Source organism: Pseudomonas sp. E315 (genome assembly GCF_055406205.1).
The window spans coordinates 170951-228621 of record NZ_JBUZPJ010000002.1; the positions used below are offsets into that span (position 1 = coordinate 170951).

Annotated in this window: 55 protein-coding genes (2 of these 55 running past the window's edge); 21 read left to right on the forward strand and 34 right to left on the reverse strand. The window is 54.5% G+C overall.

What is annotated here, in order from left to right:
* Window positions 1-12: the start of a peptidoglycan editing factor PgeF gene (gene pgeF / locus ACZRJQ_RS04105; RefSeq protein ID WP_463977140.1), read on the reverse strand. The gene continues 720 nt to the left of window position 1, outside the view; 12 of the gene's 732 nt are visible here — the first part of the coding sequence; the start codon lies at window positions 10-12; its stop codon lies beyond the left edge, outside the window.
* Complete coding sequence (gene rluD, locus ACZRJQ_RS04110) at window positions 9-971, reverse strand: 23S rRNA pseudouridine(1911/1915/1917) synthase RluD (protein WP_463977349.1); 963 nt, start codon at window positions 969-971, stop codon at window positions 9-11. Before rluD ends, pgeF begins: the two co-directional genes overlap by 4 nt.
* Window positions 972-1119: 148 nt before the next feature.
* On the opposite strand from rluD, the gene ACZRJQ_RS04115 reads away from it, so the two are divergent.
* Together ACZRJQ_RS04115 and ACZRJQ_RS04120 are read left to right on the forward strand one after the other, a co-directional pair.
* Window positions 1120-2133 carry an outer membrane protein assembly factor BamD gene (locus tag ACZRJQ_RS04115; RefSeq protein WP_463977141.1) on the forward strand — a complete coding sequence of 338 codons (1014 nt, stop codon included), beginning with the start codon at window positions 1120-1122 and terminating at the stop codon, window positions 2131-2133.
* Window positions 2134-2263: 130 nt separating this feature from the next.
* Window positions 2264-2488, forward strand: a complete 225-nt coding sequence (locus ACZRJQ_RS04120; protein ID WP_463977142.1) for a PP0621 family protein — start codon at window positions 2264-2266, stop codon at window positions 2486-2488.
* Between the two features lie 229 nt (window positions 2489-2717).
* Here ACZRJQ_RS04120 and thiO read toward each other — a convergent pair whose 3' ends face one another.
* From thiO to pilV, 5 genes are read right to left on the reverse strand one after another with little or no spacing between them, the layout of a single operon-like run.
* Window positions 2718-3818 (reverse strand): glycine oxidase ThiO, encoded by a 1101-nt coding sequence (gene thiO, locus ACZRJQ_RS04125; RefSeq protein ID WP_463977143.1) that lies wholly within the window; start codon window positions 3816-3818, stop codon window positions 2718-2720.
* Between the two features lie 32 nt (window positions 3819-3850).
* Complete coding sequence (locus ACZRJQ_RS04130; protein ID WP_463977144.1) at window positions 3851-4252, reverse strand: type IV pilin protein; 402 nt, start codon at window positions 4250-4252, stop codon at window positions 3851-3853.
* A gap of 10 nt (window positions 4253-4262) precedes the next feature.
* A complete protein-coding gene (locus ACZRJQ_RS04135; protein WP_463977145.1) occupies window positions 4263-4775 on the reverse strand; it encodes a pilus assembly PilX family protein in 513 nt (170 codons plus the stop codon).
* A 32-nt stretch (window positions 4776-4807) separates the two neighbouring features.
* Window positions 4808-5503: a PilW family protein gene (locus tag ACZRJQ_RS04140; RefSeq protein ID WP_463977146.1), complete on the reverse strand. Its 696-nt coding sequence runs from the start codon at window positions 5501-5503 to the stop codon at window positions 4808-4810.
* The gene (gene pilV, locus ACZRJQ_RS04145; protein ID WP_463977147.1) at window positions 5500-5964 is read right to left on the reverse strand and encodes a type IV pilus modification protein PilV; all 465 of its coding nucleotides are present in this window, start codon (window positions 5962-5964) and stop codon (window positions 5500-5502) included. The genes ACZRJQ_RS04140 and pilV overlap by 4 nt, the downstream gene beginning before the upstream one ends.
* 291 nt (window positions 5965-6255) lie before the next feature.
* Here pilV and ACZRJQ_RS04150 point away from each other — a divergent pair, with 291 nt between their 5' ends.
* Window positions 6256-6762, forward strand: a complete 507-nt coding sequence (locus ACZRJQ_RS04150) for a GspH/FimT family pseudopilin (RefSeq protein WP_463977148.1) — start codon at window positions 6256-6258, stop codon at window positions 6760-6762.
* Here ACZRJQ_RS04150 and ispH read toward each other — a convergent pair.
* The 6 genes from ispH to murJ all read right to left on the reverse strand — a co-directional run bounded on the left by ispH (window position 6759) and on the right by murJ (window position 14148).
* Window positions 6759-7706, reverse strand: a complete 948-nt coding sequence (gene ispH, locus ACZRJQ_RS04155; protein ID WP_463977149.1) for a 4-hydroxy-3-methylbut-2-enyl diphosphate reductase — start codon at window positions 7704-7706, stop codon at window positions 6759-6761. The two genes, ACZRJQ_RS04150 and ispH, sit on opposite strands and share 4 nt — an antisense overlap.
* A 65-nt stretch (window positions 7707-7771) precedes the next feature.
* A complete protein-coding gene (gene fkpB, locus ACZRJQ_RS04160) occupies window positions 7772-8209 on the reverse strand; it encodes an FKBP-type peptidyl-prolyl cis-trans isomerase (RefSeq protein WP_463977150.1) in 438 nt (145 codons plus the stop codon).
* Window positions 8202-8720, reverse strand: a complete 519-nt coding sequence (lspA, locus tag ACZRJQ_RS04165; RefSeq protein ID WP_463977151.1) for a signal peptidase II — start codon at window positions 8718-8720, stop codon at window positions 8202-8204. Before lspA ends, fkpB begins: the two co-directional genes overlap by 8 nt.
* Window positions 8713-11544, reverse strand: a complete 2832-nt coding sequence (gene ileS, locus ACZRJQ_RS04170) for an isoleucine--tRNA ligase (RefSeq protein WP_463977152.1) — start codon at window positions 11542-11544, stop codon at window positions 8713-8715. The genes lspA and ileS overlap by 8 nt, the downstream gene beginning before the upstream one ends.
* Window positions 11541-12491 (reverse strand): bifunctional riboflavin kinase/FAD synthetase, encoded by a 951-nt coding sequence (gene ribF / locus ACZRJQ_RS04175; protein WP_463977153.1) that lies wholly within the window; start codon window positions 12489-12491, stop codon window positions 11541-11543. Before ribF ends, ileS begins: the two co-directional genes overlap by 4 nt.
* A gap of 118 nt (window positions 12492-12609) precedes the next feature.
* The gene (gene murJ / locus ACZRJQ_RS04180) at window positions 12610-14148 is read right to left on the reverse strand and encodes a murein biosynthesis integral membrane protein MurJ (RefSeq protein WP_463977154.1); all 1539 of its coding nucleotides are present in this window, start codon (window positions 14146-14148) and stop codon (window positions 12610-12612) included.
* 250 nt (window positions 14149-14398) lie between these two features.
* Here murJ and rpsT point away from each other — a divergent pair, with 250 nt between their 5' ends.
* Window positions 14399-14677: a 30S ribosomal protein S20 gene (gene rpsT / locus ACZRJQ_RS04185; protein ID WP_003443902.1), complete on the forward strand. Its 279-nt coding sequence runs from the start codon at window positions 14399-14401 to the stop codon at window positions 14675-14677.
* A 160-nt stretch (window positions 14678-14837) separates the two neighbouring features.
* On the opposite strand, the gene ACZRJQ_RS04190 is transcribed toward rpsT, so the two are convergent.
* The 5 genes from ACZRJQ_RS04190 to rplU all read right to left on the reverse strand — a co-directional run bounded on the left by ACZRJQ_RS04190 (window position 14838) and on the right by rplU (window position 18602).
* Entirely contained in the window at window positions 14838-15299 is a 462-nt protein-coding gene (locus tag ACZRJQ_RS04190; protein WP_463977155.1) for a CreA family protein, read from the reverse strand.
* A gap of 14 nt (window positions 15300-15313) precedes the next feature.
* Window positions 15314-16432 (reverse strand): glutamate 5-kinase, encoded by a 1119-nt coding sequence (gene proB, locus ACZRJQ_RS04195; RefSeq protein ID WP_463977350.1) that lies wholly within the window; start codon window positions 16430-16432, stop codon window positions 15314-15316.
* Between the two features lie 124 nt (window positions 16433-16556).
* A complete protein-coding gene (gene cgtA / locus ACZRJQ_RS04200; protein WP_463977156.1) occupies window positions 16557-17783 on the reverse strand; it encodes an Obg family GTPase CgtA in 1227 nt (408 codons plus the stop codon).
* A gap of 197 nt (window positions 17784-17980) precedes the next feature.
* Entirely contained in the window at window positions 17981-18256 is a 276-nt protein-coding gene (gene rpmA, locus ACZRJQ_RS04205; protein WP_003443913.1) for a 50S ribosomal protein L27, read from the reverse strand.
* 34 nt (window positions 18257-18290) lie between these two features.
* The gene (gene rplU / locus ACZRJQ_RS04210) at window positions 18291-18602 is read right to left on the reverse strand and encodes a 50S ribosomal protein L21 (protein WP_048378246.1); all 312 of its coding nucleotides are present in this window, start codon (window positions 18600-18602) and stop codon (window positions 18291-18293) included.
* 241 nt (window positions 18603-18843) lie between these two features.
* Between rplU and ACZRJQ_RS04215 the strand changes: the two genes are divergently transcribed.
* From ACZRJQ_RS04215 to ACZRJQ_RS04225, 3 genes are all read left to right on the forward strand, one after another.
* A complete protein-coding gene (locus ACZRJQ_RS04215; RefSeq protein ID WP_463977157.1) occupies window positions 18844-19812 on the forward strand; it encodes a polyprenyl synthetase family protein in 969 nt (322 codons plus the stop codon).
* 148 nt (window positions 19813-19960) lie between these two features.
* On the forward strand, window positions 19961-20302 hold the full coding sequence (locus tag ACZRJQ_RS04220; protein ID WP_463977158.1) for a zinc ribbon domain-containing protein YjdM: 342 nt from the start codon (window positions 19961-19963) through the stop codon (window positions 20300-20302).
* A gap of 196 nt (window positions 20303-20498) precedes the next feature.
* Window positions 20499-20771, forward strand: a complete 273-nt coding sequence (locus ACZRJQ_RS04225; protein ID WP_463977159.1) for a PA4570 family protein — start codon at window positions 20499-20501, stop codon at window positions 20769-20771.
* An 81-nt stretch (window positions 20772-20852) separates the two neighbouring features.
* On the opposite strand, the gene ACZRJQ_RS04230 is transcribed toward ACZRJQ_RS04225, so the two are convergent.
* Both ACZRJQ_RS04230 and ACZRJQ_RS04235 read right to left on the reverse strand, forming a co-directional pair.
* Window positions 20853-21470: an FKBP-type peptidyl-prolyl cis-trans isomerase gene (locus ACZRJQ_RS04230; protein WP_463977160.1), complete on the reverse strand. Its 618-nt coding sequence runs from the start codon at window positions 21468-21470 to the stop codon at window positions 20853-20855.
* 148 nt (window positions 21471-21618) lie between these two features.
* Window positions 21619-22107, reverse strand: a complete 489-nt coding sequence (locus ACZRJQ_RS04235) for a TIGR00645 family protein (protein ID WP_048362450.1) — start codon at window positions 22105-22107, stop codon at window positions 21619-21621.
* Between the two features lie 140 nt (window positions 22108-22247).
* Here ACZRJQ_RS04235 and ACZRJQ_RS04240 point away from each other — a divergent pair, with 140 nt between their 5' ends.
* On the forward strand, window positions 22248-24080 hold the full coding sequence (locus tag ACZRJQ_RS04240; RefSeq protein WP_463977161.1) for a hypothetical protein: 1833 nt from the start codon (window positions 22248-22250) through the stop codon (window positions 24078-24080).
* Window positions 24081-24089: 9 nt separating this feature from the next.
* Here ACZRJQ_RS04240 and ACZRJQ_RS04245 read toward each other — a convergent pair whose 3' ends face one another.
* Entirely contained in the window at window positions 24090-24407 is a 318-nt protein-coding gene (locus tag ACZRJQ_RS04245; protein WP_463977162.1) for a PA4575 family protein, read from the reverse strand.
* Window positions 24408-24675: 268 nt separating this feature from the next.
* Window positions 24676-27114 (reverse strand): Lon protease family protein, encoded by a 2439-nt coding sequence (locus ACZRJQ_RS04250; RefSeq protein ID WP_463977163.1) that lies wholly within the window; start codon window positions 27112-27114, stop codon window positions 24676-24678.
* Between the two features lie 272 nt (window positions 27115-27386).
* Here ACZRJQ_RS04250 and ACZRJQ_RS04255 point away from each other — a divergent pair, with 272 nt between their 5' ends.
* The 5 genes from ACZRJQ_RS04255 (at window position 27387) to ACZRJQ_RS04275 (ending at window position 31177) form a co-directional block, all read left to right on the forward strand.
* Window positions 27387-27875, forward strand: coding sequence for a DUF3015 domain-containing protein (locus ACZRJQ_RS04255; RefSeq protein ID WP_463977164.1), 489 nt, complete (start codon window positions 27387-27389; stop codon window positions 27873-27875).
* Between the two features lie 75 nt (window positions 27876-27950).
* A complete protein-coding gene (locus tag ACZRJQ_RS04260) occupies window positions 27951-29804 on the forward strand; it encodes an Lnb N-terminal periplasmic domain-containing protein (protein ID WP_463977165.1) in 1854 nt (617 codons plus the stop codon).
* 15 nt (window positions 29805-29819) lie between these two features.
* Entirely contained in the window at window positions 29820-30110 is a 291-nt protein-coding gene (locus tag ACZRJQ_RS04265) for a chorismate mutase (protein WP_463977166.1), read from the forward strand.
* A 154-nt stretch (window positions 30111-30264) separates the two neighbouring features.
* Entirely contained in the window at window positions 30265-30621 is a 357-nt protein-coding gene (locus tag ACZRJQ_RS04270) for a hypothetical protein (protein WP_463977167.1), read from the forward strand.
* A gap of 61 nt (window positions 30622-30682) precedes the next feature.
* Window positions 30683-31177 (forward strand): GreA/GreB family elongation factor, encoded by a 495-nt coding sequence (locus ACZRJQ_RS04275; protein WP_463977168.1) that lies wholly within the window; start codon window positions 30683-30685, stop codon window positions 31175-31177.
* Here the strand turns inward: ACZRJQ_RS04275 and gdhA are convergent.
* Together gdhA and ettA are read right to left on the reverse strand one after the other, a co-directional pair.
* Complete coding sequence (gdhA, locus tag ACZRJQ_RS04280) at window positions 31174-32511, reverse strand: NADP-specific glutamate dehydrogenase (RefSeq protein WP_463977169.1); 1338 nt, start codon at window positions 32509-32511, stop codon at window positions 31174-31176. The two genes, ACZRJQ_RS04275 and gdhA, sit on opposite strands and share 4 nt — an antisense overlap.
* Window positions 32512-32842: 331 nt before the next feature.
* Window positions 32843-34510 (reverse strand): energy-dependent translational throttle protein EttA, encoded by a 1668-nt coding sequence (gene ettA / locus ACZRJQ_RS04285; protein WP_463977170.1) that lies wholly within the window; start codon window positions 34508-34510, stop codon window positions 32843-32845.
* Window positions 34511-34803: 293 nt separating this feature from the next.
* On the opposite strand from ettA, the gene ACZRJQ_RS04290 reads away from it, so the two are divergent.
* From ACZRJQ_RS04290 to ACZRJQ_RS04305, 4 genes are all read left to right on the forward strand, one after another.
* Entirely contained in the window at window positions 34804-38664 is a 3861-nt protein-coding gene (locus ACZRJQ_RS04290; RefSeq protein WP_463977171.1) for a sensor domain-containing protein, read from the forward strand.
* A gap of 131 nt (window positions 38665-38795) precedes the next feature.
* Window positions 38796-40049: a serine hydroxymethyltransferase gene (glyA, locus tag ACZRJQ_RS04295; protein ID WP_463977172.1), complete on the forward strand. Its 1254-nt coding sequence runs from the start codon at window positions 38796-38798 to the stop codon at window positions 40047-40049.
* A 228-nt stretch (window positions 40050-40277) separates the two neighbouring features.
* Complete coding sequence (locus ACZRJQ_RS04300) at window positions 40278-41498, forward strand: aminotransferase class I/II-fold pyridoxal phosphate-dependent enzyme (protein ID WP_463977173.1); 1221 nt, start codon at window positions 40278-40280, stop codon at window positions 41496-41498.
* A gap of 84 nt (window positions 41499-41582) precedes the next feature.
* Entirely contained in the window at window positions 41583-42737 is a 1155-nt protein-coding gene (locus ACZRJQ_RS04305; RefSeq protein WP_463977174.1) for an MFS transporter, read from the forward strand.
* Here the strand turns inward: ACZRJQ_RS04305 and lanM are convergent.
* The 5 genes from lanM to ACZRJQ_RS04330 all read right to left on the reverse strand — a co-directional run bounded on the left by lanM (window position 42723) and on the right by ACZRJQ_RS04330 (window position 49667).
* A complete protein-coding gene (gene lanM, locus ACZRJQ_RS04310; protein ID WP_463977175.1) occupies window positions 42723-45794 on the reverse strand; it encodes a type 2 lanthipeptide synthetase LanM in 3072 nt (1023 codons plus the stop codon). The two genes, ACZRJQ_RS04305 and lanM, sit on opposite strands and share 15 nt — an antisense overlap.
* 127 nt (window positions 45795-45921) lie before the next feature.
* Window positions 45922-46065 carry a hypothetical protein gene (locus ACZRJQ_RS04315; RefSeq protein ID WP_463977176.1) on the reverse strand — a complete coding sequence of 48 codons (144 nt, stop codon included), beginning with the start codon at window positions 46063-46065 and terminating at the stop codon, window positions 45922-45924.
* A gap of 213 nt (window positions 46066-46278) precedes the next feature.
* Window positions 46279-47241 (reverse strand): GTPase, encoded by a 963-nt coding sequence (gene yjiA / locus ACZRJQ_RS04320; protein WP_463977177.1) that lies wholly within the window; start codon window positions 47239-47241, stop codon window positions 46279-46281.
* Window positions 47242-47387: 146 nt separating this feature from the next.
* Window positions 47388-47585 (reverse strand): YbdD/YjiX family protein, encoded by a 198-nt coding sequence (locus ACZRJQ_RS04325; RefSeq protein ID WP_007937254.1) that lies wholly within the window; start codon window positions 47583-47585, stop codon window positions 47388-47390.
* A gap of 15 nt (window positions 47586-47600) precedes the next feature.
* Complete coding sequence (locus ACZRJQ_RS04330) at window positions 47601-49667, reverse strand: carbon starvation CstA family protein (RefSeq protein ID WP_463977178.1); 2067 nt, start codon at window positions 49665-49667, stop codon at window positions 47601-47603.
* Between the two features lie 169 nt (window positions 49668-49836).
* Between ACZRJQ_RS04330 and ACZRJQ_RS04335 the strand changes: the two genes are divergently transcribed.
* Entirely contained in the window at window positions 49837-50205 is a 369-nt protein-coding gene (locus tag ACZRJQ_RS04335) for a PilZ domain-containing protein (protein WP_463977179.1), read from the forward strand.
* Between the two features lie 31 nt (window positions 50206-50236).
* Here ACZRJQ_RS04335 and ACZRJQ_RS04340 read toward each other — a convergent pair whose 3' ends face one another.
* The 4 genes from ACZRJQ_RS04340 to katB form a co-directional block, all read right to left on the reverse strand.
* Window positions 50237-50818 carry a hypothetical protein gene (locus ACZRJQ_RS04340; protein ID WP_463977180.1) on the reverse strand — a complete coding sequence of 194 codons (582 nt, stop codon included), beginning with the start codon at window positions 50816-50818 and terminating at the stop codon, window positions 50237-50239.
* A gap of 50 nt (window positions 50819-50868) precedes the next feature.
* A complete protein-coding gene (gene radA, locus ACZRJQ_RS04345; protein WP_463977181.1) occupies window positions 50869-52236 on the reverse strand; it encodes a DNA repair protein RadA in 1368 nt (455 codons plus the stop codon).
* 45 nt (window positions 52237-52281) lie between these two features.
* Window positions 52282-52812: an ankyrin repeat domain-containing protein gene (locus tag ACZRJQ_RS04350; RefSeq protein ID WP_463977182.1), complete on the reverse strand. Its 531-nt coding sequence runs from the start codon at window positions 52810-52812 to the stop codon at window positions 52282-52284.
* Between the two features lie 80 nt (window positions 52813-52892).
* Window positions 52893-54434, reverse strand: a complete 1542-nt coding sequence (gene katB / locus ACZRJQ_RS04355; RefSeq protein ID WP_463977183.1) for a catalase KatB — start codon at window positions 54432-54434, stop codon at window positions 52893-52895.
* Between the two features lie 209 nt (window positions 54435-54643).
* Here katB and mscL point away from each other — a divergent pair, with 209 nt between their 5' ends.
* Window positions 54644-55057 carry a large-conductance mechanosensitive channel protein MscL gene (mscL, locus tag ACZRJQ_RS04360; RefSeq protein WP_016779363.1) on the forward strand — a complete coding sequence of 138 codons (414 nt, stop codon included), beginning with the start codon at window positions 54644-54646 and terminating at the stop codon, window positions 55055-55057.
* Between the two features lie 69 nt (window positions 55058-55126).
* Here the strand turns inward: mscL and ACZRJQ_RS04365 are convergent, their stop codons facing one another.
* A complete protein-coding gene (locus ACZRJQ_RS04365; RefSeq protein WP_463977184.1) occupies window positions 55127-55903 on the reverse strand; it encodes a ferredoxin--NADP reductase in 777 nt (258 codons plus the stop codon).
* A 341-nt stretch (window positions 55904-56244) separates the two neighbouring features.
* On the opposite strand from ACZRJQ_RS04365, the gene ACZRJQ_RS04370 reads away from it, so the two are divergent.
* Both ACZRJQ_RS04370 and ACZRJQ_RS04375 read left to right on the forward strand, forming a co-directional pair.
* The gene (locus ACZRJQ_RS04370; RefSeq protein ID WP_463977185.1) at window positions 56245-56958 is read left to right on the forward strand and encodes a LuxR family transcriptional regulator; all 714 of its coding nucleotides are present in this window, start codon (window positions 56245-56247) and stop codon (window positions 56956-56958) included.
* A 138-nt stretch (window positions 56959-57096) separates the two neighbouring features.
* On the forward strand, window positions 57097-57671 hold the 5' portion of the coding sequence (locus ACZRJQ_RS04375) for a methyltransferase (protein WP_463977186.1). 550 nt of this gene lie beyond the right edge of the window; 575 of the gene's 1125 nt are visible here — the first part of the coding sequence; the start codon lies at window positions 57097-57099; the stop codon falls past the right edge of the window.

The window sequence follows — 57671 nt, forward strand, 5'->3', positions numbered from 1 at the left end:
GAACGTATTCACCCGATGAATGCCTCACGGTCTTGCTTGAGTAACGTCAACAACCAGACAAAATCGTCTGGCAGTGGCGATTCCCAGCTCATGCGCACACCGGTCGTCGGATGATCCAACTCAAGGAAGCGCGCGTGCAGAGCCTGACGCGGGAAGTTTTTAAGTGATTCGATCATTGTCACGTTAGCTGCCGGCGGGATACGGAAGCGACCGCCGTAGGCAGGGTCTCCGACCAACGGGAAGTTAATGTGCGACATATGCACACGAATCTGGTGCGTACGACCGGTTTCGAGCTTGACCCGCACATGGGTATGGGAACGGAAACGCTCAAGCACACGGTAATGACTCACCGCCTGCTTACCGCCTTCCATTACCGCCATGCGCTGGCGCTGCTGGCCGTGACGGCCGATGGGCGCGTCGATCTTGCCCCCGGCGGTAACGACACCGATAACAATGCACTCATAAATTCGGCTGACACTGCGGCTCTGCAGTTGAGTAACCAACTGCGTCTGCGCCTGAATGGTCTTGGCGACCACCATCAGACCTGTGGTGTCTTTGTCCAGACGATGCACAATCCCCGCACGCGGCACATTAATAATGTCCGGTACGTGATGCAGCAACGCATTGAGCAAAGTGCCATCAGCATGCCCCGCAGCCGGGTGAACCACCAAACCCGCGGGTTTGTTGATTACCAGGATCTCATCGTCTTCGTAAACGATGTCCAGGGGGATGTCTTGGGCGACCCACTCACCCTGGGCTTCCTGCTCGGCAGTCAACTCCAGGATGGCGCCACCATGCACGATGTCGCGGGGACGTATAACGTCTCCGTCCACAGTGAGGCGGCCGTCTTTGATCCAGGCGGAAAGGCGCGAGCGCGAGTGCTCAGCGAATAATTGTGCGGCGACTTGGTCGAGGCGTTGGCCGCCCAATTCGGACGGCACCTCTGCGCGGAGTAGTATTTTCTCGGACATGCTCATCAGGACGGCGCCAAGCCTTTGGTTTCGGCTGCGCGCTTGTGGTTAAATACGGCGTCTTTTGCCCCGAGGCTTTTCACGGGGCGCTCATCATAACAGGACGGACCCGCCCAAGACAGCGGCCGTCATAGGGACGCAAGCCGCCATGCAAGTGAGACACCTGCTGCTGATCGCCATCCTCGCACTGACCGCCGCTTGCTCGTCGACAAAGGAAGTCGTTGACGAAAACCTTAGCGAAGTCGAGCTGTACCAGCAGGCGCAGGCCGATCTGGACAACCACAGCTTTACCAGTGCAACCGCCAAACTGAAGGCTCTTGAGTCTCGCTACCCGTTTGGGCGCTACGCCGATCAGGCTCAGCTTGAGCTGATCTATGCCTACTATAAAAACTCTGAGCCAGAAGCCGCCAAGTCTGCCGCAGAGCGTTTTATTCGTTTGCACCCCCAGCATCCAAACGTTGACTACGCCTATTACTTGAAAGGCCTGACCTCATTTGATCAGGACGTTGGCCTGCTGGCGCGCTTCCTGCCGCTGGACATGACCAAGCGTGACCCAGGTGCTGCGCGCGATTCTTATAACGAATTCGCCCAACTCACCAGCCGCTTCCCTAATAGCCGTTACGCACCAGATGCCAAGCAGCGCATGATTTACCTGCGCAACCTGCTGGCCGCGTACGAAATCCACGTTGCCGACTACTACCTGACTCGTCAGGCCTATGTCGCAGCAGCCAACCGTGGTCGCTATGTGGTCGAAAACTTCCAGGAAACGCCTTCGGTCGGCGACGGCCTCGCAGTGATGGTTGAGGCTTATCAGCGCATGCACCTCGACCAACTGGCCAACACCAGCCTCGAAGTCCTGAAAGACAACTACCCGGACCACCCGAGCCTGGTGGATGGTCAGTTCGTGCCGCAAGTGTCTGACACCGACAACCGTTCATGGTTGAGCAAGGCCACACTTGGCTTGATCGAGTCCAGCACACCGCTGCCGCCGGGTGAAACCCGTGCCAACCAAGACATCCAGAAGCAATATCAGGATGCCAAGGATGCGATCCCTGCCGAACTGAAACCAAAAGACGCTGATGGCAATGTGATTGAAGAGCCAGAAGCAGAAGGCGAAAGCCGTTCGTGGTTCAGCTACATGACCCTGGGCCTGTTCGACTGATCGTTCAGCCCATCAAAAAGAGCTCTTCGGAGCTCTTTTTTTGTGCCCGATTTAACAGGCGCTGATTCCGCTGTGCGCCTGCCAAGTCCTTGGCTAAACTGGCGCATCTTTTCTCGAATGGCGAGTCACCATGCTTCGTTTACTGATCTGGGCTGCTTTGATTGCTGCAGGCGTGTGGTTTTGGCGCAAATACAAAGCCAGCATTGCCACACCGAAACAGCCTGCTGATCCCAGTGTTCAGCCTATGGTGCGTTGCGCCCACTGCGGCGTTCATTTGCCTAGAGATCGGGCCTTGAGCCAACAGCAAGAATGGTATTGCACCCAAAACCATTTGGAGCAAGGACCAAAGGGCTAAGCGAATCTCAAGCCGTAGGCGCTGGCGCAGAACGTGATCTTCACGTATTTAAAGATCGCAGCCTGCGGCAGCTCCTACGAAAAGCTCGGCTTGTATAGCCGTTGACGAGTGGAGCGAGGCTACGTCCGGGGCGCAGCCATCGTGAAATCAAGCAGCAAGATGCTTCATTGACTCTGCGCTAGCTCAATCAGGGTCAAGACGATATCTACGCCCTTTATGCCTGAACAGTTTAAATACGGCCCGCAGGCGCATATGGCGTCGGGTCGATAATGGGTTCACGCCCCAGCAACAAGTCTGCAAACAGTTGGCAAGACGCCGGAGCCAGTACCAGACCGTTGCGGTAATGCCCACAGTTCAGCCAAAGCCCATCAAAGCCTGCAACACGGCCAATGTACGGGATCCCTTCGGGCGAGCCTGGCCGTAAACCGGCCCAATGCGCCACAACTTCAGCATCAGCCAGCGCCGGTATCAGCTCAACAGCTGATGCTTTGAGGCTTTCAAGGGCTGTCGATGTCGGGGTTTTATCAAACCCTTCATGCTCCAACGTGCTGCCCACCAAGATATGCCCATCTCGGCGTGGTATGGCGTATCGCCCTTTGGCCAGCACCATGCACGACAAAAAGTCGGATGCACACTTGTACAAGATCATCTGACCTTTAACAGGCTCAACCGGCAACTCAAGCCCAAGACCTCCTAGCAATTCGCCACTCCAAGCGCCCGCCGAGAGCACCACTTCGTCGCCTCGAATGTCCCCTTGAGCTGTGGACACACCCGAAATTGTGTCGCCCTCACGAATAAACCCAAACACTTCGCACTGCTCATGGATCGTGACATTGGGCAACGCCTGCAAAGCGGCTTTGAGCGACTTAACCAAACGCGGATTACGCACGTTGGCCACGTCAGCCATGTAAATAGCGTGCGAATAACCACTGCCCAATACCGGTACTGTCGCTTCAACCTCTGCGATATGAACCGAACTCAATGGCCGACCTTCGCGCTCGGCCCATGCTAACGCTCGAGCCTCATCTTCGAGGTCAAGCCAGTACAAACCCGTGGTGTGCACTTGCGGATCTACACCCGTGTCCGCCAATAAACGCTCAGCCAACTGTGGATAAAAGTCCTGCGACCAATGAGCCAACGCTGTGACCGCCGAGCTGTAGCGCCACGGATAAAGAGGAGAAACAATGCCGCCTCCCGCCCAAGATGATTCTTGCCCCAAGCCTGCGCGATCCAGAAGAATCACTTGCTCAACATCTGCAGCCAGATTAAATGCCGTCAGCAGCCCGATAACGCCGCCTCCTACAATCACTACGCGTTGTTGCTTAGCCATCTATCAACCCAGCTCAAAATGAAAGTAAATCGTTAGCGCCCCCAACACTGCTGCCATGTCAGGTCCGGGGCCGCTCCAGTAATGCCCACCACACCGGTGTGGGCCAACGTAAAGTCCCCACATGGGTCATTGACCATCGTCGAGTCTTGTTTGCGAGCCGCTGTCAGCAAAAAAGCGTGATCCTCAAGATCGAGCACAATTTGGTAATGCTCATTACCCGTGCTGATGCCCTCGACGCCACTGTATAACCCTTTTTTCGTATAAAAACGCTCAAGACTTTGGGATTGCTCTGTCAATAACACGGCAACTTGCGAGCGATAGGCACGCTTAACAGCGTCGCTGTAAACCGGATAAGCGAATGCGCCAAGAATACCGATGATCGCCACGGCAATCATGAGCTCCATCAAGGTAAAGCCTGCTCCATTTTTGTTCACTGCCCGTTCCTTACTGTAGTTGCCGCCACAAAACTCTTCGAAAGTGCTGGCGAGCAGGTTCATTGGGATCAACCTCTGATCGTTGATAGCGTGCATACACGCTTTCCAAAATCGTGCGCGACGCCCCCCGTAGTCCGATAGCGGTTATTCGATACAAATTGGCCGAAGCAACACCCGGTAAATGCGCAGGCGTAACACCTGAGCCCATGTGCTGAATGCCGAACAATCCGTCAGGCACCTGAACCCAAAGCACACCTGATGACGGGTCAAAGCCAGGCGACACTCGTGTGCGCGCCTCCGAGGGCGGTAAACATTTGACCACCGCGTTACATTCCGATAACGCAGGCCAATCGCCCTGCACCCGTGACTCGCCCCTGCGCAGCGCTGTTTCTGCCGCTTGCAGCGATTGGTTAGCCTGTCGAACGCTGCCAGCCATTTTTTCCTGCTGAGTTGCACTTTGCATGGCGCCAAGGCCGATCACACTCAGCAACAGCAAGAAAATCAGGCTCACCAGTAAAGCCATACCTGCTTGCCTTCCTCGATTAAGCGCCATCGCTAACCCAGCCGATTTCGCAAGGCGACAACCATGTAGTACGGCTGATCCTTCACTCGGCCTTTAGGGTCTCTAAGGGTCAGACTGATGCGCACGCTACGAATATTGGCCAAATCAACCGGGGATTCCTCATAGCGTTGCACTGACAAACTGCTTGCCGTACTGGCCATACCAAAACTCACGTCAAATGCCGCCACATTGTCCAAAAGCACGGCCTTGTTGGTGCCCACTTTTAATTGCCCGTTTTCAAACCAGTAAATGACTCGGCGTACTGCAAACGCTATTTCATCGGGCGCCAGATAAAAGCGCTGCCCCGGGTAAGCCCGCGCAGCACTTTTGCAATCCGATACCACAGTCCAGTCCGGCTTTACACCTTGCACACCGACGCTTGCGCTGATGAATGTCCACCCTCGGGCCTCGGTATCTCGCTGCCAAGAGATGGGCGCTTGAAACGCTGAGGGCGCATCGATAATGCGGTTGCTAGCAAGGCAACCGAACATGCCAACCATGCGGATTTCCTGAGCAATTTTGCTCATGACGAAACGCGCATCTTCTTGTGCCAGCGCCGAAGCCCGCTGGCTCAGGTAAGTGTCACGCGCACCTAAAAAGACCTGAGTGACACCCAAGACCAGCAGTAGCCCTAGCGTTAGCGCCACCATTAATTCAATCAAACCAAACCCGGCTACAGAGCGCTTCATGGCCCGGTGCTCAGGACGTTCGGGGCGACCTCACTGCTCAGGGTGAACGTTTGGAACGAGTCGCCTTGATTGACTGCACGCGAGTCATCCCACGAAACGCTGATAGTTACCTGACGACCACTGACAGCAATGGCGCCTTTCGCGCTGACACCGCCGAACTGACGAATATTGTGTTTGAAGTCACTCAAGTCCTGAGCCAGCACCCTGTTCACACCGAGCGAGCCTTGCAGGTCGTCCAGCCCAGAGGTGCTGTAGTCAGCCTCTGCATTAGCGCGAATTCGATCCAGCATGTCGTAGGCGATAAAACTGGCTTGAGTGCTCATTAATGCGCTGTGGGTGTGTTTAAGAGCGCTGACTTGAACAGCCGCCGCCCCCAGAAGGCCTGTGGATAAAATCAGCATGGCGACCAATACCTCAATCAGTGTCATGCCGGACTGTAAGCGTATTTCACCTCTAAGCATGCGTGCCTTCCATGAGCATTCACTCAAGCAGCGCGCACTGCGCCGCCCCATGAAAAGCCTAGCGTTCGCGAATCGCTTTACCCGTAGGAAAACACTGGCAACGCCAATGGATTGTTCGTCTATTTGAGTGCGCTGCAGATCAAAAAAAAACGCTAAAACATAAGGAAACCCTTATTGGGCAACCAGAGCATTTGGCGGCTAACTTGATGGGCTATAACTGAGGTCACTGAATGAAAAACGCCCTATACACACTTGAGCATGTCCAGGGAGGAAAGCGTGTATCAACGCGGCATGAGCCTAATCCAATTATTGTTTGTGGTGCTGATCGTTGCGCTAACGGCTCGGTTTGCGAGCCCGGCCTACAGCGCACTCATTGAGCAACAACGCCGTCAGGTCATCGCTGAACAGTTAATCAGCAGCCTGCGCAACGCCAGAACTGAAGCGCTTGTGCGCCATCAACCCGTGGTTGTTTATGCTTTAGAAGAAGACTGGAGCTTGGGCTGGCGAGTGATTGTCGACCTGAGCGGGCGCGGCCATCTCGACCGAAACAACCCGGTTTTGCTTGAAGTACAAAGCAGCGAGCGAATACCGATTGCCGGTAACACACCGGTTAAACACTATGTACGGTTTAGCCCGCTGGGCGAGCCGTTGATGAGCGGCGGAGCCTTCCAAGCCGGAACACTGCATGTGTGCCAAGCGAAAACTGCAATGAGCCACTATCAAGTCGTGCTGGCCAAGAGTGGGCGTATCAGCCTGCGCAACGTTCAAGCTGCACAGGCTCTATGCGCCCCGGCTTAAATCAGGGAACGAACACGCAGCTCTTTAGGCATTGAGAACGTAATGTTCTCTTCACGACCAGCCAGTTCATCGGCACCGGTTGCGCCCCAGGCATGAAGCTGTTGAATCACTCCACGCACCAGCACTTCGGGCGCTGAAGCACCTGCGGTGATACCAATGCGCTCTACGCCATCAAACCAGCTTTTTTGCAGGTCTTCGGCGCCATCAATCAGGTAAGCCGGCGTCTCCATGCGTTCTGCCAATTCACGCAGACGATTGGAGTTGGAGCTGTTTGGGCTACCCACCACCAATACCACATCACATTCGTCAGCCAGTTGCTTGACTGCATCCTGACGATTTTGTGTGGCGTAGCAAATGTCGTCTTTGCGCGGCCCGCCAATGGCCGGGAAACGTGTGCGCAGCGCGTCGATAACGCGACTGGTGTCGTCCATCGACAGCGTGGTCTGAGTCACGAATGCCAGTTTTTCAGGGTTACTGACTTGCAAGTTAGCAACGTCATTCTCATCTTCGACCAGATAGATAGCACCGCCATTGCTGGCATCGTACTGGCCCATCGTGCCTTCAACTTCTGGGTGGCCTGCGTGGCCGATCAAGATGCACTCACGACCGTCACGGCTGTAGCGCGCCACTTCGATGTGTACCTTGGTCACCAACGGGCAGGTCGCGTCGAATACTTTAAGGCCCCGGCCTGCTGCCTCAGTACGTACCGCCTGAGAAACGCCATGCGCACTGAAAATCACGATGACGTCGTCTGGCACTTGATCCAGCTCTTCGACAAAGATCGCGCCACGGGAGCGCAGGTCTTCAACGACAAATTTGTTGTGCACCACTTCGTGGCGAACGTAGATAGGCGGGCCGAAAACTTCCAGAGCGCGATTGACGATTTCAATCGCTCGGTCCACCCCAGCGCAGAAGCCACGGGGGTTGGCGAGTTTGATGTGCATGCTAGGCCTCGTGGGACGCGCAGAAAAATAATGCCAATCAGGCCCGGCCAAAGCCGGGCACTGAGTTACAGCGCTTTGACGTCTTTGATTTCCACGTCGAAGGTCAGGGTTTTACCTGCCAGCGGGTGGTTAAAGTCGATCGTTACCTGGTCGTCATCAAACGCTTTGACCACACCTGGCAACTCGGTGTTCGCGGCGTCATTGAAGATCACCAGCAAACCTTCCGACAGCTCCATGTCCTTGAACTGAGAGCGCGGAATAACCTGCACGTTTTGCGGGTTAGGCTGACCAAATGCGTTCTCCGGCAAGATCTCCAGAGTGCGCTTGTCACCGGTTTTAAAGCCAAACAACGCAGCTTCAAAACCCGGCAACAGGTTGCCATCGCCTACTTTGAAAGTGGCAGGGTCTTTGTCGAACGTGCTGTCGACGGTGTCGCCATTCTCCAGGCGCAATGCGAAATGCAGGGTGACTTCCGTGTTCTGGCCGATACGAGGCTCAGTCATGAACAGTTTCTCCGGACTTTTTACTTTTAAACATATCCAACGCCAGCATCACGGCACCCACACAAATCGCACTGTCGGCGAAGTTGAACGCAGGGAAATACCAGCGATTTTGCCAGTGCACCAGAATGAAATCGACTACATGGCCGTAGGCAATGCGGTCATACAAATTGCCCAGCGCGCCGCCCAGAATCAGTGCAAGTGCAATGGCCAGCCACGTGTCATTGCGCCCCAGACGCTTGAGCCAAATCACCAACACGGCACTGACCACCACTGCAATCAGTGCAAACAGCCAACGCTGCCAGCCAGCACTGTCGGCCAGAAAGCTAAACGCAGCACCGGTGTTGTAAGCCAAGGTCCAGCTGAAGTAATCGGGGATCACCACAATCTGCTGGTACATCTGGAGTGCACCATCGAAGTAGACCTTGCTGGCCAGGTCAATGACCAGCACCAGCAGGGTCAACCAGAGCCAGCCCAGGCGCCCGAAGCGCCCGGTATTGCTGGTATTAGGCATAGTGACGTACCTCACCGGCGCCGCTGATGTTATCGACGCAACGACCGCAGATTTCCGGATGCTCCGGGTTTACACCTACGTCTTCGCGGCAATGCCAGCAACGCGCACACTTGGCGTGGGCCGACTTGACGACTTTGAGCTTGAGGCCCGGCACTTCGGTGACCACAGCATCGGCAGGCGCTTGCACAAAGGGTGCGACGCTGGCGGTAGAGGTGATCAGCACGAAACGCAGTTCGTTGCTCAGCTTGGACAGGTCTGCTGCCAGGTCATCTTCGGCGAACAAGGTGACTTCTGCCTGCAAGTTGCCGCCAATTGCTTTAGCAGCGCGCAGGTTTTCCATCTCTTTGTTGACCGCAACCTTGACTGCCATGATCCGCTCCCAGTAGGCGCGGTCGAGCTCGGTGCCTTCCGGCAGCTCGCTCAGACCTTCATACCAAGTGTTGAGCATGACCGACTCGTTACGCTCGCCCGGCAGGTACTGCCACAGCTCGTCGGCAGTAAACGCCAGGATCGGAGCGATCCAGCGTACCAACGCTTCAGAGATGTGGAACAGCGCGGTTTGGCACGAACGACGGGCCTTGCTGTTGGCGCCAGTGGTGTACTGACGATCCTTGATGATGTCGAGGTAAAAACCACCCAGCTCCTGCACGCAGAAGTTGTGCACTTTGGAGTACACGTTCCAGAAGCGGTATTCACCGTAATGCAGTTCAAGCTCACGTTGCAGCAGCAACGCACGGTCAACTGCCCAACGATCCAGCGCCAGCATTTCTTCGGCAGGCAGAATGTCGGTGGCCGGGTTGAAACCGGTCAGGTTCGACAGCAGGAAGCGTGCGGTATTGCGAATACGACGGTAAGCGTCAGCGCTGCGTTGCAGGATCTGATCAGAAACCGCGATTTCACCCGAGTAGTCAGTCGAAGCCACCCACAGACGCATGATGTCGGCGCCCAAGGTGTCGTTGACTTTTTGCGGCGCAATCACGTTGCCCAATGACTTGGACATTTTGCGACCGGCTTCATCCACGGTGAAACCGTGAGTCAGCAGTTCGCGGTACGGCGCGTGATTATCGATGGCGCAACCGGTCAGCAGCGACGAGTGGAACCAACCACGGTGTTGGTCAGAACCTTCAAGGTACAGATCAGCACGCGGGCCAGTCTCGTGGCCCATTGGGTGCGAGCCGCGCAGCACATGCCAGTGCGTGGTGCCCGAATCGAACCAAACGTCCAGCGTGTCAGTAATTTTGTCGTACAGCGGGGCTTCGTCGCCCAGCAGCTCGGCGGCGTCCATCTTGAACCAGGCTTCGATGCCTTCAAGCTCAACGCGCTTGGCCACTTCTTCCATCATTTCGACGGTACGCGGGTGCAGCTCGCCGCTTTCCTTGTGCAGGAAGAACGGAATCGGCACGCCCCAATTACGCTGACGCGAGATACACCAGTCTGGACGATTGGCGATCATCGAATGCAGACGGGCCTGACCCCAGGCTGGAACAAACTGAGTGTCTTCGATGGCCTTGATCGCACGAGTGCGCAGGGTATCGCCGGCAGTCGGCTCTTTGTCCATACCGATGAACCACTGCGCCGTGGCGCGGTAGATCAGCGGGGTTTTGTGACGCCAGCAGTGCATGTAGCTGTGGCTGATGGTTTCAGTGAACATCAGCGAGCCCACTTCGATCAGCTTGTCGATGATGTTCTGGTTGGCTTTCCAGATGAACTGGCCGCCAAAGAACTCAAGCGATGGCACATAAACGCCGTTGCTTTGAACCGGGTTGATGATGTCGTCGTTGACCATGCCATAGGCTTTACAGGTCACAAAGTCGTCTACGCCGTAAGCTGGAGCCGAGTGAACTACGCCAGTGCCTGCGCCCAGCTCAACGTACTCAGCCAAATAGACTGGCGACAGACGGTCATAAAACGGGTGACGGAAGTTGATCAGTTCAAGCGCCGAACCCGTTGTGGTTGCGATCACCGCACCTTGCAGGTTGTAACGTGCCAGGCACGACTCAACCAGCTCTTCAGCCAATACCAGCAACTTGTCGCCGACGTCGACCAGCGCGTAGGTGAACTCCGGGTGAACGTTGAGCGCTTGGTTAGCCGGGATGGTCCACGGGGTGGTGGTCCAGATCACAATCGACGCAGGCTTGCTCAAAGCGGCCAAGCCAAAGGCCTCAGCCAGCTTGGCTTCATCTGCAATCGGGAATGCAACGTCGATGGTTGCGGACTTCTTGTCCTGATATTCGACTTCTGCTTCAGCCAGAGCCGAGCCGCAGTCAAAGCACCAGTTAACAGGCTTGAGGCCTTTAAACACGAAACCGCCTTTGACGATTTCGGCCAAAGCACGGATTTCACCGGCTTCGTTTTTGAAGTCCATGGTTTTGTACGGGTTGGCGAAATCACCCAGCACACCCAAACGAATGAACTCGGATTTTTGGCCTTCGATCTGCTCGGTGGCATACGCACGGCACAGCTCACGGGTTTTGTCCGCAGGCAGGTTTTTGCCGTGAGTCACTTCAACCTTGTGCTCAATTGGCAGCCCGTGGCAGTCCCAGCCCGGCACGTACGGCGCATCGAAACCCGCCAGGGTTTTCGAGCGAATGATCATGTCTTTGAGAATCTTGTTCAGCGCATGACCGATGTGAATCGTGCCGTTGGCGTACGGAGGACCGTCGTGAAGAACAAACTTCGGACGATCCTTGCCAATCTCGCGCAACTTCCCGTACAGGCCAATGCTGTCCCAACGCTGCAAAATTTGCGGTTCGCGTTGTGGCAGGCCGGCCTTCATTGGGAAGGCTGTGTCCGGAAGGTTTAGCGTGGCTTTGTAGTCGGTCATTTCAGGCTCTTTTTAAGCGGTTGACCCAGCCAATAGGCTCGGGCGGCGGCGACGTCCGCATTGATCGCCGTCTTGAGCGCCTCCAGGGAGGCGAAACGCTGCTCATCACGCAGCTTGTGGTGGAATGCCACGGTCAAACGCTGGCCATATAAGTCGCCAGCGAAATCCAATAGATGTACTTCGAGATGGGCGCTGCCATCCCCTGCTACGGTAGGTCTGACGCCAATGTTGGCAACGCCAGGCCAGATTTTGCCGTCGATTTCAACGCTGGCCAGGTAAACCCCGGTCAACGGAACACGACGACGTTTTAACTGAATATTTGCAGTGGGCGTGCCCAGTTGGCGCGCAAGCTTTTGCCCGTGCAGCACTCGACCGGCGATCTTGAAGGGGCGACCGAGCAAGCGCTCGGCCAGCGCAAAGTCAGCATTGGCCAAGGCATCACGCACCTTGGTGCTGCTGACCCTCACACCATCAAGCTCAACGGTTTGCGCCGCCTCGACGGTAAAGCCTTGCACCGTGCCTGCTTGTTGCAGGAAGTCAAAGTCACCAACCCGGTCGCAACCAAAGCGGAAGTCGTCGCCGACCTCCAAGTGCTGTACACCCAAGCCGTCGACCAAAATCGTGTCAACGAATTCGGCGGCACTGAGCTTGCTCAAACGTTGATTGAACGCCAGGCACAGTACCCGATCAACCCCTTCGTCAGCCAATAGCTGCAACTTGTCACGCAGGCGAGCCAAGCGCGCCGGAGCGGTTTCAGGGGCAAAGAATTCGCGCGGCTGCGGTTCAAAAATCACCACGCAGCTGGGCACGCCCAACTCCAGTGCACGCTCACGCAGCCGCCCCAGGATTGCCTGGTGACCACGGTGCACACCGTCAAAGTTGCCAATAGTGGCGACGCAGCCCCGATGTTGGGGCCGCAGATTGTGTAGGCCTCGAACCAGCTGCATAGCGCGCTTCTTGCTCATAAAGTGGCCGATTATAACCACACCCAGCCCAGTACGACAGGCAACAGAGCAAGGCAAATCGGGTCAATTCGACAAAATAGACGTCTGACCGGCGATTACCTTACACAAGAGACTTGCGGGCGAAATCTTTCAAACGCAAACCCAGCAGCAACAACATACCGAAATAAGCCAGTACGCCCGCTACAACCAACCCGCCCAAACGCAAGAAGCGCTCAAGCATATGGCCCTGATCCCAAGCGGGCATTAACTGCATTAGCCCCAGCAAAACGGCCGACATCACGGCCACCGCCAAAACCAATTTGAACAGGTACTTGCTCCAGCCCGGCTGCGCGACAAACAGCTTTTGTTTACGCAATTGCCAGAACAACAGGCCCGCATTAATGCAAGCCCCCACACTGATCGCCAACGCCAGACCGGCGTGCTGCAACGGCACGATAAAGACCAAGTTGAGCAACTGAGTCACGATCAGCGTGAATATCGCGATTTTCACCGGCGTGCGTATGTTTTGCTGAGCGTAAAAACCCGGCGCCAACACTTTGATCAAAATAATGCCGAGCAACCCAACCGAATACGCAATCAAGGCGCGCTGGGTCATGCTCGCATCCAGCGCCGTAAATTCGCCGTACTGAAACAACGAAACGGTCAGCGGCTCAGACAATATGGCCAGCGCCAAGGAGCACGGCAGCACCAGCACAAAACATAGGCGCAAGCCCCAGTCGAGTATTCGCGAGTACTCCTGACGGTCTTTGTTGGCATAGGTTTTGGACAACGTCGGCAACAATATTGTGCCCAGCGCCACACCCAACACACCGGATGGCAACTCCATCAAACGGTCGGCGTAGTACATCCAGGACACGGAGCCCGCCACCAGGAAGGAGGCAAATATGGTGTTGATGATCAGCGAAATTTGGCTGACCGAAACCCCCAAAATAGCCGGCAGCATTTGCTTCATCACGCGCCACACGCCAGTGTCACGCAGGTTAAGTCGAGGCAGCACCAGCATCCCGATCTTTTTCAGGTGTGGCAGTTGGAACAAGAGCTGAGCCAAACCACCCACCAAAACCGCCCACCCCAATGCCATGACTGGGGGGTCAAAGTACGGGGTCAGGAACAACGCAAAAATAATCATGCTGACATTGAGTAGCGTCGGCACAAATGCGGGGACCGAAAAACGGTTCCAAGTATTGAGAATCGCCCCAGCCAACGACGACAGGGAAATCAGCAATATATAAGGGAAAGTGACCCGCAGCATGTCGCTGGTCAGCTGGAATTTTTCTGGTGTCGTGGCAAAACCCGGCGCAGTCGCCCAAATGACCCAAGGTGCAGCGACCATCCCCAGGGCCGTCACGATTGCCAGCACCAAGGTCAGCAAACCCGCTACGTAAGCCACAAAGGTGCGCGTCGCCTCCTCACCTTGCTGGCTTTTGTATTCCGCCAAAATAGGCACGAACGCTTGAGAAAAAGCACCCTCAGCGAAGATCCTGCGCAGCAGGTTGGGCAATTTAAAGGCGATAAAGAACGCATCCGTGGCCATTCCGGCGCCAAAAGTACGTGCAATGATCGTGTCCCGAACAAAGCCCAAAACCCTTGAAATCATGGTGATTGAGCTGACGGCAGCCAACGATTTGAGCAAATTCATTGAAAGAGTTTTTGCCTATAAAGAAAGAGCAGGCGAACAAAGCGTCCACTTATGCGATACTGCGCGCCGCAACAGCACAGAGCCAAGCTCGCGAGTTTACAGGTCAAGCGCCGGAAATAAATCTCCCGTCTACCTCGATCCACCACTCAGCGGATCGTATCAATCGCCCTTGACAAGCCTTCACGTCATCGGCATGATTCGCGGCCTATTTTGTTTGTTATTTCCCAAAAGTCTTTCGAGGAGCTCGACGGTGGCCAACACACCTTCCGCCAAAAAACGTGCAAAACAGGCTGAGAAGCGTCGCAGCCACAACGCCAGCCTGCGTTCCATGGTTCGTACCTACATCAAGAATGTAGTTAAAGCCATCGACGCAAAAGACGCTGCTAAAGCGCAAGCTGCTTATGTTCTGGCTGTTCCTGTTATCGACCGTATGGCCGATAAAGGCATCATCCACAAGAACAAAGCTGCTCGCCATAAGAGCCGCCTGAATGGCCACGTCAAGGCGTTGAACCTTGCGACTGCCGCTTAAGCGATAAGCTTTTTAAAAAACCGACCTCAGGGTCGGTTTTTTATTGCCTGCGATTTAGCTTTAACCTTGAGCGAAATCTATAAGAGCTTCACAGGCTGCGAGTTTTTATACTCAAGATCAAAAAATCGCAGCCTGCAGAGCGCCCACAGAGAGCTAATCGTTAGCCGTGCGGCCACGGCAAGATTGGAATCGCAGTCACCGCATTCTGCGGGCTGCCTTCGATCAGGCGGTCGCTGTACACCAGATACACCAGCGTATTGCGCTTTTTATCGAGGAACCGCACAACCTGCATGGTCTTGAAGACCAGAGAAGTGCGCTCTTTGAACACCTCTTCACCATCTTTCAAATCACCCTTGAAGCTGATCGGACCAGTCTGACGGCACGCCAACGAAGCCTCAGCACGGTCTTCAGCCAGACCCAAGCCGCCTTTCATACCCCCCGTCTTTGCGCGCGACAAGTAGCACGTCACGCCTTCAACCTTGGGATCATCGAACGCCTCGACCACAATCCGATCATTAGGCCCAACCAACTTGAACACGGTCGAAACAGTGCCAATCTCTTCAGCCGATGCCAGTAACGGCATCGCCAACATTAACCCCAACAAACCGCTCATCAAGCGCATGCAACACCTCAGAATCAGACCAGAATCAGGTTATCGCGATGAACCAATTCAGGCTCAGCCATGTAACCCAACAAACTGACAATCGCATCTGACGACTGCCCAATAATTTTTTGCGCTTCCGCCGCACTGTAATTTGCCAGCCCTCGCGCAATTTCTCGCCCATCCGGCGCCACGCAAACCACCATCTCGCCACGTCGAAAGCCACCCTGCACTGCTTTGACACCAACTGGCAGCAAACTTTTATGACCCTGCGACAGCGCCGCAACAGCCCCATCATCCAACACCAAAGTGCCACGCGTTTGCAGATGCCCGGCCAACCACTGCTTACGCGCCGCCAACATGCCGCGCTCAGGCGACAACAATGTACCAAGGCGCTCGCCTGCCTTTAGGCGATCCAAAACACGCTCCAGGCGCCCGCCAACGATAATCGTGTGTGCCCCCGAACGAGCCGCCAAACGGGCCGCACGCAATTTGGTCTGCATACCCCCACGCCCCAGCGCACCACCCGTACCGCCTGCCACCGCATCCAGCGCCGGATCATCGGCACGCGCTTCGTAAATCATCTGCGCATCAGGGTTGTTGCGCGGATCCGCATCGAACATGCCATCACGGTCCGTCAGGATCACTAGCAGGTCTGCCTCGACCAAGTTCGCCACCAATGCCGCCAACGTGTCGTTATCACCAAAGCGAATCTCATCAGTGACCACGGTGTCGTTTTCATTGATCACCGGGATGACACCCAGCTCAACCAATGTACGCAGAGTGCTACGAGCATTCAGGTAACGCTTGCGATCAGACAAGTCATCATGGGTCAGCAAAATTTGCGCCGTATGACGAGAGTGCTCAGCAAAGCTCGACTCCCAAGCCTGCACTAGGCCCATCTGACCAATAGCCGCAGCCGCCTGCAATTCGTGCATGGCACTCGGTCGCGATGTCCAGCCCAAGCGACTCATTCCGGCCGCTACCGCACCAGAAGACACCAGCACCAGCTCAACGCCCGCCTCGTGCAAAGCAACCATCTGCTCGACCCAAACACCCATTGCCGCGCGATCCAGCCCTTTGCCATCCGCTGTCAGCAATGCGCTGCCGATCTTCACGACCCAACGCTGCGCACCCGTCACCTTGCTCCGCATCATCATCCAACCTATGCCTGAGAGCAGCGCGACCGAGCGCCACCCGTGGAGTTATTCTTGATTACCGTTTCGTAGATGCTAAAACGCCGCTCTATTGAGCGGCGCTGTAGTTTACTGCAACGAATCAGTCGCGGACGTAAATGATTTCTGGACCATCTTCGTCTTCAACATCTTCTTCGTCCCAATCATCTTCACCGATGTCATGAACGCTCTTCACGCCACTGCGACGCAGGGCACGCTTGTCATCAAGCGCCTGCAACTGCGCACGCGCCTCATCTTCGATGCGCTGATCAAGATCTGCCAACTCAGCCTTGTAGGCAGGGTCATTAGCCAGACGATCAGCACGGTCTTCCAGATAACGCATGATGTCGTGGCACAGCTTGTCAGTGCCGATCTTGGCGATAGCCGAGATCACATACACAGGGCCCGTCCATTCAAGGCGATCAACGACTTCCTTGACGCGTGCATCGTGCTCGTCTTCTGGCAACGAATCGCACTTGTTCAGCACCAGCCAGCGATCACGCTCAGCCAGCGACGGGCTGAACTTGGTCAGCTCGTTGACGATGACTTCAGCTGTATCCGCTGCACTTTCAGAGCCTTCAACCGGCGCCATGTCCACGAGATGCAACAACAGACGCGTACGCGCCAAGTGCTTGAGGAAGCGAATCCCCAGACCTGCGCCATCCGAAGCACCTTCAATCAGGCCGGGAATATCGGCGATGACGAAGCTCTTCCAGCGATCAACACTGACCACACCCAAGTTCGGCACCAGCGTGGTAAACGGATAGTCCGCCACTTTTGGCTTGGCCGCAGACACCGAGCGAATAAAGGTACTTTTACCGGCATTCGGCAAGCCCAACAGGCCCACATCAGCCAGCACTTTCAATTCCAGCTTCAGGTCGCGCTGCTCACCCGGCTTACCCGGAGTGGTCTGGCGCGGAGCCCGGTTGGTACTGGATTTGAAACGCGTGTTACCCAGACCGTGCCAGCCACCATGCACAACCAGCAAACGCTGACCAGCTTTGGTGAGGTCACCGATGATTTCCTGAGTACCTGCATCGATTACCGTGGTGCCGACCGGAACACGCAGCTCCAGATCTTCACCCTTACGGCCCGTGCAATCTGTGCTGCCACCGTTGGAGCCGCGCTGCGCGTCAAAGTGACGGGTGTAGCGATAGTCAACCAGCGTGTTGAGGTTCTCGTCGGCGATCATGTAGATCGAGCCGCCATCACCACCATCACCACCGTTCGGACCACCGTTTTCGATGAACTTCTCGCGACGGAAGCTCATGCAACCGTTACCACCATCACCTGCTTTTACTTTGATCGATACTTCATCAACAAACTTCATAACAAAACACGCCTCTCGTCATCAGGACGAGCCGATAAAAACCAAGACATAAGACTCTTGCAAAAATGAGCGCAGCGACCTCAATCAACGACCGTTAAATCCAGCGCCAGCAGCCCATACAAACAGTTTTGCAAGAGACTCACCCCACAAACGAAAAAGCCCCGTCGCAAGACAGGGCTCTTCCAGCTACCAAGCAATTACGCTGCGACGACTGCTGTCTTCGGAACGATGCTTACATAGCGGCGACCGAAGGCGCCCTTAACCTGGAACTTGATCACGCCTTCCACTTTCGCGAACAGGGTGTGATCTTTACCCATACCAACGCCGTAGCCAGCGTGGAACTGAGTACCGCGCTGACGCACGATGATGTTGCCTGGGATGATAGCCTGGCCGCCATACATCTTCACGCCAAGGCGTTTGGCTTCTGAGTCGCGACCGTTACGGGTACTACCACCAGCTTTTTTGTGTGCCATGAGTCAATTCTCCTAGTGAGGAATTAGGCTGAAATTAAGCCTGAATACCGGTGATTTTGATCTCGGTGTACCACTGGCGGTGGCCCATACGCTTCATGTGGTGCTTACGACGACGGAACTTGATGATGCGGATCTTGTCGTGACGACCTTGGGAAATCACTTCAGCCACTACGGTAGCGCCAGGAACAACTGGTGCGCCGATGTTTACGTCATCGCCATTGCCAACCAACAAAACGCGATCAAAGGTAACGGATTCGCCAGTAGCGATTTCCAGTTTTTCGATCTTCAGGTATTCACCTGGTGCTACTTTGTACTGCTTACCACCGGTAACGATTACTGCGTACATGGTATTTCTCCGATAATCCTGCTCACCCAGCGCTTTATAGGTAAAGGTATTGGCTGGCATGGCTGCATGGGGCTGGAACGGCCCAAGTGCAATTGCGTAAGGCAGGTGCTGCCCAGGAAGTTCAGGGTGCGCGATTGTACGCAAGGCCCGTCAGGGTTGCAAGTAGCCGCCTATCGCGCCTTGACAGGCCCAGCCCCCCGACCTAGCATGCCGCGCAACCCTTCTGGAGCACCTGTCGCTGATGCAACCCCAAGCTTTCTACCGCGCGGTGGCGGACGATTTTAGCGCCGTCGATGGCATCATCAAGAAGCAGCTGACTTCACGCGTACCGCTGGTCTCAAAAATCGGCGACTACATTACGTCAGCCGGCGGCAAACGCCTGCGTCCTTTATTAGTGTTGCTGTGTGGCAAGGCCTTGGGCCGCGAAGGCGACGATCTACGTCTGCTGGCCGCGACCATCGAGTTTCTGCACACCGCCACCTTGCTTCACGACGACGTCGTGGACATGTCGGGCATGCGCCGTGGCCGTAAAACAGCCAACGCAACGTGGGGCAACGCGCCCAGCGTGCTGGTCGGCGACTTCCTGTACTCACGCTCCTTCGAAATGATGGTTGAGTTGGGCTCGATGCCAGTGATGAAAATCCTGTCGCAAGCCACACGCATCATCGCCGAAGGCGAAGTGTTGCAGTTGTCCAAAATACGCGACGCCAGCACCACTGAAGAAACCTACATGGAAGTCATCCGCGGCAAAACCGCGATGCTTTTCGAGGCGTCGACTCACAGTGCTGCGGCTCTGGCCGGTGCCACACCTGAGCAAAGCGAAGCTCTGCGGACCTTTGGTGACCATCTTGGCGTGGCATTCCAACTGGTAGACGATTTGCTCGACTACCGTGGCGATGCCGAAACGCTGGGCAAAAACGTCGGTGATGATCTGGCTGAAGGCAAACCAACCTTACCGCTGATCTACACCATGCGTGAAGGCACACCCGAGCAAGCCGCACTGGTTCGTCAAGCCATTCAAAAAGGTGGCATTGAAGACCTCGAAAGCATTCGTAATGCGGTTGAGGCGTCAGGTTCGCTGGAGTACACCGCGCAGCTTGCGCGTGACTACGTTGCTCGTGCAATCGCCTGCCTTGAAGTGCTGCCGCCAAGCGAATATCGCGATGCGCTGGTTGAGTTGAGTGAGTTTGCGGTCGCACGCACACACTGATTGAGTAGTCGCTGCCGCAGCACCTTCGCCTGCAGCTCAGCCTTTGGCAGCGACTCCAAGTGCGCCTTGACCGCGCACTTGCCCGCCCGCCAACAAAACCCTATACAATGCGTGCCTTTTAGCCATCCTGACTTTTAAGGAGCTGTAAGTGAGCACGTTGCCACCCTGCCCAAAATGCAATTCCGAATACACCTACGAAGACGGCGCTCAGCTGATCTGCCCGGAATGCGCCCATGAGTGGTCTGCCAGCGGCGACGCAGAAGTAGAGTCCGATGACAAAGTCTATAAAGACTCTGCCGGTAACGTTCTGGTAGATGGCGACACCATCACCGTGATCAAGGACCTGAAAATCAAAGGCACTTCGCTGGTGGTCAAAGTAGGCACCAAGGTCAAAAACATTCGCCTGTGCGATGGTGACCACGATATCGATTGCAAAATCGACGGTATCGGCCCAATGAAGCTCAAGTCTGAATTCGTTCGCAAAGTCTGATTTAGCGGCACTCCTTCCTGCGTTTCGCGCAGGAAGGCGCTGCACTCCCCCCGCAACATCCCCCGCAATATCAAAAAGCCAGCGACCTTGACCGACAGCAATTTCTGCGCAGAAAAACCAGAAATCTGCCAATAGGCACTTGCTATTAATTGAATAAGAATTATTCTCAATGGCATTCATCAAGGAGATGACGACCATGACTTATTTAATTGATGCTTGGCTGGACCGACCACATCCCTATCTGAGAATCCTGCATCGGGAAACCGGGGAAGTCTGTGCGGTACTGGAAGAAGAAGCACTAAACGAACTGCAAGATCAGGGCGATCTGGACTTCAACGGGCTCAACTCAAGCGAGCCAGTAGTGCTCAAAGAGCTGGTGCGCAATTTGTTTCTGTTTTGCTACGCCCGGGCATTGCGTCCGGTCGGTGCGGCTGACCTTCACGAGCATCACGCCAAAATACAACTATGACACCCCTTAAACAGGAGCGAGTTTGCTGGTGATAAAGGCATCACTTGCCTGCATCACGCACAAACTCGCCCCCACTAGCGCTTACAGAACGTCCAGCAGCTCGACGTCAAACACCAATACGCTGTGCGGAGCAATGCTGCCAACGCCTTGGGCGCCGTAAGCCAGTTCGCTCGGCACGTAGATGCGCCATTTGCTACCGGCATTCATCAGTTGCAGGGCTTCGGTCCAACCAGCGATCACGCCGCCAACCGGGAACTCAGCTGGCTGACCACGCTCGTAAGAGCTGTCAAACACAGTGCCGTCGATCAGCGTGCCGTGGTAGTGAACACGCACGGTGTCTTCACGGGATGGCTTAGCGCCTTCACCCGCAGTCACAACTTCGAATTGCAGACCCGAAGCCAGCGTGGTGATGCCGTCTTTGTTGGCGTTTTCAGCCAAGAAAGCTTTGCCTTCACCAGCAGCAGCTTCTGCTTTGGCAGCGGCTTCAGCCTGCATGATTTCGCGGATAACTTTGAAGCTGGCAGACATTTCTTCTTGGCCAACACGGCTTTCTTTACCTGCGAAAGCGTCGGTCAGACCGGCCAGGATCGCGTCCAGGTTAACGCCTGGTGGCGGGTTGTCGCGCAGTTGGTCACCCAGTTGACGGCCAATGCCGTAGCTAACGCGAGTTTCGTCGGTCGACAGATTTACTTCGGACATAACACTGCTCCGCTGTAGGGCGATTCAAAAAAAGCTGCTCTTGAGCAGCCATTCTCCAAACGCCTAGAACCAAAAAAGGGCGAGCAGACTACCACAGCCCCCAAAGCCTTCGCAGCCCGGGTTGGTGCCGTACTCGCCATGCCAGGCATCAGTGCTTGGTCAGTTTGTCCAGATAGCCCATCGCAAACGCTGAGATCACAAACGTCATATGAATAATCACGTACCACATCAGGTACTGGGGCTCGATGTTGCGCGCGTCCATGAACACCCGCAGCAGATGGATTGAAGAGATCGCCACGATTGAAGCCGCCACTTTCATCTTCAGTGACGTGGAATCCATTGTGCCCAGCCAACTGAGCTTTTCTTTGTGCTCATCAATGTCCAGTTGTGAGACGAAGTTCTCGTAGCCCGAGATCATCACCATCACCAGCAGGCCGCCTACCAGCGCCATGTCGATCAGCGACAGAATGACCAGGATCAAGTCCGACTCACTTAAGGCGAACACGTTAGGAATTACGTGAAACACTTCCTGAAAGAATTTCAACGCCAGAGCCAACAAGCCCAGTGACAGGCCAAAGTAAATCGGCGCCAAAATCCAGCGCGAGGCGTACATTGCATTTTCGATAAAGCGTTCCATTGCATCTCACAGGAAGTAAAAAAATGGGCGCGAGTATATCAGTGAGAAAACGGCAGAGATAAAGTGCCTGAAACAGCCTGTAAAAATAATCTGCTAGCGCCCACCACTCCAGCATCGTTTACGGACAGGAAGATTGAACAATGGATCTGCGATTTCCCTTGGGTTTTCTCGGGCTTTCAATGGCTTTGCTTATGACCGGCGGCTGCTCGCCCGACGACAAAAATCAGCAGGCCAGCCTGGAAGAAAGGACCGCACAATTCGAGCAAAACCTGGACACAATCAAAGATCAGCAGCTCAAAGATGCGGTTGCAGACCTCGGCGGCTCGCTGCTGTTACTGGAGCGCGCCCGCCTCAAGTTGCAGCAAAAGCCGATTGAAACCGAATACGGCGACGATGCCTTGGCGCTACTCAAGCACTACCCAAGCACCCAAGCGCTCACAGACACCTACATCAACGGGCTGTTTGTACTGCGCAAAAACGCCAGTTCTGACTATCTGACAGACCTGGAGCCCGTGTTCCCCTTCCCGTTCAACAGCCCATCGCAGTTTCCGTTTCCTCACGCGCTGCAATGGCAGTCCGTCACCCTGAGCAACAAGCAGGTCGTGCCTTTTCAACCTGAATGGTCTGAAACCGACCCCGGCATCCAGCTCAGCCCGTCAAGCGCCAACCTGAGCAACCCCGACGACCTGACAGTGACTTACCCATACATCGATGGCATTGAAGTCTCGAATGTTCAGCAACCTCAACCGTTAACCCTGCAAGGCAAGGTTGAAGTCATTGCGCCAGGCAAACTGGTCAACTTCACGCTGACCAACAAGGACGTCGGCCAGACGCGTGCCGACGGCAACATCAGCGTGACCCTGCTAACACTGGGCAAAAACTTTGCAGAAGTGGAGATAAACAACAGCGCCCCCCCGGCCAAAGAAGTGCGCAACACCCCAGTCAACCCGTTAATTATTCAGGCGCGTGATTCGTCCGGGCAGTTTTTGTCACGCTCAGGCTCCATCAACGAAAACGCTGAGCAACTGGCCTTTTATCAACAACAACTGGCCAAAATGCTCAAGCAGACTGCCTGGAGTGAAGCCTTTGAGCAGCAATTGGAGGCCGAGCAACAGGCCTTTGAACAGCAACATCCGCACCGTTACAGCAAGGTCTATTTCAACGGTTCGGTGGACAATGTGGATATCACGGTGCTGGATTTTTCAACGGCGATCGTGACCCAAAAAGCACTTGATCTACCGGTGCGCAGGCTCGACAAAACGATGGTGGGCAAAGACATTCAAGCGTTACCACTGGGCGTGGTCGTGTACGACGATCAGGCCAGCAACTACCTGAAAGAGGCCAGCCTTGACCCCGAACGGTTAAAGAAGAGCGTCGTCATCAGTCAATCGGTAGAGGACGCCAGCGCCGCTACCCTGGAGTTCAGCCACCCCGCCACCTTCAATGACGAAATGCTGGGGGCTTTGCCCGAGCGCGCCGACGCTCCCGTCACCTTTTTCGCAGAAGACGATAACGGCAAACGTGGCGAACCACTGGAGCTGCCCATAGAGGCTTTTGACGTTGACCCCAAAACGGGCGTCATCACCTATGACCTGAACCTTTTCCCGGAAACACCGGCCTACGCAGTAGGCTCGATGCCGTTGTATGTGGCGTCCATTGATAAACAAACCCTGGACATCGCCCGCCTGCCCAAAGGGTTAGAGCTCAAAGGCAATGCACTGATCGTCGATCAAGCTCTGTTCCCGGCCGACTCATGGCGCTTTTACGCCAAGGACGGCACCGGCAACTACCTCAAGCAAGTGCTCGCTGTCAGCCACAGCGCCCAAGTCGATGGCCCAGCACTGTTTGAAGTGCATTACTTTTATGGGCAACCCACACAGTTAGAAAGCTATGCCCGCACCGACATCAGCCCGGTCGAATATGGATTTGAGGTCAAGCTCGATAAAGCGAGCGATGTGGTTACGCCCAACTAACTGCTTGGCTCAACGAGACGCGTGGCAGCGACTGCCATTGATTTGCCGCAACTGGGCCTGCACATGCAGGCACCAGATCTGCGGATCATCCGCAAGCTGATAGCCATGCAGCGTCAAGCTTTCAACAATCGACTCAAGAATAGTTTCGGCCGCAGAAGGGCCGGGGAATGGCCCTTGCGACTTGATTGTGGTCGGCTGCTCACCGGCTAAACCTGCCGCGAAAAGCAACGTCCACATACCGGTATTGCCTGCCAGCGGTCGAACGCTGCATTCAATACGAGTCACAAGGCCTAAACATTGGCGGGTAAGGCAAAGGTTGCGCGACATGGCGGCGCCCCTCGGTAGATCCTGTATTCAGCCGCACACAACGGGCTGCATCGTTCCAGTGACGACAGTGGATGTCCTTGTGCTGAGAATAGAAGAAAAACGGCACCCGCCAAGGTGCCGTGACCAACGGAGCCGTTTGGCAGGCTTTACCGTTAACCGATCTCTGTCGAAGCGGTCGAGGAACGAAGGCTGCGATCGGGCGCGTAGCGCCCGTCAATCTGACACACCGCAGCGCCTGACGCTGTCGCAGCCTTAGGTTCGTGTGGGGTTACGCCGGTTTTTTGGCCGCCAGTGCTTCGGCGATCAGTTCCTTTTCAGCTTCTTTAAGGTCTTCATCGTTAATCATCTCGGCAATCACCCGTAACCGCTCGACCACCCGAGCATTCACGCTGCCTTCCGGGAACTGACCTTCAGCATCCGGCTCACCGGCAGGTTCGCCGACCAACAGGCTCAGCGCCTCATCGGCCTGACGCACAGCGTAAACGTGGAACTTGCCATCACGAACAGCCTGCAAGACCTTTTCGTCCAACATCAAGGTGGCGACGTTGGCCTGCGGAATGATCGCACCCTGCTCGCCCGTCAGCCCACGCGCTTCGCAAAGACGGAAGAAACCTTCGATTTTTTCGTTGACCCCGCCCACCGCCTGCACTTCGCCAAACTGGTTGATCGAACCGGTAATGGCAAAACACTGTTTAAGCGGCGTTTTAGACAACGCAGAAATCAACGTGCAAGCCTCACCCAATGAAGCGCTGTCGCCGTCGACATAGCCGTAGGACTGCTCCAGAGCGATGCTGGCCGAAATCGCCAGCGGAAATTCCTGTGCATAACGGCTGCCCAAGTAACCCGTCAAAATCATCACCCCTTTGGAGTGAATCGGCTGCCCCAGGTTAACTTCACGCTCGATATCCACAATCCCGCTACCGCCGGGATACACCGTGGCAGAAATCCGCGCCGGCACACCAAAAGCCGAATCCCCCACTTCCAGCACAGTCAGGCCGTTGCACTTGCCGACAGCCGCACCATCGGTGTCGATCAAAATGATTCCCGCCAGCATGTCGTCAAGAATGCGCGCCGACACGCGACCGGTGCGGGTGGCCTTGGCTTTGAGCGCACGCTCGATGTGCCCGGCGTCGGTCATTTCATCATTGGCCAGATGGCGAATGAAGTCCGCCTCGCTGACCAACTGAAACAGATCACCGATACGCGCCGACAACCGCCCTTGATGCTCGGCCAAACGGGCGCTGTAAGTGGCCAGACGCGCCACCGCATCAGCGGTCAGTGGCGCCATGCCTTCTTCTGATGTGCGCGTGGTCAGCAACTGAGCGAACTGCTCAAGGCTTTCATCGACCATAGGAATGTCTTCATCGAAATCCACCAGCACCCGGAACATTTCCTGGAAGTCCGGATCGAGGTCTTGCAACGTGTAATACAACTGTCGCGCGCCAATAATGACGACCTTAACCTGCAACGGAATCACTTGCGGGCTCAGCGTGACCGTCGCCAGGCGCCCAAGCTCACCGAGCGGCGACTCCATTTTCAATTTGCGCGATTGCAGGGCTCGCTTGAGGGCATCCCACACAAAGGGCTCACTGAGCATCTTCTCGGCTTCGAGAATCAAAAAGCCGCCATTGGCACGATGCAACGCACCCGGGCGCAACTGGCGATAGGTGGTGTAAAGCGCGCCCTGATCGGTGCTGTACTCAATGCGACCAAACAGGTTGTCGTAAGTCGGGTGCGGCTCAAATACCACTGGCGCACCACCACTCATGGGCTGCCCCACTACAAGACTCGGCAAGTACTGCTCTTCCAGCAGTTTGCGGGCTTGGGCATCGGTTTTGCTGTCGTCGACCAATTGCTCGACCACCGTTTTGAGCAAGTAAACCTGTACTGCCTGCAAATACCCGCACACAGCGCCATTTTCGGCGTACTTCTGCGACAACGGTGCCAGCAGCGGTTGCAGCGCCAGCGTGATGGTTTCTTCGTTCAAATGACGCAGTTGATTATTGGACTCGCGCTTCCACTGCGGCAGGCTCGCCAGCTCTTCGTTGAGGCGTTCTTCAAGCTCGGAAATATCTTCATGGAAGCGCTCGCGCTCTTGCTCGGGCAATTGCGAGAACTCGGCTTCGTCCAGCGCCTTGCCCTCACTCATCGGAGTGAAAGCCACGTTACTGCTGTCGCGATACAGCGCCACGCCTTTTTCCAGCGCCAGACGCTCGATCACATCCAGTGCCCGGTCATAACGCTGATTAAAACCACGATCAATGGCGCTTTTACGCTGTTGATACGTTGGATGCTCAAACACGGCGGGGAAGGTCGCCAGCAAGTTGTCGATCAAACCATTGATATCCGCGATAAACGCCCCGGCAGCGCTGGCGGGCAGCTCCAGTGCGCGTGGCTCGCGAGGCTCGTCAAAGTTATTGACGTACACCCAGTCGCTCGGCGACTTCAGGCGCTTGCCTTCGGCTTTGAGATAACGCTTTACGAACGAGAAGCGGCCGGTTCCCGGCTCGCCCATCACAAATACGTTGTAACCCGGACGCGGCATGGCCACGCCAAACTGCAAGGCTTCGACCGCGCGCTCCTGGCCGAGAATGCCGCGAAAGGGTTCTAAATCATTAGTGGTCGAGAAGCTGAACTGTTCAGCGGAGAACGGACGGGTTAGCGCGTCGGGCGCTAGACGCAAGCTGGCAGCAACAGAATCAGGCATCGGGCTTCCTTACATCGGGCGGGGCAGATGGCAGCATTCTGGCGCTGGCCACACACCACTGGCAAGGCACAAGAAGCGGGAAAACGCATCGTCCCGTGTTTACGGGCTAAAACTGCTCTCGATCAATGAATGTTTTACAAAAAGTCACGGAACCCGCTGATCGTGCCTAGACTCCAAGCTGTTACGCGGTCGGAAGAAATAACTGACCCGTACTGGCGCTTCAGGCCAGACACCCTTGTCCATTGGTTGCATACACATAGAGAACAAAGCTTATGAAACGGATTCTTCTTGGTACTCTCTTCACCGTTGTTTCCCTCAATGCGATGGCACAAGCACCAGGCGGCCCAAACTGCGGCTGGGGCAACATGCTGTTTGAAGGCCAACGCGGCACGCCTGCTCACTTCCTGGCATCTACCACCAACGGCACTTCCGGTAACGCCACCTTCGGTATGACGTCCGGCACCAACGGTTGCACCACCAAAGACGCCCTGACCTACGGCGGCAAGTCGTGGATTGCCATGAACGGCATGATGAACGAGCTGTCCGAAGACATGGCCAAAGGCAATGGCGAAGCGCTGACCACCTACGCGGTGGTACTGGGTGTCGCCCCTGAAGACCGCGAGCATTTCGCAGCTGTCACTCACGAACACTTCCAGCAAATTTTCAGCAAAGCTGACGTAACGGCTGACGATGTGCACTCCAACACCCTGGCCGTCCTCAAAAGCGATGCCCGCTTGGCCAAGTACGCTACTGCGGCGTAAATGAGACCTGCCCGCTCCTTTCGGAGCGGGTATTCTTTTGCTTCACTTCTATTCGTCTGACAACAGTTGCCCACCATGCTCAAACGCCTTGCCTATCTGGCGCTCTGTGCCTGCGCCCCGCTGTATGCCGCGCCTCATATCGACAATCAACGTTTGCAGCAGTTGGCCAATGACCCGTTCTGGATTTCGCTGGGCCACTACGAAGCTGGCAAGCTCAATGGCTGGCGCAGTTACGTCAGCGACGACAAATTCTTTATCGCCCCCGACGGCGCTCATCACCCGGACGCCGAATTGCGCGCCACTGTCGAGGCGTTGTATTCCCCGCTAAGCCTTGGGGACAAACACCCGCAATGCGTCTATCCAGCCCGCACCCGCTGGCTCAAGGCACAGCTGAACCTGACCGACCTGCCCAAGGCTGAGTGCGCAGAGTTCACCCAATGGTTCAAAGACGTTGCCCCTCACAGCACGGTGATGATTTTCCCGGCGGCTTACCTCAACAGCCCGTCATCAATGTTTGGTCACACCTTGCTGCGCATCGACCAAGCTGATGTGCAAAGCAACAAAACCGCCCTGCTCAGTTACGCGATCAACTTTGGCGCTTACATCGAAGGCTCCGACAACAGCATCCTGTACGCCTGGAAGGGCTTGGCCGGTGGCTATCCGGGCTTGTTCGCGCTGGTGCCCTATCAAGAAAAGCTCTCGGAATACCGCAGCCTCGAAAACCGCGACCTGTGGGAATACCGACTCAATCTGACCCCCGAAGAAACCCAGCGCATGGTCGAGCATGTGTGGGAGTTGAAGCAGATTCAATTCGACTACTTTTTCTTCGATGAAAATTGCTCGTACCGCCTGCTGGAATTGCTGCAAGTGGCACGCCCCGGCTTGCAGTTGACGACGCAGTTTCCGCTCACCGCTATCCCGACCGACACGGTGAAGGCCGTCAAGGAGGCGGGCCTGGTCGAAAGTATCGAGTACCGCCCGTCCCGCGAGCGTGAGCTGTTGGATCGCGCCAAAACCCTCGACCCCGAAGAGCAGCAGTGGGTGTTGCAGGTCAGTGCCGATCAAGCGCAGTTGCAGACCCCCGAATTCAAAGCGCTGCCCAAGGCACGCCAAGCACTGATTATTGATGCTGCCTATCGTTTGGAGCGCTACCGCGCCAACGGTCTGGAGCGAGACACCGAGCGTTCGCAACGCAGTTTTGAACTGCTGCGGGCAATCAACCAAAACCCGGCACCAGAACTGCAAGTCGAAAAACCCGAGCTTCCCGAGAACGGCCATGAGTCGCGCACTTGGCAACTGGGCGTGGGCAGCCGTGACGATAAAGCCTTTGCCGAATACGGCCTGCGCATGGCCTACCACGACCTCAACGACAACGCACCGGGCTTCCCGTTGGGTGCGCAGATCGAAATCTTGCAACTCAAACTGCGCCAATACGAAGGTAATCACTGGCAAATCCAGCAATTGGATTTAGCCAATATCCGCTCACTGACCCCACGCAATGACCTGCTCAAACCTTGGTCGTGGCAAGTGGGCGGAGGGCTTGAGCGTGTGTTGGGCAAGCATGGCGACGAAACCCTGGTCACCCACGTCAACGGCGGCGCAGGTGGCACGTGGCAACTGGGCGAGCACTTGCTGGGTTTTGCGCTTGGCACTGTACGCGTGGAACACAACAACGACTTCGCTGCTTTCGTATCACCTGCTGCCGGCTTTAACACCGGCCTGCTGTGGCGTAACCCGGTGGGCAACCTGAGCCTTGAGGCCAAAGGTGATTACTTCACCAACGGCGAAATCCGCCGCAGCCTCAGCCTGAATCAGCAATGGGAAATATCGCGCAACGTGGGTCTGCGCCTGAGCGCACAGCGCGACTTCAGCCACCTGAGTTCCCCCGTGAACGAGGTGATGCTGGAACTCAAGTGGTATCACTACTAAATGGAGTGTTAAAACATGGCCACTGATTGCCAGTCCCTCGAGGAAGTACGCGAACACATTGACCTGCTGGATCGTCAAATTGTCAGTTTGATTGCCCAACGCGGGGCCTACGTATCGCAAGCGGCGCGCTTCAAAAAGGACAGCAATGCCGTCAAAGCCCCGCAGCGGGTGGAGCAGGTGTTTGCCAAAGTGCGTGAGCTGGCCAGCGAACTGGGGGCCAACCCGCAAGTCACCGAAGCCGTTTACCGAGCCATGATCGCCGCGTTTATTCAGCAAGAACTGGCCGAGCATTCGGCGCTTTCATGAGCGAGAAATGCAGGCTGTGACCCGCATCGCAGCCTCCTGTTTCGTCGGTGACGACAACACGTATCACGTTTAGCTGACAGCCTTTTGACAGACGTTTCACAGCCCCACACCTACACTCGCCTCATCTGCCATAACTCGGCGCACGAGGTGATTTATGTGGCGTACTGGTTTACTTATCGCACTGTGGATGGCGCTGACTGGGTGCCAAACAACCCATGAGCAATTGCTGGCACAAGGTTACCCCCCCGCCTTTGCCGACGGTTTTAGCGATGGTTGCAGCAGTGGGCGTCAAGCTGCCGGGGTCATGACAGGCGCTTTCAAGAAAGATGTGCCGCGCTATCTAAAAGATGCGAACTACGCTGAAGGGTGGAGTGATGGCTTTCGTCAATGCGAAGCCATGCGCGAAAGCCAAGAGCGTGACGAGTATCAAGCGCGGCATTGGGATCAGCGGGAACGCGATTGGCAGCATGAAAAAGATCAGGATGCGGCCCGCGCTTATCGCTCGAACTAATCTGAACCCTCTTACCGCTATTGGCTCTTAACTCTGTCATCCAACCACGGAGGGAGGCGCCATGAGCCGTGCGTTTGTAAACGAAGACACTGCTGGCGATCAGGCCGATGCTTCCATTGAGCGCCCTGTCAGCGATCAACCCAACTATGTCACCGTCGAGGGGCTTGCGCAGTTAGAGGCCAAAGTTCATGAGTTACAACGCCAGCACAGTGAAGAGTCAGCTCTGGGCGAGGACGCCGATAAGCATCGACTGGCCGATATTGAGCGTGACTTGCGCTACTTCAATCAGCGCCTTACAAGTGCTCATGTGGTGGTACGCGCCACTTCAACCCAGAAGGTACAAATCGGCAGTTGGGTGACATTTGTCGACGAAAACGGCAATGAAAGGCGGGTACAACTGGTGGGTGAAGATCAAGCCGATACGGCTCACGGGCTGATCAACTGGGGCTCGCCACTCGGTCGTGCGCTGTGGGGCGCGCAACTGGGCGACGAAGTGCTTTGGATACGACCTGCGGGGGATCTACAGGTCGAAATCATCAAGATTGAGCCCGCTTAAACCACGCCCTGAGCCAGCATCGCATCGGCAACTTTTACGAAGCCTGCAATGTTGGCGCCTTTGACGTAGTTGATGCGGCCGTTTTCTTCACCGTAGTGAACGCAGGCGTGGTGGATCGATTGCATGATGTTGTGCAATTTGCTATCGACCTCGCCGGCCGTCCACAGCAGGCGCATCGCATTTTGCGACATTTCCAGACCGCTTACGGCTACGCCACCCGCGTTGGAGGCCTTGCCCGGCGCAAACAAAATGCCCGCGTCAATAAACAGGTCAACAGCGTCAAGGGTGGTCGGCATGTTCGCGCCTTCAGCCACGCAGACGCAGCCATTGCTCAGCAAGGTACGGGCAGCATCGGCGTCCAGTTCGTTTTGGGTGGCACAAGGCAGCGCGATATCACACGCCAAATTCCACGGGTGCTCACCGGCCAGGAACTCCAGACCAAACTGCGCAGCCAATTCGCTGATACGCCCACGCTGGACGTTTTTCAGCTCCATCAGCGCCAGCCATTGCTCTTCATTCAAGCCAGACTCGCAATACAGCGTGCCTTCGGAGTCCGACAGCGAAATGACTTTGCCGCCCAGATCCATCACTTTGCGCGCCGCATATTGCGCCACGTTACCCGAACCAGAAATTGCCACGCGCTTGCCATCAATGCGTTGGCCGCTGCGCTTGAGCATTTCTTGAGCGAAGTACACGCAACCAAAACCGGTGGCTTCAGGGCGAATCAGACTGCCGCCGTAGCTCATACCTTTACCGGTCAGGACGGAGGTGAACTGGTTGCTCAGGCGCTTGTATTGGCCAAACATAAAGCCGATTTCACGCGCACCCACGCCGATATCACCGGCTGGCACGTCAACATCCGAACCAATATGGCGATACAGCTCGCTCATGAACGCCTGGCAGAAGCGCATGACTTCGGCGTCGCTCTTACCTTTAGGGTTGAAGTCCGAGCCACCTTTACCGCCGCCCATTGGCAACGAGGTCAGGGAGTTTTTGAAGGTTTGTTCAAACGCCAGGAACTTCAGAACACCCATGTTCACTGACGGGTGGAAACGCAGACCGCCTTTGTACGGGCCAATGGCGCTGTTCATCTGGATACGGAAACCGCGGTTGACCCGCACTTTACCTTCGTCATCGACCCACGACACGCGGAACACAATCGTACGCTCGGGTTCGCAAATACGCTCAAGAATGCCAGACGTCAGGTAACGGGGGTTGGCTTCAAGAAACGGCCACAAACTACGCAGGACTTCTTCCACTGCCTGGTGGAATTCTGGCTGGTCTGGGTCACGTTTTTTCAGGCGGGCAAGGAACAGGTCGACAGATTCGATCATGGAAAATTCTCGGCAAATTTATTGTCGTTAAACGGAGATTGGCCGGAACTTTATCAATTCATGTCGCACCGCGACAGCGCAAAATGTCGCAGTTCTGAATTTAAATGGTGCTTTTATATAAAACACACCGATTTTTAAAGGTTTTTGCGCACCAGAAAAGTGATTCTTGTACCCAGTTTTGCACCAGAAAAGAAGACGCACGCTTTTCGTAGCCGCTGCGGCTGATTGCGCAGCGATGGTAAACCCAAGAGGACTTTTAACGGGTTTAACCTCGTCAGCGCCTACAAAAAACGGAGCCCCGAGGGGCTCCGTCTTGTGCTGCAAACTGACCTTATTGAGCCAGTTTTTTGTGACGCACACGGTGCGGCTGGGTAGCCGCTTCGCCGAGGCGCTTTTTACGATCAGCTTCGTACTCGGTGTAGTTACCTTCAAAGAAGACTGCTTGCGAGTCATCTTCGTACGCCAAAATGTGAGTCGCAACGCGGTCAAGGAACCACCGATCGTGAGAGATCACAATGGCAGCGCCAGGGAAGTCCAACAGCGCTTCTTCAAGCGAACGCAAGGTCTCAACGTCAAGGTCGTTGGACGGTTCGTCGAGCAGCAGCACGTTGGCGCCCTCTTTCAAGGTCAGGGCCAGGTGTAAGCGACCACGCTCACCACCGGACAAGTCCTTGACGAACTTTTGCTGGTCGCCACCTTTAAAGTTGAAACGGCCCACATAAGTACGCGACGGGATTTCGTAGTTGCCAATGCGGATCACATCGGAACCATCAGAAATGGCCTGGAACACAGTCTTGCTGCCATCCAGATCGTCACGGCTCTGGTCAACACACGCCAGTTGCACGGTATCGCCAATTTCGATGCTGCCCGAGTCCGGTTGCTCTTTGCCCATCAGCATGCGGAACAGAGTCGATTTACCGGCACCGTTACCACCGATCACGCCAACAATGGCGCCTTTTGGCATCGCGAACGACAGGTTGTCGATCAGCACGCGATCGCCATAACCTTTGGACACGTTCTTGAACTCGATAACCTTGTCACCCAGACGCGGGCCAGCCGGGATATAGATTTCGTTTGTTTCGCTGCGCTTCTGGAACTCTTGCGATTGCAGTTCTTCGAAGCGTTGCAGACGGGCCTTGGACTTGGACTGACGCGCCTTGGCGCCTTTACGTACCCACTCCAGCTCGTCTTTCATGGCCTTTTCATGGGCCGACTGCTGCTTGGATTCCTGGGCCAGACGATCGGACTTGGCTTCAAGCCATCCCGAATAGTTGCCCTCGTAAGGAATACCAGCACCGCGGTCGAGTTCCAGAATCCAGCCAGCTACGTTGTCCAAGAAGTAACGGTCGTGCGTAATCGCAACCACGGTTCCCGGGAAGTCGTGCAGGAAGTGCTCCAGCCAAGCCACCGAATCAGCGTCCAAGTGGTTGGTAGGTTCGTCGAGCAGCAGCATGTCCGGGGCCGACAGCAGCAGGCGGCACAAGGCCACACGGCGCTTCTCACCACCCGACAGGTGTTCAACCTTGGCATCCCAAGCTGGTAGACGCAGTGCATCAGCTGCTACTTCAAGCTGACGCTCAAGGTTGTGGCCATCGCTAGCCTGCAAGATAGCTTCGAGCTTGGCTTGTTCGGCGGCCAGCTTGTCAAAGTCGGCATCCGGGTCGGCGTACTCGGCGTAAACCTGATCCAGACGCGCTTGCGCATCCTTGATCACGCTCACGGCCTCTTCGACCACTTCACGAACGGTTTTGGTCGGGTCCAACTGCGGCTCTTGCGGCAGGTAGCCGATGTTCAAGTCCGGCATTGGGCGGGCTTCGCCGTCGAACTCGGTGTCGACGCCAGCCATGATTTTCAACAGAGTTGATTTACCCGAACCGTTCAAGCCGAGTACGCCGATCTTGGCGCCAGGGAAGAACGACAGGGAGATGTTTTTCAGGATTTCCCGCTTCGGCGGAACAACTTTGCTCAGCCGATGCATGGTGAAAACGTATTGAGCCATGGAGAACCTAGCGTCAGTGACTGATGAATAAGGCGCGAGCGAAGCCCGGATCAGGCCATAGCAAAGAGCCAGATACTGATCGAAATCAATGTCTGTTCGCAGAAAAAGCCTGAATGTAGGAGCTTGAGTGCCCCCGCGTAACCGGCAAAGCTACCTGAATGCGCCTAACAGGGCAAACTAGCGCAGACCGGAGGGCTGGCACTTTGCCACAAGCCAAGGCATGCTAGCCGCCCTTTGGGCGTCCGGCTTATAGTGCGCGTCGCGCCATTACCGCCTAAACGCAGGAACACAGTTTGCCCCACGTTACTCCGCCTCCCCTTGTGCGTGCGCCAGGCCATATGCTTGGAACACCCGTGCGCGGCACATTAAAGGGCGCTCTGGCGACGCTGGTTTTGCTGCTGCTGGCCCTGTTGTTTTGGCAATTGATTGCGCAAACCCAAGAGACCCTCGAACAGAAGCGCCAGTACAGCATCAATTACAGTTCGGACTTGGCCGACCGTGTCAGCCTTAATATGGCGTTGCAAGCCGAAGTAGCGCTCAATCTGCTGCCAACTGACCAAACCCCGCGTACGCAGCGCCAACAACAAGCCTTAGCCGACAAACTGCGCCAATCCTTGCCCTCGGTGCAAAGTCTGGCCTTGTTGAGCCCGCGGGGCGAAGTACTGCTCGACAGCAACGGCATCAGCCCAGATGCAGCGTTCATCGCTGACTGGATCCAGCACAACCGGGCACGTCACCGCACCGAAGGCTATTTCTACAGTAATAACCACGACGGCTCTGCGGCCTATTTACTGTTGCGCCAATTCAGCAGCGAGCCAAACGGTTATTGGCTGTTGCGCATGAGCCCAGCGCTGCTGCAAAACCTCACACGCAAACCCGCTGTCAGTGGCCGCCCGCAATGGCTGATTGAAAACAGTCGCACGCATAAAATTCTCAGTCACTCCAGTGACGCGGTGACGCCTGCGACAACCCTCAACTCAACCGACGAAGCCAACAGCGTTCTGCTGACCCCGCTCATCAACAGTGACTGGCAATTGCGCGGGCTGTTTGATGAACGCAAAGCGCTCGAAAAACTATTGCCCGGGTTGATCAGCAAATGCCTGCTCGGGGTTTTGTTTTCGTTGCTACCGATCATAGCGCTGTTCAACATGCGCCGTCGCCAGCGCCAACTGCATGAAGGCCGCCGACGCTATCACGACATTTTTGAAGGCACCGGTGTGGCGCTGTGCGTGCTTGACCTGTCCAGCTTGCCGGCGTTTCTTGAGCGCGAAAACATACAAGACAGCAACGGGCTCAAGCAGTGGCTGGCCAATAATCCTGTACACCGGTGCCAGTTACTCGAACAACTGCGCATGACCGAAGTCAATCAGGTGGCCTTGTTACTGCTGGGCGTTGAAGCAGGCGAAAACGCCTGGGTGAAGCTGATCAGTGGCTGCCCGGTCAATACTTCAGCCATTGGTTATCAGCTTGTCGACGCGGTGCTCAATCAACAGCAGCAACTTGAGCTGGAAATACAGCTGACGGGGCCTGACGGCCAGGATCAACATCTATGGCTGGTGTTGCGCCTGCCTGATGATCAGAACGATTACCACGCGGTCATTCTGAGCATCACCGACATCACCAGTCGCAAGCTGATTGAACTGTCGTTGCAAGAACGCGAAAGTTTTTGGTCGGACGTGGTACGCACTGTGCCTGACCACCTTTATGTGCAGGATGTCATCAGCCAACGGATGATTTTCAGCAACCATCACCTCGGCCAAACCTTGGGCTATAACGCCACCGAGCTGCGCCAAATGGGCGCCTATTTCTGGGAAATGCTGCTGCACCCCGAAGATGCTGAACACTACCATGTGCAGCGCCAGCAGCAACGCCACAGTGGGTATGCACAACTGCTGCAATGCCAACTGCGATTTCGCCATAGCAATGGCCTGTGGCGGCGCTTTGATATTCGCGAGCAAGCGCTAGCCCGTGACAGCTATGACCAAGTCACACGGATTGTCGGGGTGGCCAAAGACATCACCGATCAAATCGAAGCCAGCGAATCTTTGCGCGACAGTGAGCAGCGCTACCGCATGCTGGCTGAAAGCATCAGTGACGTGATTATTTCCACCAACAGCGCGCTGCGCCTCAATTACGTCAGCCCTTCTGTCAAAGCCGTACTGGGTTATGACGCCGAGTGGGTGTTCCAGAACGGCTGGCAATCGACCATTGCCAACCCGCAACAGCTGGCCGGGGTTTACAGCTTGATGGAGCGGGTCAACGCCGCCCTCGACAAGCCCGAGCAACTGTCTGCATTGCGTACACAAATACAAACCCAACTGTTCGTGTTTGACTGCTTGCGCGCTGATGGCCGAAAAATCCCTATCGAGCTGCGTCTGGTTTTGGTGTGGGATGAAAACGATGCCTTCGAGGGCATCCTCGGTGTTGGCCGTGATATCAGTCAGCAGCGCCGCGCCGAAAAAGATCTGCGCATGGCGGCAACTGTATTTGAGCATTCAACGTCGGCGATTTTGATTACTGACCCGGCCGGCTATATCGTGCAAGCCAACGAAGCATTCAGTCGCGTCAGCGGCTACGCGGTGTCCCAAGTCCTCGACCAACTGCCCAGCTTGCTGACGGTCGATGAACAACAGCAGTCGCACCTGCACTACATCCTCAAACAACTGCATCAACACAACAGTTGGGAAGGTGAAGTCTGGCTTAAGCGACGCAGTGGCGAGCATTACCCGGCTTGGGTCGGGATCACTGCTGTGTTCGACGATGAAGGTGATCTGGCCAGTTACGTGTGTTTCTTCAGCGACATCAGCGAGCGCAAGGCCAGTGAACAGCGTATTCATCGGTTGGCTTATTACGACGCCCTGACCCATCTGCCCAACCGCACCTTGTTCCAGGACCGCCTGCATACCGCGTTGCAACAGGCTGAACGCAACAGGTCGTGGGTGGTGCTGATGTTCCTTGACCTTGATCGCTTCAAACCAATCAACGACTCGCTGGGCCATGCCGCAGGCGATCGCATGCTTAAAGACATGGCCACGCGCCTGCTGGCCTGCGTCGCCGAAGACGATACCGTCGCCCGCATGGGGGGCGATGAGTTCACCCTGCTCTTGCAGCCTCGCGCAACCCGAGAAATGGCACTCAACCGGGCCATCAGTGTGGCCGAGCAAATCCTTGCCAGCCTGGTACAGCCGTTTGTTCTCGAAAGCCGTGAGTTCTTCGTGACCGCCAGTATCGGCATTGCTTTAAGCCCGCAAGATGGCAACGAGCTGAGCCAATTGATGAAGAACGCCGACACAGCGATGTATCACGCCAAAGAGCGCGGCAAAAACAACTTCCAGTTCTATCAAGCAGACATGAACGCCAGCGCGCTGGAGCGACTGGAGCTGGAAAGCGACCTGCGCCACGCGCTGGAGCAAGAAGAGTTCATCCTCTATTACCAGCCTCAGTTTAGCGGCGACGGCAAGCGTCTGACCGGGGTTGAAGCACTGCTGCGCTGGAATCACCCGCGCCGCGGGCTGGTTCCGCCGGGGGACTTCATCCCGGTGCTCGAAGAGTTGGGCTTGGTGGTCGATGTGGGCGATTGGGTACTGGCCGAGTCCTGTCGCCAGCTCAAGCACTGGCATCAGGCAAAAGTGCGCGTCCCTAAAGTCTCGGTCAACATCTCGGCTCGCCAGTTTTCTGATGGCCAATTGGGCACTCGGATCGCCAATATCCTCAAGGAAACCGGGTTGCCGCCCGCCTGCCTTGAGCTGGAGCTGACTGAAAGTATCCTGATGCGTGAAGTCAGCGAAGCACTGCAAATTCTGGCCAGCCTTAAAAACCTGGGGCTGAGCATTGCCGTTGACGACTTTGGCACTGGGTACTCATCGCTTAACTACCTCAAGCAGTTCCCGATCGACGTGTTGAAAATCGACCGAACCTTTGTTGACGGGCTGCCCTCAGGTGAGCAGGACGCGCAAATTGCCCGGGCGATTATTGCGATGGCCCATAGTCTCAATCTCGCAGTTATAGCTGAAGGTGTTGAGACTCACGAGCAGTTGGACTTTTTACGCGAGCATGGCTGCGATGAAGTACAAGGCTACTTGTTTGGACGCCCCATGCCTGCGCGGCAATTTGAAGCACAGTTCCGTCAAGAATCCTTACCCGTGTTTGAGTAAGCTGCCGTGTTCTGTCTCAAAAGCGACACCTGAAAGCCACTTGTCTGCCACATGATTGCCTTTCATATGCCAGATAAAACCCATTGAGTTAGAATGCCCCTCTTTTCTGCCCCCGATCCTTGAGGACCGCCATGTTCAGCCGTGATTTGACACTTGCCAAGTTCGACGCCGACCTTTTTGCCGCTATGGAGCAAGAAGCTCAGCGCCAGGAAGAACACATTGAGCTGATCGCTTCGGAAAACTACACCAGCCCTGCGGTGATGGAAGCTCAAGGCTCGGTTCTGACCAACAAATACGCTGAAGGCTACCCAGGCAAGCGTTACTACGGCGGCTGCGAATACGTCGACGTGGTTGAGCAACTGGCAATCGACCGTGCAAAAGAGCTGTTCGGCGCAGATTACGCCAACGTTCAACCGCACGCTGGCTCTCAGGCCAACAGCGCTGTTTATCTGGCCCTGCTGTCGGCTGGCGACACCATTCTGGGCATGAGCCTGGCTCACGGCGGCCACTTGACCCACGGCGCCACTGTTTCGTCCTCGGGCAAACTGTACAACGCAGTTCAGTACGGCATCGACGCCAATGGCCTGATCGACTACGACGAAGTTGAACGTCTGGCTGTTGAACACAAGCCAAAAATGATCGTGGCGGGTTTCTCTGCTTACTCGCAGATTCTGGACTTCCCGCGCTTCCGCGAAATCGCTGACAAAGTTGGCGCTTACCTGTTCGTGGACATGGCTCACGTAGCCGGTCTGGTCGCTGCTGGCGTTTACCCGAACCCGGTTCCATTTGCTGACGTGGTCACCACCACCACCCACAAAACCCTGCGCGGCCCACGTGGCGGCCTGATTCTGGCCAAAGCTAACGCTGACATCGAGAAGAAGCTGAACTCAGCTGTATTCCCGGGTTCGCAAGGTGGCCCACTGGAGCACGTGATCGCAGGTAAAGCAGTGTGCTTCAAAGAAGCGCTGCAACCTGAGTTCAAGGTTTACCAGCAACAAGTGGTCAAAAACGCCCAAGCGATGGCATCGGTGTTCATCGAGCGTGGCTTTGACGTGGTATCGGGCGGCACTGAAAACCACCTGTTCTTGCTGTCGCTGATCAAGCAAGACATCTCCGGTAAAGATGCTGACGCCGCTCTGGGCAAAGCCTTCATCACCGTGAACAAGAACTCCGTACCTAACGACCCACGCTCCCCGTTCGTGACCTCGGGTCTGCGTTTCGGTACTCCTGCTGTTACCACTCGCGGCTTCAAAGTAGAAGATTGCCGTGAACTGGCTGGCTGGATCTGCGACATCCTGGACGACATCAACAACGAAGCTGTGATTGATGCTGTTCGTGAGAAGGTCAAAGCTATCTGCGCCAAACTGCCGGTCTACGGTAACTAAGCGTCAATAGCTGAATAAAAAGCCCGGTTTTAAACCGGGCTTTTTTTCGGACTTTATTTACAACCTGATCAACCTTACTTCCAATTTTCCACGCACACATTCCTACAAATATGAATTTTCATTCGCCAGCGTAGGATTATCTTGCCTAAGCTACGGAACCCGCCCACATACACATTTAGTAATAAACGTTGAAAATAACTTCTTCCACACTAGAAGGAGCTATCGAAAATGCTGGGCACAACTGCGCAAAAAAACACATTCGGCAATTACAAGAAAGTTATCGAATTAGCAGATGCTCACTGGAAAGCAGCAGAGCGTGAAAAAACATCTAACCTTGATACGACCATAGAAAACATTAACCAGTTAAAAGACCAATACGGTCGAACATTCCACCATTTTTGCACTACCTCCTACCTCGGGCTTGATTATCACCCCGCCCTATTAGAAGGCGCCATTAACGCCCTCAGAGACACCGGCTCGCTACGAATTTCAAATTCTAAAAATCGTTGCAAACTTCACATCCTGGAACTGTATGAAAACGAGTTATCAACACTGTTTTCAGCCCACTGCCTCAGTACATTATCATGCAGTGCCGCAAGTTCAGGCGTACTTCCATTACTGGCTTGTGGCACATTCACCGGCAATGTCGCACCCGTCATGTGTTTTGACAAACACGCTCACTACTCGATGAACCATATAAAAGCCGCCTGTGCAGATGAAACCGATGTTGTGACGTGCCCGCACAATGACATGGACTATCTTGAAGACCTGTGCAAAACAAATCGACGCGTGGCCTACATTGCTGACGGTGTGTACAGCATGGGCGGCGTGACAAACGTTGAAGCCATTAAATATTTAAAAAATCGTTATGGCTTATTTACTTACCTCGATGATTCGCACTCATTGTCCGCCACGGGTGACCACGGCAGAGGATATATCCGATCAAGCTTTCCAGCATTTGACGACAGCTCAATTATTGTGGCATCACTGGCAAAGTCCTTCGGCGCCAGCGGCGGCGTTGTTATGTTCGCAGACCTTGAACACAAACAAAAAACCTTGCGCTATGGCGGCCCCAGCAACTGGTCTCAAAGCTTGAACAGCGCAGCAATCGGCGCCGGAAGAGCCTCCGTTGCGCTTCACCACACCCATGAACTGAGCCTGTTACAACGCAGGTTACAGGCCAACATAGAACTGTTCGACAGCCTCATAAACACAGCGCAGTCCGGCAGTTTTACGGCTATCAGGCTTATTCGGTGTGGCCAAGCAGAGATCGCCACACGAATAGCAGCCTACCTCGCCGACAATGGTTTTTTCACAGCTGCTGTATTTTTTCCGGTTGTTGCTCGGGGCGAGTCTGCTATTCGGATTACCCTTCGCGCAGATATGACACCCGCTCTGATAATAAAATTTTGTAATCTAGTAAAAGAATATTGGTGGAACGTCGATTAATGTCGCCCCTATAGAATAATCATGTTCTACGCGCCAACCTCACCAAACAGCTGAAACAGCCATTAAACATCAGGGGCAATAGGAATGGAGCAGACATATCATTTTCACGTGATCACTATTGCCTGCGCATCTGTGTTTCTGGCACAGCTAGGCATGATGATGTATTTGCCTGCACTTCCTGCACTCGCCTTGTCCTTGCAAACAACAGACGCGCTCACCTCGCTGGCTTTGCCCATTTATTTAGTGGGAATGGCACTGCCCATGTTGTTTCTAGGCAAATGGGGCGCTTGGATTGGGCTTAAACCTGTATTGATGTTGTCTTTGGTTGTATTTGCCATTAGCAGCACGCTCGCCGCATTGTCCACGGATGTAGAAGTGTTTTTGTGCGCTCGCTTTACTCAAGGCTTAGGCGCCAGTGGCATATCGGTAATGGCCCGCTCATTGATTGCTCATCACTTCAAAGGCAATGAACTGGCCAAGGCCCTCTCACTCTTATCCATTGCTTTTGTTGTTTCACTAGGGATTGGCCAATATGCAGGCGCCTTATTGATGAGTGCCTTCGGGTGGCCCGTCATTTTTTACGTATTGGCATTGGGCTCGGTGGTTTTAATAGTGATTATCTACCGTTACTTATTAAACTCCCCCAGGGCCAATGAGACGCCCGTTTGTTGGGGCCACTATTTAAGTATTGCCCGTCACCTGCCTTTTTTGCGGGCCGCGTTTATTGGCGGCTTAGGCTACGGCATCATTATTGCCTTCAATACCGCAGCACCCGCGATCTTTCAAAGGACCTATCAGTGGTCGGTCAATGACTACGGGCGACTAGGCTGGGGGATGAGCCTGGCCTATCTTCTGGGTTCACTCAGTGTCAGTCGATACGTCTCAACATTAGGGCGAACAAAGCTAACGACAGTTGCCACTACCTTTATGCTGCTTGCCAGTACCGTGATGGTGATCGGTTTGTGGATAACGTCAAATTCCTTATTACTCTGGCTGCCGTACTGTCTGATCGTATTCGGCCAGGCCATCAACTACCCCATCAGTTTGTCCCAGGCGAGTGAACACTCCCCCGTAACGGGACCTTATGCAATGGCACTCTGCGGTCTGATTCATCAGGTGGTTGCAGCAGTAATAGGTGTGCTGGTCAGTCTGATCGACCAACCAACCCCCTTATGGATCTCCAGCACCTGCCTACTGCTGGCCTTGCTGGTCTATGTACTCAAATCATACAGAGCCTAAGCCCAGAGTCAGAACACCAGGCATGGTCGGGTCAATTGCATAGAGCAAGGCATAACCAACGCCTGCTACGCCTGTCATAAGCCCAATATCAGGTAGCGATTGCGTGTTAAGGGTCGCGCCTGCAAAAAAGCGATCAGTCAGTAGGCTCAAATGTTGCTCAACACGATCCAGGCCCGGTTGATTGGCTGTGCGTTGATATAGGGTGTGCAAACACATCAAGTTGCCGAAATCACCGTGGCACAAGCTATAGCTACTGCCGAATCCCTTTTCCCAAAGATTATGTTCACACCGAACGATATCCGACTGCACTTCATGCAAAATATCAGCGCATACTTTATTTTCCATCGTTTTGAGGAACTGCTGCCTTGTTAACAAAATACCTCCATCGCCATGACACCACATGGATAAGCATCCTGGATTATCGGCATCACGTAGATCTAACCAAAAGCCATCTTTCATCAAACAGTTTTCGGCTTTGATCAGCTCAATTGCCAACGAAATTAATGACTCATCTTCATTGACCTCATACGCCTTACATATGGCATAAGTGACACCCGACAAGCCATGAGAAAGACCCGTGAGAATTATCGAGCTATCTTTTTTTCGGTAGCACTTACCATCCCGAAATACGGTCTCGGACCTCAGATATTCAATCCACCTATTAATGGCTAATAAAAGATCAGCCCTGGGCTCGATCAAATATATATTCGACAGCAGGGTAATAGCACCGCAGCACCCGCCCAAGAAATCGTATTCATATTCACAGGCAGGCACTTCCATCAACTTACTAAGCCACCCCTCAGCAATAGTGTCAAACAGAGGTTCATCCACAATCACTTGCCTGTTAATACGCAAATACAGGTATGAACCAACACCATGATAAGCACTCACACTGATATCGGCTTTAAAGTAATCTAAGGTCTCAGATAACGACTGCAAAATTTGATCAACACGCTGTAAATAAAACGCTTGCTGAGTAACCTTATACAGCCCTAGGTACAACAGACCTAATCCAGCAATCCCTGAGTACAGACCATTACCCATAGGAGACAAATATTTACGCCGTGTGGAGGCATTAGTTTGGAAGTTAAGCCATCTAACGTCTGAACCCTCCCTACCAATCGCTAACTCTTCCAGCAGGGAGGCCAGTGTCACAACGCACTCTAAACGTTGAACTTGCTCCTGAACACTGAGCGCATCACGGGATGCCTTCCCATTAGACAAGTGACTATCAGGGTCTGAGAACAAACAATTTTGAAGTACGGCCATTTGTAAGCGTTTGTCGACGGGTGACAGGCTGGCAATTTTATTTTTACAACAGTCCAGTGGCGTTTCTACTGCTTGCATATCACTGACAATGCCGTGCGAGCTGACCAAGCGGCACGTGTCGAGCTTCATGGTGAAATAAGGTACACATCGTTTTTCCAGGGCAGCTATTTCATGCTCTGGAACGCGCACATCAGCATAATGTGGCTTTGTATCTTTCCATATCGTCGCTAACAACAATTCTTTATCTAACATGTTTTGTGTAAAGCGCGGATGCTGACTTAAAGACATAAAGTCAGCATAGCGCTGAGTATTCCTGACCAGCACACGTGTAGACAGTGTTGCGGCAAACTCCTCCAGCAGACTTACAACCTCATCTCTATTGTTCATCACTGCGTCATAGCCGCACTCAAAGCCGTTCATAAATGCATCACGCCACTCATCAACTCCCCGGTGAGTGTTTTCAAAAATAGGTAAGTGTTTTTGAAGCGAACGGTGTTCAACGGGGTGTTTTATAAGATGATAAAAACCACTTTCGCAGACTAGTTTTCGAGACGTCGATAACAGTATCTCTTGCCTGCTTAAACCACTCACATCATTTGAGCCACCTTGCGCAAAAGGTACAAAGCCGCTCGAAAAAACTGAATGCCGGGTTTGCTTAAAGGCTTTGAATAAAGCAGAGTCCCTAGGCAAATCGAAGAGCTGATCGCTCAAGCTCCCCGTAAATAAGCACTCCAGATCAATCATGACGGGGTCGCAACCACACGCGATAATATTTTCGTGATGAAAGTCGATTCCGTTCAATGCGTAAATTACTGCGACCTGAGCCCCCAGCTTCTGATAAAACAAAGCCACATCAGCTTCTGTTTCGCAGACGCGATTCTCTACCCGCTCAATCCAAGAGTGGTTATCAATATTTAACAAGACAGGGGCATAAATATCGAAACACTGCAACCTGGTTTTACTGCAAAGAAAAGCCAGCAATCGATTATAAAACACAACCTCATGACTCTTTCGCGGCTTATAAATGAGAACTGTATCCCCGACCTCAACACTGCAAACAGTTTCCGAGTTACCGTGAGGGTCACCAAGACCAAAACAAATAGAGGATACCACCTGAGACTTCAACTTAAAACTCAGCGCCAAGTGCTCTTTATCGTCAATAAATCCCTGAAGCACCTTAAAAAAATAATCGACGGTATCATCAATAAATTCAAACAACCCTTTAGCTAACACTGGATAAGCCGTCAGCAGCGGCCGCAGCGTTTTGTACCGCAACTCAAGCCCCAGCTGTTCATCGCCAACACCCTCGCCTTCTGAAATTCTAGTATTTAAATAATGAACCAGACTAGGTTCAGCTGAGCGACTGACAACATCAACAATATATAGCTCGGTACTGCCCAACAATTTATCGACGTCGATATAACTTGTCACCGCTGAAAAACGCACATCCTTTACAATAGACTTTACAAAAAAATTATAAAACCGTAAGCCAAATTCCTTAAGCCCCATAGAAACAGACGCTTCATCAAAAAAAGTCTGCGCTTCTAGCTTTATGATTTTTTTATTTAAAGCCTCTACTGCAACGGCCTCGCCTTCCGCGAGAGTAAAACCTTCCTCACCACCGTTAATACATTCAAGTAACTGCGCACGCGCCAACCCGAAATACTGTTTTACATGAACGTCTGCTTCATGCAATTTCTCCATATGCTGGGTAAACAAGCTCGCCTCTAGATGAGAGGTATAAAAATGTTTGCCTCGCTGACGGAACTTTAAACTTTTCTCTAACACACCCAGCCTCCAACAAAAAAATAGAGCAGAAAACCTGCTCTATTTTTCGCCACCCCATTGTTGGGGCTTCTTATGCCTCTGCAATGTTTAGCGCACACTTAATACTCATGCGCATACGCTATGCTTATTAGCACAATAGGGCAGTGCAGTTCTCGGTTCCACATTCAACGATAGTCACATCAACCGACTCAGCACTTACTTCACTAACCAACGCATAAGCGCTAAATTCATTTTCAAAATCACCGGACATAGCCAAAAGATCTTCTTTCATGATTTTCAGTCCCTTATTGTTAATTAGGCCCTACATTGAGCACCGAAAAACAGTAACACGCTGATTTATCAGAACCAACTTACAAGGTATTTCCCAACGTAACTGTTATATACAGTTACTTTCACAAACCCCTCTTACACGCCGTCCTTTCTCCGCAACTACTGGCCCTACCATCATCAATAAAAACATTCTTACGGCATTTAAAATATTATTTTACAACTGTGCAAAACCCTCGCGAATCTTGGCCTCGGGCAAATCATCGGCAATGAATACCATCACACTTTCACGCGTTTCGCCGTCGCGCCATTCGGTGTCCCAATCAAAACCATAGAGTTTGAGTACGCCCTGAAACACTAATCGACGATCCTCACCCGCAATATTCAGTACGCCTTTGTAGCGCAGCAGCTGTTTGCCGTGGTCTTCGAGCAGTTCGTTCATGAATGCGCTGAGGCTGTCGATATCCAGCGCTTTTTCGGTGCGCAGCACTACGCTTGAAATGCGATCAATGGAGGTTGCAGGCTGCACCGGACGCAAGCTTAGCCCGCCACCCAAATCTGCATTGAGGTTAAACCCGCGCACATCCAGCAGTTGCGCCAGGTCTATTTTGCCGTGCTCGACCACTCGGATCGGAGCCCGGCGGTTGATGCGGGTCAAACGCTCGCTCAACGCATCAAACGTAGCGTCATCCACCAAGTCGCGCTTACTCACTAGCAATCGATCTGCAAAGCCAATCTGCGCTTGAGCGATGGTTTGAGTCAGATGGACATCCGCGTGGGCCGCATCGACCAAGGTGATGATGCCGTCTAGCAGGTAGCGTTCGCGTAACTCTTCATCGATGAAAAAAGTTTGTGCGACGGGGGCCGGGTCAGCCAGGCCCGTGCATTCGATCACCAAGCGATCAAAAGCAATTTCGCCGCTGTCCAAACGCTCAAGCAACAGGTACAGCGCCTTGGTCAGGTCGGTGTGGATGGTGCAGCACACGCAGCCGTTGGCCAGGGTCATCACTTGTACGGGCTCGTCGCCCAGCAGTTGAGTATCGATCCCGGCGTCGCTGAATTCGTTTTCGATAACGGCGATTTTAAGCCCGTGTTCGGCCTTAAGCAGGTAACGCAGCAAGGTGGTTTTACCAGCACCGAGAAAGCCACTGAGAATGGTGACGGGGATGGGAGATGACATGCAGTGTCTCCTTAAAAAATGGGGGTGCTAAAACAACTGTAGGAACGAGTTGCTCGCAATAACGGGCTGCCAATCAACCATGAGGTTGAATGCCAAGCCGCCATCGCGAGCACGCTCGCTCCTACACAAGCCCGCGTATTAGCGGGTTAACAGCACTTAGGGCCACCCTTGCCGCCGTAACGTGCTTCTTGGCGTTCCCGAAAGAACGCCTCGTAGCTCATCACCGGCTTATCGGGATGTTTGGTTTGCATATGCTCGACGTAGTTGTCGTAGTCGGGCATGCCGACCATCAGGCGCGCTGCCTGACCGAGGTATTTACCGAGGCGACTCAGGTCATTGAACATGGTTGCAACCCTCTGTTAAGCATCCGGCATGGCTTGGTACGGCGACTCTTTATCCGTACGTTCTTTGGTACCCCACGCAGCCACACCTACTTTGATCGCATAGAACAGGATGCTGAACACCACGAACAGGAACAGCACTGTCAGCCCGGCGTTGGTGTACGCGTTGATGATGACGTGTTGCATCTGATCAATGCTTTTGGCCGGTGCAATTACTTGGCCTGCGTCCAGTGCGGTGCTGTATTTGTTCGCCAGCGCCAGGAAGCCTACCGCCGGATTGGCATCGAACAGCTTGATAAAGCCTGCGGTCGTGGTGCAGATCAGCAGCCAAACCGCTGGCAGCATGGTGACCCAGATGTAGCGCTGACGCTTCATTTTGATCAGCACAACCGTGGCCAGCATTAACGCAATACCTGCCAGCATCTGGTTAGAGATACCGAACAGAGGCCACAAGGTGTTGATCCCGCCCAGAGGGTCGATCACGCCTTGGTACAGCAAGTAACCCCACATCGCCACACACAGACCGGTTGCCAACAAGTTGGCGCCCCAGGACTCGGTGCGTTTAAGGGCAGGAACAAAGCTGCCCAACAGGTCTTGCAGCATGAATCGACCGGCACGCGTACCCGCATCAACGGCAGTCAGAATGAACAGGGCTTCAAACAGAATGGCGAAGTGGTACCAGAACGCCATAGTGTTTTCGCCCGGCAACACGTTATGCAGGATCTGTGCGATCCCCACTGCCAGGGTTGGCGCACCACCTGCACGGGCCAGAACGGTGGTTTCACCGATGTCTTTGGCCAACGCACTCAGGGCATCCGGGGTGATTGCAAAGCCCCAACTGCTCACCGTTTGCGCCACGGTCACCACGTCGCCGCCAACGATAGCCGCAGGGCTGTTCATGGCGAAGTACACGCCCGGCTCAATCACCGAAGCAGCCACCATTGCCATGATGGCCACGAAGGACTCCATCAGCATGCCGCCGTAACCGATGTAACGGGCGTTGCTTTCGTTATCCAGCAGTTTGGGTGTGGTACCCGAGGAGATCAGCGCGTGGAAACCCGACACCGCACCACACGCAATGGTGATGAACAGGAACGGGAACAGGCCGCCTTTCCAGACTGGGCCAGTGCCGTCAGTGAACTGTGTCAGTGCGGGCATTTTCAGTTCTGGCATGGTGACCAGAATGCCGATCGCCAGCGCAACAATGGTGCCGATTTTGAGGAAGGTCGACAGATAGTCACGTGGTGCCAGTACCAGCCACACCGGCAGGACTGCCGCAACAAAGCCATAACCGATCAACATCCAGGTGATTTGCGTACCGGTGAAGGTAAACACGTGAGCCCACTCAGGATCAGCTGCGATTTGGCCCCCCAGCCAGATCGAGCCGAGCAACAGCAGCACACCAACAATCGAGATTTCCCCGATGCGACCCGGACGGATGTAGCGCATGTAAATGCCCATGAACATCGCAATCGGGATGGTGGCCATCACGGTGAACATGCCCCACGGGCTCTCGGCCAAGGCTTTGACCACGATCAGTGCCAGCACCGCGAGGATGATGATCATGATCAGGAAGCAGCCAAATAGCGCAATGGTGCCTGGCACCTTGCCCATTTCTTCGCGCACCATGTCGCCCAGCGAACGACCGTTACGACGAGTGGACATGAACAGAACCATGAAGTCCTGCACAGCACCGGCCAGCACCACACCGGCGATCAGCCAAAGCGTGCCCGGCAGATAGCCCATTTGCGCGGCCAATACGGGGCCGACCAAAGGTCCGGCGCCAGCAATAGCTGCAAAGTGGTGACCAAAAAGAATGTGTTTGTTGGTCGGCACGTAGTCCAGACCATCGTTGTTGAGCACCGCCGGCGTTGCCCGGCGCGGGTCCAGCTGCATTACATGATTAGCAATAAACAGACTGTAGTAACGATAAGCGACCAGATAGATAGCGACCGCAGCCACTACAATCCACAGCGCGTTAATCGCCTCACCCCTACGCAATGCCACCACGCCAAGGGCGCAGGCTCCTACAATTGCCAGCACCAGCCACGGGATGTGGCGTAGCAGGCTATTTTTATTATTCATTTTTATATTCCGGCCAGTTGGACAAGAAGGACTGCCCCCGGAGTTTAGCGCCCTCAGCACTAAAGACCAGCCCCCAAGGTCGGTCTAGAGCCTTCTTTTATGGTTTTTTGCAATGCTGGCTTTTGGCCCGTGAGGGCTATAGTTCAAGGCACACCCAGAGGGCTCTGCCATGCACGACCATTTCGCAGAACGTCGACGTTTTACGCGTATCGGGTTTGATGCCCGCACAGAACTTCAGCAAGGGCCGCACCGTTGGTCGGTCACGTTGATTGATCTGTCGCTAAAAGGCTTGCTGATTGAGCGTCCGCAGAACTGGCAAGCCGACGCTAATCAGCCTTTCACGGCCCAGATCCAGCTTGACCCGCACACGCAGGTCTACATGGATGTGCGCTTGGCCCATGACGCTGATGAACAACTGGGTTTTGCCTGCGAGCACATCGACCTCGACTCGATCAGCCACCTGCGGCGCCTGATCGAGTTGAATATGGGGGACCCGGCGCAACTTGATCGAGAGTTGGGAGCGTTGATGGCCTGTTAACCCCCTGACCCACACCTGTAGGCCACCTGCCTTAAATCAACTTAAGCCTGATCGCTTCTTCAACTGAGCGTTGGGTCAGTCGCTGGACGACTTTATCGGGCACAGTGTTAAACGGCGCCGCAACCACCAGAAACAGTTGAACCCAAGTTTGGATCGATTCCGTTTGTTCTGTTCGGCCAATCACTTTGCCATCGCCGTTTCTGTAGATCATTTCCAGGGTGTAACTTGTGCGAAAGGTCATCGGAACAAGTAACAGAGTTGCTCCGGTGATAACCGCGCTGAGCTTACTGCCCGTTTCGTATGAACCCAAGATCGCGTTGACGTACAGATCCGACCCTTGAGGTTGTGTGGTAACACGCTCAAAACGCCCGGATTGGGCAAAGGTGTTGAGGATGATGCCGTGAAATTGCTCTGTTGCGCCGAGCCGCGCTCGCTGTTGATCATTAAAGCCCGGGGTTGGGCTAAACCGCACAGTCATCACAGGCTTGGTCTTGCTGCTGCCAGCTAAGGGCGGCCACGCCTCGACCGGCGCCGATTCATGCAGTGAGTAAGACACACAGCCACTTAGAAACAGGCTAACGCCCAAGGCAAATCCATAAACTATCCGTGTCACATCTACATCCTTTTAGACGCATTAATTGCAGCTAAACCATTCAGCTCGGCTTACTCAAACAGCGCATCCAGCGCTTGTTCCAAACGGGTCACACCTATGATTTGCAAACCGGGTGGCGACTCTTTTGGGGCGTTGCCCTTGGGCACGATGGCGCGTTTAAAACCATGTTTGGCCGCCTCTTTCAAACGCTCCTGACCACTGGGCACTGGGCGCACTTCGCCGGACAAGCCGACCTCACCAAACACCAGCAAGTCGTGAGGTAACGGTCGGTTGCGCAGGCTGGACATCACGGCGGCCATCAAGGCCAAGTCAGACGCTGTCTCAAGCACTTTGACCCCACCCACCACGTTGAGGAAAACGTCCTGGTCGTGAGTCGGAATACCGCCATGTCGGTGCAAGACTGCCAGCAACATGGCCAAACGGTTTTGATCCAACCCCAAGGTCACACGCCGCGGGTTGGACATATGGCTGTCATCCACCAGCGCTTGAACTTCGACCAACATGGGCCGTGTGCCCTCCCAAGTAGCCATAACTACGCTGCCCGGCACTTCTTCCTGCGCCCGAGTGAGGAAAATCGCAGACGGGTTAGAGACTTCTTTCAGGCCTTTGTCCGTCATGCCGAACACGCCCAGTTCGTTGACCGCGCCAAAACGGTTTTTTACCGCACGCAGCAAACGCAGACGCCCGTCAGACTCGCCTTCGAAATACAGCACGGTGTCGACCATATGCTCCAACACGCGAGGGCCCGCCAATGCGCCTTCTTTGGTCACGTGGCCGACCAAAAAAATTGCCGTGCCGCTCGACTTGGCATAACGCACCAGCAAGGCGGCACTTTCACGCACTTGCGACACGCCGCCCGGCGCTGATTGCAGCTGTTCCGTGAAGATGGTCTGAATGGAGTCGATCACCATCACCTTGGGCTTTTCCAGCTTGGCCGTGGCGATAATGCTTTCGATGCAGGTTTCGGTCATGACCTTGAGCTGATCCTGCGGCAACCCCAAACGCCGGGCACGCATGGCCACTTGCTGTTGGGACTCCTCGCCAGTCACATACAACGCAGGCATGCGCGTGGCCATGTGACACAAGGTTTGCAGCAGAATGGTGGACTTACCGATCCCCGGATCGCCGCCAATCAGCACCACCGAGCCATCAACCAGCCCGCCACCGAGCACTCGATCCAGCTCACCGGAGGCGGTCGAGAAGCGCGGGATTTCTGCAATGCTGACTTCAGCCAGGGTTTTGATCTGCGCTTGTTGCCCGGTCCAGCCTGTTCTGCCGCTGGGGGGAGCTGCCGAGCCGCTTTCTACAATGGTTTCAACCAATGTGTTCCAGACCCCGCACTCAGCGCACTGCCCGGCCCACTTGGGAAACGTTGCACCGCACTCGGTGCAGCCGAATATGCGCTTAGGCTTGGCCATCTGAACTCCGCGAAAAAAACGCGATGATAGCCCACCCGGCAGGGATCAGCGTGATACCGGCATGCGAATTTCACCATTGGCCAGCCGAGCGGCACTGTTGCCCAGTGGGTCTTCAGCCGTCAGATCCGCCCCTTTACGGGACAAATCCTTGAGAATTTCAACCCGCTTAAACAGGCCGGCGTACATCGCGGCAGTCTGCCCAGCGCCATTGCGTTGGTCGGGGTTACAGTCAGCCGCCAGCAAGCGGCGAGCAATTGTAAGCTCACCTTTGAAAATAGCGCCCATCAAGGCTGTGTTACCGCGTTTGTCTTGCACACACGCATTGGCGCCAGCGCCCAGTAAATGCTCTACCGCCTCCCCCTGACCGTTATAGGCCGCGAGAATCAACGCGGTGTAGCCTTTGTTGTCTTGAACGTCGAGTGTGTAGTGCGACTCGATGAAGGTATCGAGCATGGCGACATCGCCTCGGCGGGCAGCATCGAAGTAGTAGCTCTGGAGTTGGGCTTGGGTGTCGGGCTGTTCAGCAAACGTCAACCCACTGACCAGCAACAGCCCTAAAGCCATAAAAGCACGCATGGTTGTCCCTCCTTATAAACACTCAAAGGTCCCACGCACGCGGCGGTCGTTTAACAACCGCAGCGTGCGTGGATCAGGGGTTAATCTGCCAGCTTGGCAGCCAGTGCCTTCACGCGGCTCAGATCACCTTTGGCCACTTTGGTGACGCCAGTGCCGTACTCAGGGTCAGCCTTATAGAGGAACGACAGGATGATGTGCTTGCTTTCATCATCAGTGGTCGCTAACGAACCACCAAAGCTAGCGATCAAATCCTGACGTTCTTTGTTGCTGAACGAACGGTACAAGTCGCCTGCTTGCTTGAAGTTTTGCTCACGCTGAATCTTCGCTTGCTGAGTGTTACCCGACAACGGCATTTCGCTGTAGCGCGCCGCTTGCGGCTCATCACGCGGCATCAGACGGCTTGGCTGATAGTTCACACCCGTGGTGGTGTGGCCGATGTTCATGGCGCCGTCTTGATTGCCATTGTTCACAGCAATACGCGGTGCGTTGATCGGCAATTGCAGGGCGTTTGCGCCCAAACGGTACATCTGCGTATCGGCGTAGGAGAACACGCGACCTTGCAGCAAACGGTCTTCGGAAGGCTCGATACCCGGCACCAGATTGGCCGGAGCCATCGCGACCTGCTCTGTTTCCTGGAACACGTTGGCCGGGTTACGGTTCAACACCATCTGACCCACTTTGCGCTCAGGCACATTTGGCCAGATTTTGGTCGCATCCAACGGGTCGAAGTCGAACGATTTCAAGTCCTCAGGTTTGAGCACCTGCACATACAAATCCCACTTCGGGAAGTCGCCCTTGTTGATGTGGGTAACCAGGTCGTTGCTCATGTGGCTGTAATCATTGCCCTGAACCTGAGTCACCTGCTTAGGATCAAGGTTGTTCAGGCCTTGCAGGCTTTTCCAGTGGAACTTCACATAACGCACATCGCCTTTGGCGTTCACCAGTTTGTAAGCGTGTACACCATTGCCGTCCATCTCACGGTAGCTGGCCGGGGTGCCCGAGTTGGAGTACAGCTCGGTCAAGGTGCGCGTGGCTTCCGGAACGTGAGAGAAGAAATCGAAGCGACGCGAGTCGTCATCAAGATTGGTACGCGGGTCAGGTTTGAACGCGTGAACCATGTCCGGGAACTTGATGGCATCGCGAATGAAGAACGTCGGGAAGTTGTTGCCGACCAAGTCCCAGTTACCGTCAGCGGTGTAAAACTTGGTGGCAAACCCTCGTGGGTCGCGCAGGGTTTCTGGCGAGTGGTTGCCATGCACCACGGCCGAGAAGCGCACAAACACCGGTGTGGTTTGCCCAGCAGCAAAAACCTTGGCTTTGGTCAAATCGCTTAAGTCATTGGTCACGGTGAACGTGCCGTGTGCGCCTGCACCACGGGCATGCACCACACGCTCCGGGATGCGCTCACGATCAAAACGCTGAAGTTTTTGCAGCAACTGCACGTCTTGCAGCATTACGGGGCCGTTGGCTCCCGCCGTTTGAGAGTTTTGGTTGTCGCCGACGGCTGCGCCGTTATCGCGGGTTAACGTCGCAGCATGGACTGAAACCGACAACAGGCTGGCACTCAAAACACACAGCAAGCGCCGCTGTGAAAGTGTTCCGAAACCAAAGGGGGTGCTCATGGGTAAATCCTCTCTTTATTGGGGGCACAGTGAAGTGCGCTTGCCAAAGGCTAGAGGTCAAAGCCCGAAACTCTAAATAGAAAGGTCTGAAGTGAGCCATTAATAAATAAGGCTGGTAATAGCGCCCTTAAACACGTAGATGGCAGGCAAGATCTGCGAGGCTGATTTACACTGCACCCACCAACCTCATCTGTAACAAGGAATAACCTATGGGCGTGATAAGTGAGTTTAAGGCCTTCGCGGTCAAAGGGAACGTGGTCGATATGGCCGTCGGTATCATCATCGGCGCAGCATTTGGCAAAATCGTTTCATCCTTTGTAGGTGATGTGGTTATGCCGCCACTGGGCTTGTTGATTGGTGGTGTGGATTTCAGTGATTTAGCGATCACTCTCAAAGCCGCCGCAGGCGATGCACCTGCCGTGGTCGTGGCTTACGGCAAATTCATCCAGAGCGTGATTGACTTCATCATCGTGGCGTTTGCCATCTTTATGGGTGTGAAGGCCATCAACCGTCTGAAACGTGAAGAAGCAGTTGCGCCTAGCGCACCACCGCTTCCCTCTAAAGAAGAAGAGTTGCTGGGCGAGATTCGTGACTTGCTTAAAGTGCAAAACAATCGGCCCTAAACGGCACAATTAAAACAAGGGCGCCTGAGCTGGCGCCGTTGTTTTAATCACGCGAGCAACTAGCGCAAACTACCAATAGTTCTCGACAGCAACCTGCCCCGGCCTGCGCGTCAAACTCAACTGCATATCTCGATCCTTAAGTAACTTGCGCGTGTCATCAATCATCTGCGGGTTGCCACATAACATAACGCGAGAATGCTCAGGGCTCAGCTCAACCCCTGCGGCTCGTTCCAACTCACCGTTTTCAATTAACGTTGTAATGCGCCCATTCAAAGCACCCGGTATTTGCTCGCGCGTCACGATTGGAATGTAGATCAACTTGTGCGCATGTTCTGCAAGGTAGTCACGCTCACCCAGCTCGCAGATCAACTCTTGATAAGCCAGCTCTCGTGCTTCACGGGCGCTGTAAACCAGCACAATGCGCTCAAACTTCTCCCAGACTTCAAAATCTTGCAGGATCGACACAAAAGGCGCGATGCCTGTGCCAGTTGCCAGCAACCACAAATCACGACCATCAACGAAGCGATCCAGGGTCAAATAACCAAAAGCCTGACGATCAACCATCAATGTGTCGCCCACCTGCAAGCGGCTCAGCTCGCTGGTGAACTCCCCGCCAGGTACCACAATCGAAAAAAATTCGAGGAACTCATCATAGGGCGAGGACACCATCGAGTAAGCCCGCCACACAGTGCTGCCATCAGCCTTGGTCACGCCCAACCGGGCGAACTGCCCTGCCCGAAACCGAAAGCCGGGGTCGCGTGTTGTCCGCAGCGTAAACAAACTGGGGGTCAGAGACGTAACGTCGAGAAGCGTCTGGCGGGTGAATTTTTCTGCGCTGGCAGTCATGGTGCACTCCATTGGCGAATGCCCCTAGTGTCGCGCAAACACCGGCGCAGAAACACCGATGGTTTGTGATGACATCCATACAGCCACCCCCACATCTATGTCGTTTTGATTTAAAAAGCTTAAAGAACACTATTTATTTTATATAAAACACATAACCACATATTGACGCCAATTAATAAGCCCTCATACTCCTGACACTTAACCGCCTCTATCGAACACAATCAAAAATACAACACAATGACAACTAACATGCCCCTTATCAGAAAAAGATTATCATTAAAAAAATATCAACTAATATAAATCCAACCAACGCTCGCAGCTCTAGAGAACAAGGACGACTTATGGGCACCCTACACAAAATCCATAAAAATCAATTCACTAACCCCGCAGACGAGTGCGAGCTGTTTAACCATACGTTAAAGCAGACAATTCTTTATGGCTTCGACCACTTCTTCTTCAGCATTACACCCAACTTCGGAAACATCTATACGGATAGCAAAATAACAACAAGCTATCCAATTGAGTTTGTAAAGTGCTACTCATCAAATGTGCTGCTACATAAAAACGCGATCATTGCTCACTGCCAAACATCTATAGATCCAATTATTTGGGACGAAGCGGCCTTTATCGACACCCCTCATTTTTCGAAAGGGGCACACGCCTATGGCGTGAACTATGGATGGTCGCAAGCGGTTCACGACGCAAAAGGCGCTGTCAGTATCCTGACCTTGATCAGACGTAGCACACCTGTCAGCCCCGAGGAGTTCAATGAAAAAGCCGGCGACATACTGTGGCTGTGCAATCAGCTTCACAGTGCGATGGCCGTGAAACTTTTTAATCAGCCGAGAATGACCGAGCCCATTGCCCGCTTGTCCGTCCGCGAGTCAGAAGTGCTCAAGTGGACGGCCCAAGGCAAGACCGCCTCAGACATTGGCATGATCTTGAGCCTCACCCCTCGCACAGTGAACTTCCACATCAGCAGCGTTATCCGAAAAATGGGCGCCAGCAACAAAACCTCCGCCGTTGTCATTGCCAGCAAATCAGGCCTGCTATAGGCCTGTTGATAAGCAATCAGGCAATCCGCTACAAAAAAACGTAAAATCCGCAGCACCTGTAAAACCCACCGGACTCCATTGGCTGACAGACCGCTTCTGCGTGTCTGTCCAGCAATCGAATCCCCAGAGTTTGTATCAATGCCCTTGCTCGAAAGCCCGTTCGCCCAACTTGACTTGATCCGCCAACCTGAACAGCAAAATGAGCCACTACAGGCTTTTGACGCTGCCGATGAGTATTTACTCAATCACTTGGCCGAACAGGCCCTGCCCGCGAACAGCCGCGTATTGGTGCTCAACGACAGTTTTGGCGCACTGGCAATCAGCCTCGTCAAAACAATGCAAGTCAGCAGTAGCAGCGACTCGTTCCTGGCCACTCAGGCATTGCAAAAAAACCTTGTGCGCAACGGCTTGGGGTTTGATGCCGCAACCATCATCCCCGCCAATCAACCACTGATTGGCCCTTTTGACTGTGTGCTGATACGCGTCCCCAAAACACTGGCGCTGCTTGAAGAACAACTGATTCGTCTACAGGGCCAACTGGCGCCGGGCGCAAAAATCATCGCTGGCGCAATGGTTAAACATTTACCGCGTGCGGCTGGCGATTTGCTGGAGCGTTATGTCGGCCCTGTACAAGCATCTCTGGCGGTTAAAAAGGCGCGTTTGCTGAGCGCCACACCTGAAGCTAAAGCGCCTTTTACATCCCCTTACCCTTC

Coding starts and splice junctions, on each gene's coding strand:
- ACZRJQ_RS04120 (WP_463977142.1), top strand. CDS start 2,264: ATGCTTCGTTTACTGATCTGGGCTGCTTTGATTGCTGCAGGCGTGTGG.
- katB (WP_463977183.1), bottom strand. CDS start 54,434: ATGAGCACCCCCTTTGGTTTCGGAACACTTTCACAGCGGCGCTTGCTG.
- ACZRJQ_RS04300 (WP_463977173.1), top strand. CDS start 40,278: ATGCTGGGCACAACTGCGCAAAAAAACACATTCGGCAATTACAAGAAA.
- ACZRJQ_RS04365 (WP_463977184.1), bottom strand. CDS start 55,903: ATGACTGCCAGCGCAGAAAAATTCACCCGCCAGACGCTTCTCGACGTT.
- ACZRJQ_RS04275 (WP_463977168.1), top strand. CDS start 30,683: ATGAGCCGTGCGTTTGTAAACGAAGACACTGCTGGCGATCAGGCCGAT.
- ACZRJQ_RS04115 (WP_463977141.1), top strand. CDS start 1,120: ATGCAAGTGAGACACCTGCTGCTGATCGCCATCCTCGCACTGACCGCC.
- ACZRJQ_RS04225 (WP_463977159.1), top strand. CDS start 20,499: ATGACTTATTTAATTGATGCTTGGCTGGACCGACCACATCCCTATCTG.
- rluD (WP_463977349.1), bottom strand. CDS start 971: ATGTCCGAGAAAATACTACTCCGCGCAGAGGTGCCGTCCGAATTGGGC.
- ACZRJQ_RS04245 (WP_463977162.1), bottom strand. CDS start 24,407: ATGTCGCGCAACCTTTGCCTTACCCGCCAATGTTTAGGCCTTGTGACT.
- ispH (WP_463977149.1), bottom strand. CDS start 7,706: ATGCACATCAAACTCGCCAACCCCCGTGGCTTCTGCGCTGGGGTGGAC.
- ettA (WP_463977170.1), bottom strand. CDS start 34,510: ATGGCTCAATACGTTTTCACCATGCATCGGCTGAGCAAAGTTGTTCCG.
- yjiA (WP_463977177.1), bottom strand. CDS start 47,241: ATGTCATCTCCCATCCCCGTCACCATTCTCAGTGGCTTTCTCGGTGCT.
- ACZRJQ_RS04265 (WP_463977166.1), top strand. CDS start 29,820: ATGGCCACTGATTGCCAGTCCCTCGAGGAAGTACGCGAACACATTGAC.
- ACZRJQ_RS04270 (WP_463977167.1), top strand. CDS start 30,265: ATGTGGCGTACTGGTTTACTTATCGCACTGTGGATGGCGCTGACTGGG.
- mscL (WP_016779363.1), top strand. CDS start 54,644: ATGGGCGTGATAAGTGAGTTTAAGGCCTTCGCGGTCAAAGGGAACGTG.
- radA (WP_463977181.1), bottom strand. CDS start 52,236: ATGGCCAAGCCTAAGCGCATATTCGGCTGCACCGAGTGCGGTGCAACG.
- ACZRJQ_RS04250 (WP_463977163.1), bottom strand. CDS start 27,114: ATGCCTGATTCTGTTGCTGCCAGCTTGCGTCTAGCGCCCGACGCGCTA.
- murJ (WP_463977154.1), bottom strand. CDS start 14,148: ATGAATTTGCTCAAATCGTTGGCTGCCGTCAGCTCAATCACCATGATT.
- ACZRJQ_RS04215 (WP_463977157.1), top strand. CDS start 18,844: ATGCAACCCCAAGCTTTCTACCGCGCGGTGGCGGACGATTTTAGCGCC.
- ACZRJQ_RS04190 (WP_463977155.1), bottom strand. CDS start 15,299: ATGCGCTTGATGAGCGGTTTGTTGGGGTTAATGTTGGCGATGCCGTTA.
- ACZRJQ_RS04330 (WP_463977178.1), bottom strand. CDS start 49,667: ATGAATAATAAAAATAGCCTGCTACGCCACATCCCGTGGCTGGTGCTG.
- ACZRJQ_RS04260 (WP_463977165.1), top strand. CDS start 27,951: ATGCTCAAACGCCTTGCCTATCTGGCGCTCTGTGCCTGCGCCCCGCTG.
- ACZRJQ_RS04150 (WP_463977148.1), top strand. CDS start 6,256: ATGAGCCTAATCCAATTATTGTTTGTGGTGCTGATCGTTGCGCTAACG.
- ACZRJQ_RS04350 (WP_463977182.1), bottom strand. CDS start 52,812: ATGCGTGCTTTTATGGCTTTAGGGCTGTTGCTGGTCAGTGGGTTGACG.
- ACZRJQ_RS04240 (WP_463977161.1), top strand. CDS start 22,248: ATGGATCTGCGATTTCCCTTGGGTTTTCTCGGGCTTTCAATGGCTTTG.
- ACZRJQ_RS04140 (WP_463977146.1), bottom strand. CDS start 5,503: ATGAAGCGCTCTGTAGCCGGGTTTGGTTTGATTGAATTAATGGTGGCG.
- glyA (WP_463977172.1), top strand. CDS start 38,796: ATGTTCAGCCGTGATTTGACACTTGCCAAGTTCGACGCCGACCTTTTT.
- fkpB (WP_463977150.1), bottom strand. CDS start 8,209: ATGACTGAGCCTCGTATCGGCCAGAACACGGAAGTCACCCTGCATTTC.
- ACZRJQ_RS04370 (WP_463977185.1), top strand. CDS start 56,245: ATGGGCACCCTACACAAAATCCATAAAAATCAATTCACTAACCCCGCA.
- ribF (WP_463977153.1), bottom strand. CDS start 12,491: ATGCAGCTGGTTCGAGGCCTACACAATCTGCGGCCCCAACATCGGGGC.
- ACZRJQ_RS04315 (WP_463977176.1), bottom strand. CDS start 46,065: ATGAAAGAAGATCTTTTGGCTATGTCCGGTGATTTTGAAAATGAATTT.
- ACZRJQ_RS04255 (WP_463977164.1), top strand. CDS start 27,387: ATGAAACGGATTCTTCTTGGTACTCTCTTCACCGTTGTTTCCCTCAAT.
- ACZRJQ_RS04135 (WP_463977145.1), bottom strand. CDS start 4,775: ATGGCTTTACTGGTGAGCCTGATTTTCTTGCTGTTGCTGAGTGTGATC.
- ileS (WP_463977152.1), bottom strand. CDS start 11,544: ATGACCGACTACAAAGCCACGCTAAACCTTCCGGACACAGCCTTCCCA.
- gdhA (WP_463977169.1), bottom strand. CDS start 32,511: ATGATCGAATCTGTCGACCTGTTCCTTGCCCGCCTGAAAAAACGTGAC.
- ACZRJQ_RS04235 (WP_048362450.1), bottom strand. CDS start 22,107: ATGGAACGCTTTATCGAAAATGCAATGTACGCCTCGCGCTGGATTTTG.
- ACZRJQ_RS04230 (WP_463977160.1), bottom strand. CDS start 21,470: ATGTCCGAAGTAAATCTGTCGACCGACGAAACTCGCGTTAGCTACGGC.
- ACZRJQ_RS04305 (WP_463977174.1), top strand. CDS start 41,583: ATGGAGCAGACATATCATTTTCACGTGATCACTATTGCCTGCGCATCT.
- proB (WP_463977350.1), bottom strand. CDS start 16,432: ATGCGGAGCAAGGTGACGGGTGCGCAGCGTTGGGTCGTGAAGATCGGC.
- pilV (WP_463977147.1), bottom strand. CDS start 5,964: ATGCTTAGAGGTGAAATACGCTTACAGTCCGGCATGACACTGATTGAG.
- ACZRJQ_RS04325 (WP_007937254.1), bottom strand. CDS start 47,585: ATGTTCAATGACCTGAGTCGCCTCGGTAAATACCTCGGTCAGGCAGCG.
- rplU (WP_048378246.1), bottom strand. CDS start 18,602: ATGTACGCAGTAATCGTTACCGGTGGTAAGCAGTACAAAGTAGCACCA.
- thiO (WP_463977143.1), bottom strand. CDS start 3,818: ATGGCTAAGCAACAACGCGTAGTGATTGTAGGAGGCGGCGTTATCGGG.
- ACZRJQ_RS04335 (WP_463977179.1), top strand. CDS start 49,837: ATGCACGACCATTTCGCAGAACGTCGACGTTTTACGCGTATCGGGTTT.
- rpmA (WP_003443913.1), bottom strand. CDS start 18,256: ATGGCACACAAAAAAGCTGGTGGTAGTACCCGTAACGGTCGCGACTCA.
- lspA (WP_463977151.1), bottom strand. CDS start 8,720: ATGCCTAATACCAGCAATACCGGGCGCTTCGGGCGCCTGGGCTGGCTC.
- cgtA (WP_463977156.1), bottom strand. CDS start 17,783: ATGAAGTTTGTTGATGAAGTATCGATCAAAGTAAAAGCAGGTGATGGT.